Source organism: Gelidibacter gilvus (assembly GCF_004115975.1).
Lineage (GTDB): Bacteria > Bacteroidota > Bacteroidia > Flavobacteriales > Flavobacteriaceae > Gelidibacter > Gelidibacter gilvus.
In genome coordinates this window covers 1-57,671 of the sequence record NZ_SDDZ01000003.1, presented here as the reverse complement: position 1 = coordinate 57,671, position 57,671 = coordinate 1, and the positions used below count along the sequence as shown (strand labels likewise).

General features: G+C 36.0%; 35 protein-coding genes and 2 pseudogenes (1 of these 37 running past the window's edge). 20 read left to right on the top strand and 17 right to left on the bottom strand.

Features of this window, described 5'->3' with window-relative positions; genetic code table 11:
• Positions 1 to 386, top strand: the 3' portion of a protein-coding gene (locus ESZ48_RS06720) for an SDR family NAD(P)-dependent oxidoreductase (protein WP_129016576.1). Its footprint begins 364 nt before the window's first position; only the last 386 of its 750 coding nucleotides appear in the window; the start codon falls outside the window, past its left edge; the stop codon is at positions 384 to 386.
• Between the two features lie 758 nt (positions 387 to 1,144).
• Here ESZ48_RS06720 and ESZ48_RS06715 read toward each other — a convergent pair.
• Together ESZ48_RS06715 and ESZ48_RS06710 are read right to left on the bottom strand one after the other, a co-directional pair.
• Positions 1,145 to 3,580 (bottom strand): TonB-dependent receptor, encoded by a 2,436-nt coding sequence (locus ESZ48_RS06715; RefSeq protein WP_129016575.1) that lies wholly within the window; start codon positions 3,578 to 3,580, stop codon positions 1,145 to 1,147.
• 212 nt (positions 3,581 to 3,792) lie between these two features.
• The gene (locus tag ESZ48_RS06710; RefSeq protein ID WP_129016574.1) at positions 3,793 to 6,192 is read right to left on the bottom strand and encodes an outer membrane beta-barrel family protein; all 2,400 of its coding nucleotides are present in this window, start codon (positions 6,190 to 6,192) and stop codon (positions 3,793 to 3,795) included.
• A gap of 190 nt (positions 6,193 to 6,382) precedes the next feature.
• Between ESZ48_RS06710 and ESZ48_RS06705 the strand changes: the two genes are divergently transcribed.
• Positions 6,383 to 7,429: a sensor histidine kinase gene (locus ESZ48_RS06705; protein ID WP_129016573.1), complete on the top strand. Its 1,047-nt coding sequence runs from the start codon at positions 6,383 to 6,385 to the stop codon at positions 7,427 to 7,429.
• A complete protein-coding gene (locus tag ESZ48_RS06700) occupies positions 7,426 to 8,154 on the top strand; it encodes a LytR/AlgR family response regulator transcription factor (RefSeq protein ID WP_129016572.1) in 729 nt (242 codons plus the stop codon). Before ESZ48_RS06705 ends, ESZ48_RS06700 begins: the two co-directional genes overlap by 4 nt.
• A gap of 690 nt (positions 8,155 to 8,844) precedes the next feature.
• Here ESZ48_RS06700 and ESZ48_RS06695 read toward each other — a convergent pair.
• Entirely contained in the window at positions 8,845 to 9,048 is a 204-nt protein-coding gene (locus ESZ48_RS06695) for a hypothetical protein (protein WP_129016571.1), read from the bottom strand.
• A 189-nt stretch (positions 9,049 to 9,237) separates the two neighbouring features.
• Between ESZ48_RS06695 and ESZ48_RS06690 the strand changes: the two genes are divergently transcribed.
• The 4 genes from ESZ48_RS06690 to ESZ48_RS06675 are packed head-to-tail and all read left to right on the top strand — an operon-like array spanning position 9,238 to position 10,832.
• Positions 9,238 to 9,993, top strand: coding sequence for a hypothetical protein (locus ESZ48_RS06690; protein WP_129016570.1), 756 nt, complete (start codon positions 9,238 to 9,240; stop codon positions 9,991 to 9,993).
• Positions 9,993 to 10,388: a DUF5675 family protein gene (locus ESZ48_RS06685; RefSeq protein ID WP_129016569.1), complete on the top strand. Its 396-nt coding sequence runs from the start codon at positions 9,993 to 9,995 to the stop codon at positions 10,386 to 10,388. The genes ESZ48_RS06690 and ESZ48_RS06685 overlap by 1 nt, the downstream gene beginning before the upstream one ends.
• Before the next feature lie 4 nt (positions 10,389 to 10,392).
• Positions 10,393 to 10,635, top strand: a complete 243-nt coding sequence (locus ESZ48_RS06680) for a hypothetical protein (RefSeq protein ID WP_129016568.1) — start codon at positions 10,393 to 10,395, stop codon at positions 10,633 to 10,635.
• 2 nt (positions 10,636 to 10,637) lie between these two features.
• Positions 10,638 to 10,832 (top strand): hypothetical protein, encoded by a 195-nt coding sequence (locus ESZ48_RS06675; RefSeq protein ID WP_129016567.1) that lies wholly within the window; start codon positions 10,638 to 10,640, stop codon positions 10,830 to 10,832.
• Positions 10,833 to 12,818: 1,986 nt separating this feature from the next.
• On the opposite strand, the pseudogene putP reads toward ESZ48_RS06675, so the two are convergent.
• The 8 genes and pseudogenes from putP to ESZ48_RS06635 all read right to left on the bottom strand — a co-directional run bounded on the left by putP (position 12,819) and on the right by ESZ48_RS06635 (position 28,020).
• Positions 12,819 to 14,279, bottom strand: a pseudogene (putP, locus tag ESZ48_RS06670) (sodium/proline symporter PutP).
• Between the two features lie 466 nt (positions 14,280 to 14,745).
• The gene (locus ESZ48_RS06665; RefSeq protein ID WP_129016566.1) at positions 14,746 to 16,341 is read right to left on the bottom strand and encodes an amidohydrolase family protein; all 1,596 of its coding nucleotides are present in this window, start codon (positions 16,339 to 16,341) and stop codon (positions 14,746 to 14,748) included.
• Positions 16,342 to 16,404: 63 nt separating this feature from the next.
• The gene (locus ESZ48_RS06660) at positions 16,405 to 17,898 is read right to left on the bottom strand and encodes a S10 family peptidase (protein ID WP_129016565.1); all 1,494 of its coding nucleotides are present in this window, start codon (positions 17,896 to 17,898) and stop codon (positions 16,405 to 16,407) included.
• A gap of 82 nt (positions 17,899 to 17,980) precedes the next feature.
• Complete coding sequence (locus ESZ48_RS06655) at positions 17,981 to 19,477, bottom strand: S10 family peptidase (protein WP_129016564.1); 1,497 nt, start codon at positions 19,475 to 19,477, stop codon at positions 17,981 to 17,983.
• Between the two features lie 233 nt (positions 19,478 to 19,710).
• Positions 19,711 to 21,126 carry a SusD/RagB family nutrient-binding outer membrane lipoprotein gene (locus tag ESZ48_RS06650; protein WP_129016563.1) on the bottom strand — a complete coding sequence of 472 codons (1,416 nt, stop codon included), beginning with the start codon at positions 21,124 to 21,126 and terminating at the stop codon, positions 19,711 to 19,713.
• 15 nt (positions 21,127 to 21,141) lie between these two features.
• Positions 21,142 to 24,720 carry a SusC/RagA family TonB-linked outer membrane protein gene (locus tag ESZ48_RS06645; protein WP_129016562.1) on the bottom strand — a complete coding sequence of 1,193 codons (3,579 nt, stop codon included), beginning with the start codon at positions 24,718 to 24,720 and terminating at the stop codon, positions 21,142 to 21,144.
• A gap of 145 nt (positions 24,721 to 24,865) precedes the next feature.
• Positions 24,866 to 26,005, bottom strand: coding sequence for a FecR family protein (locus ESZ48_RS06640; protein WP_129016561.1), 1,140 nt, complete (start codon positions 26,003 to 26,005; stop codon positions 24,866 to 24,868).
• A gap of 431 nt (positions 26,006 to 26,436) precedes the next feature.
• Positions 26,437 to 28,020, bottom strand: coding sequence for an amidohydrolase family protein (locus ESZ48_RS06635; RefSeq protein ID WP_129016560.1), 1,584 nt, complete (start codon positions 28,018 to 28,020; stop codon positions 26,437 to 26,439).
• Positions 28,021 to 28,600: 580 nt separating this feature from the next.
• Between ESZ48_RS06635 and ESZ48_RS06630 the strand changes: the two genes are divergently transcribed.
• The gene (locus ESZ48_RS06630) at positions 28,601 to 29,149 is read left to right on the top strand and encodes a sigma-70 family RNA polymerase sigma factor (protein ID WP_129016559.1); all 549 of its coding nucleotides are present in this window, start codon (positions 28,601 to 28,603) and stop codon (positions 29,147 to 29,149) included.
• Between the two features lie 679 nt (positions 29,150 to 29,828).
• The gene (locus tag ESZ48_RS06625; protein WP_190246209.1) at positions 29,829 to 30,380 is read left to right on the top strand and encodes a GNAT family N-acetyltransferase; all 552 of its coding nucleotides are present in this window, start codon (positions 29,829 to 29,831) and stop codon (positions 30,378 to 30,380) included.
• Positions 30,381 to 31,157: 777 nt separating this feature from the next.
• On the opposite strand, the gene ESZ48_RS06620 is transcribed toward ESZ48_RS06625, so the two are convergent.
• The gene (locus ESZ48_RS06620; protein WP_129016557.1) at positions 31,158 to 31,367 is read right to left on the bottom strand and encodes a competence protein CoiA family protein; all 210 of its coding nucleotides are present in this window, start codon (positions 31,365 to 31,367) and stop codon (positions 31,158 to 31,160) included.
• A 415-nt stretch (positions 31,368 to 31,782) separates the two neighbouring features.
• Between ESZ48_RS06620 and ESZ48_RS06615 the strand changes: the two genes are divergently transcribed.
• From ESZ48_RS06615 to ESZ48_RS06580, 8 genes are all read left to right on the top strand, one after another.
• Entirely contained in the window at positions 31,783 to 32,553 is a 771-nt protein-coding gene (locus tag ESZ48_RS06615; RefSeq protein ID WP_129016556.1) for a BrxA family protein, read from the top strand.
• The gene (locus tag ESZ48_RS06610) at positions 32,537 to 33,094 is read left to right on the top strand and encodes a hypothetical protein (protein ID WP_129016555.1); all 558 of its coding nucleotides are present in this window, start codon (positions 32,537 to 32,539) and stop codon (positions 33,092 to 33,094) included. The genes ESZ48_RS06615 and ESZ48_RS06610 overlap by 17 nt, the downstream gene beginning before the upstream one ends.
• An 8-nt stretch (positions 33,095 to 33,102) precedes the next feature.
• Complete coding sequence (brxC, locus tag ESZ48_RS06605) at positions 33,103 to 36,711, top strand: BREX system P-loop protein BrxC (protein WP_129016554.1); 3,609 nt, start codon at positions 33,103 to 33,105, stop codon at positions 36,709 to 36,711.
• 5 nt (positions 36,712 to 36,716) lie between these two features.
• Positions 36,717 to 40,403: a BREX-1 system adenine-specific DNA-methyltransferase PglX gene (gene pglX, locus ESZ48_RS06600; protein ID WP_129016553.1), complete on the top strand. Its 3,687-nt coding sequence runs from the start codon at positions 36,717 to 36,719 to the stop codon at positions 40,401 to 40,403.
• A 3-nt stretch (positions 40,404 to 40,406) separates the two neighbouring features.
• On the top strand, positions 40,407 to 41,837 hold the full coding sequence (locus ESZ48_RS06595) for an RNA-binding domain-containing protein (RefSeq protein WP_129016552.1): 1,431 nt from the start codon (positions 40,407 to 40,409) through the stop codon (positions 41,835 to 41,837).
• Positions 41,838 to 42,172: 335 nt separating this feature from the next.
• Entirely contained in the window at positions 42,173 to 44,410 is a 2,238-nt protein-coding gene (locus ESZ48_RS06590; protein WP_129016551.1) for a PglZ domain-containing protein, read from the top strand.
• A gap of 11 nt (positions 44,411 to 44,421) precedes the next feature.
• Positions 44,422 to 46,473: a protease Lon-related BREX system protein BrxL gene (gene brxL, locus ESZ48_RS06585; protein ID WP_129016550.1), complete on the top strand. Its 2,052-nt coding sequence runs from the start codon at positions 44,422 to 44,424 to the stop codon at positions 46,471 to 46,473.
• A 19-nt stretch (positions 46,474 to 46,492) separates the two neighbouring features.
• Positions 46,493 to 46,951, top strand: coding sequence for a hypothetical protein (locus ESZ48_RS06580; protein WP_129016549.1), 459 nt, complete (start codon positions 46,493 to 46,495; stop codon positions 46,949 to 46,951).
• A 653-nt stretch (positions 46,952 to 47,604) separates the two neighbouring features.
• Here ESZ48_RS06580 and ESZ48_RS06570 read toward each other — a convergent pair.
• A complete protein-coding gene (locus ESZ48_RS06570) occupies positions 47,605 to 48,534 on the bottom strand; it encodes a hypothetical protein (protein WP_129016548.1) in 930 nt (309 codons plus the stop codon).
• A gap of 485 nt (positions 48,535 to 49,019) precedes the next feature.
• Here ESZ48_RS06570 and ESZ48_RS06565 point away from each other — a divergent pair, with 485 nt between their 5' ends.
• The 3 genes from ESZ48_RS06565 (at position 49,020) to ESZ48_RS06555 (ending at position 54,045) form a co-directional block, all read left to right on the top strand.
• Entirely contained in the window at positions 49,020 to 50,234 is a 1,215-nt protein-coding gene (locus ESZ48_RS06565; RefSeq protein ID WP_129016547.1) for a DNA polymerase Y family protein, read from the top strand.
• Positions 50,234 to 53,191 (top strand): DNA polymerase III subunit alpha, encoded by a 2,958-nt coding sequence (locus tag ESZ48_RS06560; RefSeq protein WP_129016546.1) that lies wholly within the window; start codon positions 50,234 to 50,236, stop codon positions 53,189 to 53,191. Before ESZ48_RS06565 ends, ESZ48_RS06560 begins: the two co-directional genes overlap by 1 nt.
• An 89-nt stretch (positions 53,192 to 53,280) precedes the next feature.
• A complete protein-coding gene (locus tag ESZ48_RS06555) occupies positions 53,281 to 54,045 on the top strand; it encodes an SOS response-associated peptidase (protein WP_129016545.1) in 765 nt (254 codons plus the stop codon).
• Between the two features lie 265 nt (positions 54,046 to 54,310).
• Here the strand turns inward: ESZ48_RS06555 and ESZ48_RS06550 are convergent, their stop codons facing one another.
• The 4 genes and pseudogenes from ESZ48_RS06550 to ESZ48_RS19530 all read right to left on the bottom strand — a co-directional run.
• Positions 54,311 to 55,468 (bottom strand): hypothetical protein, encoded by a 1,158-nt coding sequence (locus ESZ48_RS06550; RefSeq protein ID WP_129016544.1) that lies wholly within the window; start codon positions 55,466 to 55,468, stop codon positions 54,311 to 54,313.
• A gap of 413 nt (positions 55,469 to 55,881) precedes the next feature.
• Positions 55,882 to 56,502, bottom strand: coding sequence for a hypothetical protein (locus tag ESZ48_RS06545; protein ID WP_129016543.1), 621 nt, complete (start codon positions 56,500 to 56,502; stop codon positions 55,882 to 55,884).
• Positions 56,503 to 56,610: 108 nt separating this feature from the next.
• Positions 56,611 to 57,294, bottom strand: coding sequence for a P-loop NTPase family protein (locus ESZ48_RS06540; RefSeq protein WP_223266382.1), 684 nt, complete (start codon positions 57,292 to 57,294; stop codon positions 56,611 to 56,613).
• A 63-nt stretch (positions 57,295 to 57,357) separates the two neighbouring features.
• A pseudogene (locus ESZ48_RS19530) lies at positions 57,358 to 57,671 on the bottom strand (hypothetical protein); the annotation flags it as partial.

Sequence of the window (57,671 nt, the reverse complement as noted above, 5' to 3'; positions counted from 1 at the left end):
GGCTTCGTTACCAGATTCCAGCGATGCTTAAGAAAGGTGGTTCTATCGTAAATGTAGCCTCTATTTTAGGGCAGGCAGGCACAAAAGGGTCACCAGCCTATGTTGCCGCAAAACACGGCGTTGTAGGTTTGACGAAAGCAGCCGCTTTGGATTATGCAGACCAAAATATTCGAATAAATTCAATTGGACCTGGTTATGTCAAAACGCCATTGGTAACCAACGCTCTTGACACTGAAACAATGGAAGGGTTAGTAAGTTTACACCCCATGGGAAGATTAGGAGAATCAGAAGAAATAGCAGAATTAATTCTGTGGCTTGCTTCTTCTAAATCGTCATTTGCGACGGGTGCATATTATCCTGTAGATGGTGGTTATTTAGCACAGTAACCTCAGATTTAAATCGATTATAGAGATGTCAATGGTTATTAGAATGGCCATTGGCATTTTTTTTTGAATCAGGAAAATGTTTTCGGTATATCAGGACTCCATTCGAATTTGAACTGACCGAAATTATGGAAACATGAATGTTTTGAGAATTAAAGGATATAAATCAATAAAAATATATTTTCAACTTTTTTTCCGAAACATAGAGAGAAAGTGAAAGTCTTGAAAAAGCCAGAAAAATGACATAAATATTTTAGGCCCATAAATGATGACCTGTCACATTATTCTAAAAAAAAATGGAATTACTAACAAATAGGGAGACTTTTAGATTTATTTAAAAGACTTTCATTAACAATCTTTTTATCTATCCTAAAATACTAATGAGATTATTATATCTAAATTTTATATAACAGCTGATTTTAAAACAAAATCAGAAAACTCTTCACACCTCTATTAATTCTTAACTTATTGTTATCTGTCAGTTGGTAAAATGACACTAAAAACCAACCAATTGGCACTGATCCTGAGACAGAAACAAAATCAGTTACGAAGGAGGCAAAGAAAAAAACACCTCTCGAAAAAACCCATAGCATATGCCCTGTTTGTTGAACTCATCTTCATTATAAAATCTTTCTGTTAAGCAAAACCATTTTAACTAACAGCCGTTTTTCTAAAGTCCAATCAGGAGATTTAAGTGATTTAGAGCATGCTTCCCCAAAAGTGTAGGCTTCTCTGAAAATTAGAGAATTTTTATTTTATTTCTAAAATTCAAAGATAATCCCTAAAGTAGGTAGAGGATGCGCGCTCTTATTTTCCAAAATAATGGGAATGGCGTTACTCCCATCCATTTGTACAGGTTGTCCATTCGTAGTTTGAAACCCTGTGTTATCTGCATTGCGCTGAAAGGTGTAATTTGGATTCGATTCACTTTCCTGAACCAATAAGTTTTGAACATCCAAATACGCTATAAGCGATGTTTTATTGAAATTGAATTTTTTATCCACTCGCAAATCCAATTGGTTATAATTTAACAATCGGTTTTGATTGAGCATGTCCGCATCAAGCACACCCTGTCCCAGCAATAAATAATTTTGTTGGGAAGCGGGCATATCAAATGGTGTATATGGATTTCCACCTGCAAAACGATATTTCAGACCCAAATCCCAGTTGTTATTGAATTGATATCCTACAGTTGCAGAAAATAAATGTCGATTATCCCATGATGATGGTTTTAAAACGCCATCAAAACCCGAGAACTTACTCACCACATAAGAATAGCTTGCAACGTAGAAGAGTCGATCTGTCATTTTTTGTTGCATGAAGAGTTCCAAACCATAAGTTTGGCCATCGCCAATAGATAGGATGCGTTCACTTCCCACAGACCCAAATTGAGTACCTTGATTGGCCTGAGACACTCCTGTAGATTCAGAAATTGGATAATCAGAATACTGCTTAAAATAGCCTTCAAATGTAAATCGCAAAGATCGGTTAGGAAGGAATTTTGTACCTAGTACATAATGCGTGGAACGTGTGTATTCCAAATCCCTATTTATAAAATCGCCATGATCATCCTTATAACCCAATGATGTATAAATTGGTGCTTTATAATAAGTACCTACAGATCCATTTAAATTCCATCGTTCATTCAAGCTATAAGAGGCGGAGAGGCGTGGCGATAGGGTTTTTAGAGGATTATTGCCAGTATTGGTAAAACTATTCATGTCTGTACGAATCCCTCCGGAAATAAGGAGTCTATCCTTATAGAACCGTTTCGCAATTTGTGCAAACATGCCGTATTTAAAGAAGTTAATTTGGCTATTGAATGAAATTGTACGTCCTGGCGAGATGATCGCACCATTTTCGTCTTTTAATTCGTTGCTTATTTTATTAAAGACCTCTCCAAAATAACCAACATACTGCGCATCCAATCCCGAAGAAAAGCGCCATCCGTTTACAAATTTATTATAATCAAATCTAAATTTGTTTTCAATTTCATCGGAATTGACCAATAAGGTTCGGTTTTCTTCGATTCTTTGTTCATCTTCAAATTTGTCGATAGTGGTATGAAACATGTTTCTGCTCAAGGCAAAATTCATAAACCCATTTTCAATTTTTCGATTCAAATTAAAACCCATGGTATAGGTCCATTGATTGATATATGGTGTTGAACGAAGGATGTAAATATCCTCAGGTGTCGATTCTTTGGTTTCCGCAAAGCTGAAATCGTCTATTGCTCCAATACCAATGGCAGTCAAGGTCGTTTTGTCATTAAACTCATGGTTGACCTTATATTGAAAGTCATAAAAATCTGGCCGGATCGGCAAGTCTACAATATTAAAAAGTAAACCTAAATAGGATTTTCGAACCGAACTTAAAAAAGTTGTTTTAGTGGATAGAGGACCTTCTAAGGTCAAAGCTGTTTCCGTTAAACTTACACGCACATTCCCAGAAAATCGATCGGGATTTCCATTGCGCTGTTTAATTACAAACGTAGAGGCGAGCGCATCGTTATACTTTGAATCGAACGCTGACGTGGTCAATTTTAAACTCTCAATAAAAGACACATTCAAGATGCCTTGGGCACCGCCAGAACTACCTTGGGTTTGAAAATGGTTCAAAACGGGAATTTCAATGCCGTCTAGATAATAAACATTTTCATTTGGTGCACCTCCACGAATGATGATGTCGTTGCGTTCGCCAACACCATTACTAAGACCAACTCCAGGCAAGGTCTGGACAACTTTTGAGACATCAAAATTACCGCCGGGATTGGATTTAATTTCTTGGGAGGTCAATTGCTGAACGGATAACGGCGTGATCATGTCTGTTGTTTTTGCCGAAGCATTTCTGTTAAAATTAATGACGACGCCTTCAAGAACTTCTGATTCTGGATCCATTTCAAAGTTGATGATCCTATCGTTTCCTGAAGTCACTTCAATACTATATAATGTGGATGTTCTGTAGCCTAAAAAAGATGCTGTAATAGAATAGGTTCCTACAGGTAAAGTTAGATTAAATCGTCCGTTTTCATCCGTTGTAGTTCCTAACGAAGTTCCTTCCACTAAAAGATTGACCCCCATTAGCGTTTCCAAAGTGTTTTTGTCCTGAATGTGACCAATGATTCGACCTTCCTTCTGAGAAAAACTAGAGAAACTGATTAATAAAAAACTGAAGAAAAAAAACAAAAACTTATTCATTATCAACTGAGTTTAGAGGTATTTAAATAAAGCCCTTAATCACTATGATCAAGGGCTTTTGTGGAAAGTTATGAAATCACTATTAGGAATCGTAAAGATGTGATTAATCCAATGAAATTATTTAATCAATCTTTGAATTAATTGTTTCGATATATTGAAGACTAACTCATTTCATGGAAAACAATTAACAATAACTGATAAGATTATAAAATTTACAACCTATTCTTTTCTTCCTCTATTCCAGTATCTCTACTTCTAGCTTTTTTAACGTCACTTCCACCAAAATTATAAGCCAAGTTAAATTGAACCTGTCTGCTGTCGCTTCCGCCACCTCCATCAATTCTTAAATCACCAAACTGTGTTGTACCGCGCCATGATGACGTATAAAGGATATCGTTGAATCCTAGTTTTGCAGAAAGTTTATCGTCAAAAAATTTCTTTTGAAATGCAATGTTTAATGACCCTAAACTCTCAATTTGATAAGTTCCGCTCCAAATGGATGGTGAACTATACCAACCTGAAACTTCAGCACTAAAACTTTTTGTAATGTTGAACGTGTTTTGCGCAAACAGGCTCAATGTATTTTGATCAGTGGACAGAAAATCTTCATTTGTTGCCTCATAAATACTTCTTGACGCATTGACAGTAAAATAAATGCTCCACCAATCATTGAATTTTGTTGGATAAGATAAACCGAGATTAATGACCTTTTGGTTTGCGACATTTCGCGGACTCATAAAATTCTTGTCATCACCAACCGCTTCTGTAACTTGTGCCGAAAAATCCTTCACAAAACTATAGCTTAAAGAGGTATTCAATCTGTAGTTATAAGTGTGTGAAAACTTTATATTGTCGGTATATTGTGGCTGTAAAAAAGGATTGCCCCTTAAGAATGTAAGTTCATCCACTTGATATTCAAAAGGATTTAAACTTTGGTAATTAGGTCTTTGAACCCTTTTACTATAGATTAAGGCAAAAGAATTCGTCCGATTGTGCTGATAGGTAATGCCGCCACTTGGAAAAAAATCAGTGTAACTCCGCTCTACTCGGTCATTTTGATCTTCTTGCAAACTGGTCAAAATACCGTCTGAATTGGTGCGCTCTACACGTAATCCTGCTTGGAAATTGAATTTCTCATAAGTTCTGTTGAAGTTCACATAAGCTGCATTGATGTTTTCATCATATTTAAAAGTATTGGTTCGATTTTCATTGATGATGTCCTCTCCATTGATTCTGTCAAAAAAATCAAACTTATTGTCCGTTATAATTTTAGAATATTTTGCACCCAGTGAAAGTTTCCCCTTTAAGAAATCTTGCTCATAATCTATTTTTGCGGTAACAATATCAATAGTTATTGGCGTATCCATAAAGTTGATGGATTCGCTTATCACTTCTGTTTCGGCGCCGTTGAAGTAACGGTTTGGCTGAAGATTGGTCCTGTCTTGGGTGTACTTGCCATAATCCAAATCCACATTAAAACTTGTATTGTTTTCTAGTTTTAATTTATAGTTTAGGTTGCCATACAAATTAGAGGTTTTTGAATGGGAATCAGTGCCTGCGACCAAAACAGAGGTGGGATTAGTATTGCCCTCTGGAATGATAGGAGTTCTCGACTTACTGGTGTTCTCGTTGTCACTAAAGTTTCCTGTTAAAATGATACCAAAAGTAGATTTTGAAGTTGCGAAATAGTCAAATCCTAAACGCAGATTGTTATTATTAACATCATAATTACTGTTTGTTTTAGAATCGAAAATAGTGTTATTCTGCAGCCTATAAAGATTCATATATCTTGTCGTTTCGCCAAATCGGTTACTAAAAGAGCCGTATAAACTGGTTTTTTTGTTGCGATTATTTAAGGAGATTGAATTATTAAACGTTGCAAAATCACCAATAGTAACGCCGGAAGCCAAATTACCATTAGTCCCCAAGGTTTTATCACGCTTAAATTTGATGTTGATGATTCCGGCATTCCCCTCAGAATCATATTTAGAGGACGGTTGAGTGATAATTTCAATCGCATCGACGTCGGTAGCCTGGATGGTTTTTAGGTAGTTGACTAAATCCTCGCCACGCAAAACAGATGGCTTATCATCAATATAGATCAAAACGCCTGCTTTCCCTTCAACAATTAAATTTTCATTATTGTCTATCAGAACACCGGGTGCTTTTCGAAGCAGTTCAAAACCAGATTCACCAGCAATACTGATGGATTTTTGCACATTGAAAACTGTTTTGTCCGCCAATACTTGCACCATTGGTTTTTCGGCTTTAATGGTCACTTCATCCAAAGTTTCGGAATTTGCTTCAATAATAAAAGATTCCAATGTTTTGTTGTTATCTGAAATTGTAAACTTTTTGGACGTATAATCCTTTGAGCCTAATGAAGTGATGAGCAACTTATAATCACCGTTTGAAATATTGGATATTTTAAAAGTTCCGTTTTCAGTTGTGATTGCCGCCTTTACGAAAGAACCTTCATTAAAAGTTAATAGTGATACCGCCGCGGCATTGATAGGATTATTTTCAGAGTCCAAGAGTTTTCCATCGATAGTATGTTGCGAAAAACATAGATTAACGATCAGTAATACAGCTATAGTTACAAGTGTTTTCATTTGATTTTTTTTTAATTCGATGCAAATATGAAGAGACTGCTTAAGGTATGCACGTCTATTCCGATGAGTTGGACAATTAAGAGTTAAATAGGCTTGGACAATTGGTCGAGCCATAAGTCCACTCGTCTCTTTTATGTTTTAAAATGCGTTGATAAGGTTTATATTTAACCCCTAATAAATTTTACAACCAATGAAAAACGTGACGAAAAAGGAAATCTTAATTGGTGTTTTATTTTACGTGTTTTTCTCGTTGTTGTATCGCCTCGTCTTGTGGGCATACGGTGGTGGTTATGAGCGTGACGGAATTTTTGGCTGGGCAGATTTGAAAGGCTATTGGTTGGATTCTGGAATGCAATATTTATTTTATTTTTTCGCCTCCCTTTTGATTTGGTTCTTGGCGATTTACTTGCTGAAAAATAAAAAAACCGTTTTACAGATTGCTGTTGTCGTCATCTTGATTCCTATCGTAGTTTATTTTATCAGGGAGGGACGCTATGCCTTGATGGATTCAATTGGTGCTGATAGATTTAGAGGCGCAGGCACTATTTGGGATTGGTACATCCCCTCTTTGTTTATGATGATTCAGTTTGGTTGCCTTTTTGCCTACCGATATTTTAAAGAGAATCAGAAGAAAATAAAACTGGAAGGCGAGCTTAGAAATGCAGCATTAAGAAGTGAATTATCGGCTATAAAAGCCCAATTGAATCCTCATTTTTTATATAATATTTTCAATACCATAAGTGCATCCGTACCTTCAGAAAATGAAAAGACACGTCATATGATTGCTGAATTATCAGATTTGTTTCGGTATCAACTTAAAGCTTCACAAACAGAATTAGTGCCTTTAAAAGATGAATTGGATTTTGTGAAAAAATATCTCGATTTGGAAAAAGAGCGTTTTGAGGAACGTTTGGAGATTGAGATTGCTGTTGACGATTCCATTTTGAATGACATGGTGCCACCCATGTTATTGCAGCCCTTGGTAGAGAACTCCATAAAACACGGTTTGTCATCATTAATTGAAGGTGGAAAAATTTCAATAACCATTCATAAAAAAGATGATAAATTGACGTTTGAAGTTTCAGATAGTGGGGTTGGTATAAAAGATAAAAGTGCGGTTTTTGATAAGGGTGTAGGATTGAACAATACACGTTTACGTTTGGAAAAAATGTACCAAAGCACTTTGCAATTAAGTGACAATAAACCACAAGGATTAAAGGTGAGTTTTGAACTATGAAAAAAGTAATTATTGTTGATGATGAGTCTGCTGGGAGAAAATTGATAAAAGAATATCTTGAAGATTTTAAGGATTTGATTTTATTGGGCGAAGCCAATAATGGCGTGGATGCTGTAAAAATAATCAATGAATTTAAGCCCGATTTAGTTTTTTTAGACATCCAAATGCCAGGAATGACTGGCTTTGATGTTTTAACACATTTAGAGGAATTACCTCAAATTATATTCTCAACTGCCTATGATCAATACGCGCTAAAGGCTTTTGACGTTCATGCCGTGGATTATTTGCTTAAACCTTATACAAAAGAAAGGTTTAAGGTTGCTGTAGAGCGTTTATCAAAATCTACCGAAGCCAATAAAGCAAGACCTTTGGCAGAAAACTTACTTATAGAAACGTCTAAATATCCGGAGCGGATATTGGTTCAAAAGCAAAATAAATTAGTGACCATCGCTGTAGAAGATGTCATACGAATTGAAGCTTATGGCGATTATTCTAAATTAGTAACCACGGATGACACTTATTTAAGCAATTATGGAATTTCTACCCTGGAAGAAAGGTTGGACGATTCTGTTTTCATTAGGGTACATCGATCATCAATTGTCAATCTCAACAAAGTAAAGGAATTGAGCAAGTACACTAAAAGCTACGACATCACCATGGAAAATGGCGATGTGGTAAGGGTCAGTAGAGGTTATATGGATAACATAAAAAAATTGATGTATTAAGATTATGGTTTTCTCTTAAAAAGTTTCATTCCAAACTTGAAATCTCAACTCTAAAAGATAGAGATAATTCTCCTGCATATCCACACTCAAAAAAGACACCTTAATCAAGTTAACAGCATCTTCTTACTATTCCTTAAAAAGCTTAGAACCATCAATTTTCTTTTAGACAAGCCAAGCCTAATGTCTGAGTAAAATGCTGTTTTTTCCATATTTTGCCTGGATTCGCTCCGCGCATCCACAAAGCTTCGCTTTGAAAGTCATTAAAACAAAAAAACGCTCAAGCAAGCTTGGCGAAGTGCAGTTATGCAATAAACTAGATTCGCTTCGCGCATCCATAAAGCTCCGCTTTGAAACTATTATAAACGAAAAAACGCTCAAGTAAACTTGGCGAAGTGCAGTTATGCAATAAACTAGATTCGCTTCGCGCATCCACAAAGCTCCGCTTTGAAACTATTATAAACGAAAAAACGCTCAAGTAAACTTGGCGTTTTTTCTTATTATAATAGTTATTCGTGACCTCGACTGGATTCAAACTATTTGCTTTTACGCAGTGTATATCACACTTAGCGAGACTTGTAAAACTATGTTGACCGAATTGTGGTAATAGCATTTCGGGTTGATTGACTACTTTTAGTCTAGGTCTAAGTTACAAAACAAAGGGTTTCAAACCTACTTAAATACTAACAAATACTATGTGGCTTCCTGAAGATATTCGTTGACGAGGTCCTCGTCAATACCGGTGTATTGAGCGAATTCTCCTGTAGTCACCAACTGGTGAGACGACTTGCCCAAATGGACCTTTATCTCCTTGAGAAGCCTACGACTGTGCCGCTCACTTCTTCCGGTGATGCGCTGGATGTCTTTTGGGTAAATACAAATTCTTCTTAGCTTCATTTGATACACTATCCATGCTTTATCCATACATCATCCGTACTTCATCCCTACTTCATCTTTAAGCTTGCTAAGGGGACATTTTTGGCTCACTATGGACAAAATTGAATGAATCGGACAGGATGGTACCTGATTATTGATTTCTAATTGAAAGTTACTGTCTTTTAGCTTATAATCAAAATATTAAATGTTATGGCTAGACAAACTGGTATTATCAAATTGAAGGGCACTATCGGAGATATTTCCTTTTACAAAAGCGCAGATGGTCACATGGCGAGAGCCAAAGGTGGCATTGATGCGAGCAGAATGGCAAGTGATCCTGCATTCCAGAGAACACGTGAGAACGGTTCGGAGTTTGGGCGTGCAGGCAAAGGTGGTAAACTGATCAGAGGGGCGGTGCGGGTACTTTTGCAGAATGCAAAAGACAAACGCGTGGTCAGCAGATTGGTAAAATCCTTACTGGAGGTTGCAAAAACGGATCCTATTAACGAGCGTGGTCTTAGAACCAGCCAAGACGGAAACATGAGCCTTTTATTAGGCTTCGATTTCAACGTCAATGGAAAATTGGGAGCAACCATGTATGCTCCAATTGCGACGTCTATTGATCGGGTGACAGGCACGGTAACTGTTACGGTAGCACCATTTGCGCCAACGGTGCGCATTGCTGCTCCGGGAGGCACCACGCATTTCAAAATTGTATCTGGCGCTGCGGAGCTTGATTTCGAAAATGAAACTTCGGTTTTTGAAAGTGATGAAACGGCCATTTTACCGTATGACAGTGCTGACACGGCTGCCATCAGCCTTAGTATGGCACTGCCTGCGAACTCTGTATTGCCACTTATGCAAGTGGTGGGTATTGAGTTCTACCAAGAGGTAAACGGGCAGATGTATCCGCTTAAAAATGGTGCATTCAACGCGCTTTCCATCGCGACAGTAGATCACCTGTAATGACGGTGCTGATCCAAAGAACCTATTTTGAAGAGGGTACCAACGGTGCCCTCTTTATAAATGGTCAGTTTCTGGGATTTGCCATTGAATTGCCCTGGGTAAATAACAAACGTACCATTTCATGTATTCCGGAAGGCGAATACACTCTGAAAGCACGTTTTTCCACAAAATTTGGGCATCATTTACAGGTTCTGGAGGTGCAAAGCAGAAGCTTGATTCTGATACATTCTGCGAACGACGCGAAACAGGAGCTTCAAGGTTGCATCGCACCGGTAACGCAGTTGACAGGGATCGGTAAGGGAACCAATTCAAAGTTATTACTTCAAAAATTAGTGTCGCTATGCTACCAGGCATTCGACAGAAACGAAAAAGTCCAATTAATCATTAAATCATAAGATTATGAATATTATCGAACGTTATCAAAAGCCGACGCCGAAATTCTTCAAGAAATTACGGAACATCGGCATCGCATTGGCCACCGCTGGAGGCGCCATTTTAGCTGCTCCGGTAGTGATGCCCGCCATACTTATTTCGGTAGCCACCTATTTGACCGTAGCGGGATCGGTAGCTGTGGCGGTGAGTCAGGCAGTTACCCAAGATGGGACCGCGGAGTCTAAAAAGAAATCGACTGAATCCGATTAAGGATGTCTGAAGATGTTACACATATCCGATTCTCAATTCTTGGTGGTGCCTTTACTTCTTTTTGGATGCATGTCAATTCAGAGGACCTCATCAAGACCGCGGTCATGGCCACATTTGGAACTGTGGTAAGTTATGTCGTATCATTGTTGATTAAATTTATTCGGAAACGGATAAAACGCCTTCAAGTAAGGGATTAATAGCCTTTAAGGAGCTTCACACGAGGCTCCTTATTGTTTTGACACATTTGGGGTTGTCCTCCAATTCCCCCTTGATATTTTTTTCGGAAGATAAAAAAAGAAAACCCATGGCACAGTTGGCGGGGCGATGCTGTCAAGCTTTTTCCGAAAAATCGTGAGCTTTTTAGCCACTATTTTTCGCAAAACCGATAGGCTTGAGCTTTACAGCATCTAAGGGGAGGCCGAAGGAAGCCAACTATCTTTGTTGTCTTTTTTGTTTTATTCTTATCGAAAATCTTTCCGAAATTTTATCGCCGCTCCCACTCTGCCCTTCATCTTTTTAGCACTGTCAGTCTGGGAACGACCAAAAAAAAGCCCCCTAAAAAGGGAGCTCAGAAAGACAGCACTCAAACCAAAAGATGCGCACCGTGTACTCCTTAAAGCCGACGAAGTGAACACCTACATGGAACGGACTGCCCGATGTACGTATGCCCGCCAGCAGCCACCGACTGCCTAAACGGATCCTGAATAAAAACTTAAACATAGTGCCTTGTATACAGGACGGTGCGATTGCGGAAAGGGCTGTGGTAAAAAAATACTATCCTGCCGAAGGCGGATGGAGATTTTTTTACCAAACAGGCGAAGCGAACTCTTGTAGCGCTCGCATCCGCATGCCTGTACCTTTGTAGTATGTATGAGTTTTAAATAGAACATAGACCGCTTCGCTTCTAGAATCAAGAATCAAGACTAGAGTGGTTATAATGTAGAAACTATGGGTAAAGAATAAAGACCGCTTACTTCGACTGCGCTCAGCACAGGTCGCTTTTAGAATCAGGAATCAAGACATGAACCAAACTGATGTACAAGCCGAATCTGTAAATTAGAAAGTAATCAATTTGCATCTATTAACTTAAGATTTTTTACCTCAATAATTTATCTGCTACATCAACTAATTATGATAAAACAGCCAAGGCAGGTAATCAAAAGGCGCGAGCCGGCTGCGAGTTGAGCGAGGGTGGTGGCTGCATAGGCCCGAAGGATGAGGGCAGCAGACGCCTACGGTTTACCGCAGGGCTGGCGCGATTTTTTTGCTTCAGCGGTGACAAAGGCAAGGGTAGCGATGGCGTGAAACGCAACGTTGACAGCCCCGAAATGGAGCAATACGTTTACGCAATTCGTTATTTGAATTTGCAGATGCTATGCTTATGGACAATTATGCATTGAATTAAGCCTTTAGTATTGCGGAATGAAGAAAGGATGGCTCGTGGAGTGTAATAAATGAGCTACGCTTGCGCGGGTTGCCGAAGTGGCTGAATGAAGGCTTGAGGCACGAAGGCCTGAACAGAAGCGACTGGAGGCAAATGGGATAGTGCAAAAATCGTGACAGCCCGATCAGCCCGAAGCGACCCGCAGGCTCGCATCACATGAAGCAGCGGTTGTGCCCAATAAAAAAAACTCGCGAAGCGAAACCTTATTGGGTTTGGGCACAAAAGTAGCTGCGGGTGAGGAAGGAGAGAATGTGTGAAATAAAACAAATAAATAGTACCAAACGAGGACGTGTCGCCGCAGTGGTGCTATTTATGGTATATGCAAGCCTACAATTTAAAAAGTGTTATTTGTTTTGAGATTGCTTCGCTTTGCTCGCAATGACGTGGGAATAACGAGTTAGCTTGCAGATAAGTTTTATGGAACAAAATGGAACGACTGACGAACTCCATATTACCTGACCCCGCCAAATTTTAACGGTTGTATTTTTTTGATATTTGTTGCTTGCACACGTTACAAATGATTGCTATCGCGAATGGAGATCCCTGCTTTCGCAGGGACTTGTGGAGATCCCTGCCTGCGCAGGGATGTGGAATGACTGACGAACTCCATATAACCTGACCTTACAAATTAATGATACGGTTTGAAGTATTGGTTAAAAAGATAATATTATCTTGAAAAAACTTTGTAAGCACAACCAAAGGTTTTAAAAACCCTCAGTAGATCCACAGTAACAGATTTTTATTTCATCATTTCTTTCTTGATTTCATCCACTTCATCAAATTCAGCTTCAATAATTAAATCTGGTTTATATGTAAATCTTGAAACAACAATATGCGTTATGAACGACAAAGAAAATCCAGGAATCAACTCGTACCAGTCTTTGAAAGGATGATCGAAATAGATCCAAAACAAAACCGTTAAGCCACCAACTAACATTCCAGAAAGTGCTCCCGCCATACTTGATTTCTTGTATAAGAGCGAAAGAAGTATTAATGGGCCAAAAGCAGCGCCAAAACCAGCCCAAGCGTTACCGACTAAATTCAATATACTATCACGAGGTTGTAAAGACAACGCCAATGCAACGAAAGCCACGATCAATACCGAAACGCGACTAGCAATTAATAAGTTGTTAGGAGTTGCTTTAGGCTTAATAAAAGCTTTATAAACATCCTCCGTTAAGGAACTAGATGTAACCAAAAGTTGAGACGAAATGGTACTCATAACTGCTGCCAAAATTGCCGACAAAAGAAATCCACCTATAAGTGGATGAAACAATCCTCTTGCAAAATAGATAAAAATTGTTTCGGCTTCCCTACTGGAGGCATCAAAAACCTGCATGGTTGTATTATCAAACTTGTTTAAATAAGCAATTCCAACTAATCCAATGCTCAAGGCACCAAAAACTGTTAAAATCATCCAGGAGATTCCAATATTTTTGGCTTTAATCAAATCCTTGGGCTTATCAATGGCCATAAAACGAACCAAAATATGAGGTTGACCAAAATAACCTAAACCCCAGGCTAAGAGAGAGAATACTCCAACAGCGGTTGTGCCCTTAAACAAACTCAAATAATGGTCTCCTTTAGTTTGGATGATCGATAGTGTTTCTGCCGTACCACCTATTTCGTAAATAGCAACGGTTGGAACAATTTACAAAGCAACAACCATTATAGTTCCCTGAATGAAGTCGGTTAAACTTACCGCTAAGAAACCTCCTATAAAGGTATAGAGAACAACGACCAAACTTGTGACCAAAACACCCGTCAAATATTCCATCCCAAATGCAGATTCAAATAGTTTCCCACCGGAAACCATTCCTGCAGAAGTGTAAAGTGTGAAAAATATTAGAATAAAAATCGACGAAGTGATTTTTAATAAATGTTGTTTGTCCTTGTATCGATTCTCAAAAAACACGGGGAGTGTAATGGCATTTTGTGCCACTTCCGTGTAAATTCGAAGTCGTGGCGCCACCAAAATATAATTAAAATAAGCACCGATAGTCAAACCTATTGCTATCCAAGCACTCGACAATCCTGTAAAGTACATCGCGCCCGGTAGTCCCATCAAAAGCCATCCACTCATATCTGCAGCGCCTGCAGAAAGCGCAGTTACCATAGGACCTAATTTCCGCCCACCTATTAAAAATTCCTCTGACGTTGAAGTAGATTTTCGATAGGAATAAATTCCGATGGCAATCATTAATAACATGTAAAGCCCAATGGAAATGGCTTCGTAAATTTGCATAGTATAGTATTTTAGTTGGTTAGTTAGTATTTGGATTTACTCGTTTACAATCCCAAATTGCTCCTAATTTTAAAAATTCATTCCCGCAATTATACAATCAAATGATATGAAATTTCTAAAACCATTATATATTGGAATTTCAATTTATTCAGATTACGATCAATAAAGAGGCACAAAAATTTGAACAACATAAAACAGCGTAATATTGAATATCAAACCACTAATCACTTCACAGCCTATTATTGAGAGCACGTTAGTTAGTATCAAATAGCTTTGATCTGGTTAGATCATTGTTTATTTACATAACACTTTGATCCTATTTGGAATTTCATCCTAAAAATCAAAATAAATGTGAATTTTAACACCCTAGTTAGTGATCTATCTCTATGATACTAGCTTGAATAAAATTTGGGTTGGCTAATTAATTTTTAGGCAGTCCCGGCTGAGTAATCTTATAGCCTTTACTTTCTTTGTCTTTGCTAACCATTTCTTTGACATCAGACAACAGTTTTTTAGCGTCATAAATAATCCCATCTTTAATGGTATATTTCACACCTCCTACACGAATCACTTTATTGTCTTCAGTTATTTTAATTGCACCTGTTCCGTAAAGAGTTTGGAAATTCTCCAAAGGATTTTCTTCTACAATGACAAAATCGGCCAATTTACCAACTTCCACAGATCCAATATCCTTTTCCATCCCCAAGGCTTCAGCCCCATTTAATGTAGCTGCTTTTATTACTTCAAGTGGATGAAACCCTGCTTCACGTAGAAGCTCCATTTCTCGAGGGTAAGAAAATCCATATAATTCATAAATAAATCCGGCATCAGTACCTACCGTTACACGTCCTCCTCTATTTTTATAATCATTGACAAAATTCATCCAAAGCTTATAATTTTCTTTCCATTCGATCTCCTGCTCTGTTCCCCAGCTGAGCCAATACGATCCATGCGATTCACGACTTGGCGCATAAAATTCCCATAAACTTGGTAGCGTATATTCTTGATGCCATTCAACCAGACGCGCTCTAGTCAAGTCTCTATTGGCTTCGTAAATTACAAAGGTTGGCGTTAACGTAAAATCAAGTGATAAGAGCTCTTCCATCACCTCATTCCATTTTTTGCTATTAGGTTTTGCAGCTTGCTTCCATAACTGTCCGGCTTCACCAAATCGATCTTGTTCATTTTGATAATTGTAATCCAAGGAGTAGTCTTGGACAGTTCTATCAAAAAACAATGCTTCAGGCAAACCGTACCAGTGCTCCATAGAAGTCAGTCCTGATCTTGCACTATTTAAGACATTCCAACTCCCAACATAAATTTGCGCATGATGCATTTTTGAGCGTAAACCTAATTTTTTATTTTCATCTAATGCCGCAGCCATTACTACGGGACTAGCTCCAAAAAACTTAATTCCATCGGCACCAAGTTTTGCGTTGTTGTGCACCCATTCTCTTGCTTGCTCATCTGTAGCGATAGGGTTTTTACTATTTTGTCCGAACGAAGTGTATGCTTTAATTCTAGGTGCAGTTATTTCATTTTTGTCACTTCTTCTTTTTTCATTAAGAGTCCAATCGATCCCGTTACCACTGCTTGGATCGACGATTGTAGTAATGCCGTGTCCAAGCCATAATTTATAGACATATTCTGCAGGTGTGCCTTGAGATTTCCCACCTATGTGCGCGTGGCTATCAATAAATCCAGGCATAATAAACATTCCTTCAGCATATAATTCTTTGCCTCCTGCCTTTAAGACAGGTCGTCTGCTTTCATTTATAGGTACTCCAGGATAACCAACGACTCGGACATCTACAATACGATTCTTTTCAACTACTATATCTACAGGTCCAATTGGAGGAGCTAGGGTTCCATTTATTAATGTCGCACCTCTAATAATCAATTGTGACCATGGACCTTCACCTTCTTGTCTGTCGGGTGCTTTTTCAATCTGTGCATGCAGACTTATACTCAGCAGCAAACAAATTGGGATTAGTAATTTATTTTTAAAAGTATTCATATGAATTTGTAATTAATTAGATTTATTAAAAAATTAGAATCAACTAAAAATTTTGATTTTAGATTATCTCTTGTACTCTGCAGGTTGACCATCTTTGGGTGTTGATTTTACGAGGAACTCCCTGATATGTTCATTTGAACTCGCCAGATCCTCACTTCGCAAATACATCATATGACCGCTTCTGTAGCCTTCCCATGTCATTCGTTCACGTAGTTTCCCACTCGTATCCATTTGCCATTGATTGTACTTTGAATTGAAATAATCTGTGCCTCCGTCATAATATCCCGCTTGAACCAAAACGTGTAAGTAAGGGTTTTGTGCCATGGCCTGACGTAGGTCAAAGCCTGTGTTGTTATTGCTATTATCCCAAGGATGTACTGGACCGAACATATTATATTTCAAATCAGTTTCATATTTTAGGTGATTTTTTATATAATAGTTGATTGCAGGCGTGAATGAATGAAGCCAAGATGTTAATTCTGCGGAGTAATCAGGTTTTTCACCAGCTACCATTTTGTCTATTCCTAAATATCTGGAATCTAATCGGCCAATATTGAAACCTTCGTCTCTCAGTAGTTCTTTCCAAAAGAAGCCTTTTGGAATTCTCAAATCGTGTTCCATAACAACTTTTTCAGATAATCCCGAATATCTTGCAATACGAGCGGCAGCTTTCTTTTTTTCGGCTTCGGGTAAAAAGCCTCCCTTTGCCATTATTGGGATCAATTCATTAACCGTGTATTCTTCAACTTCAGTTAACATATTTGTAAGATCTTTAGACTGTAAGTCTGAAGGCAATTTTTGGTGATACCAAGCAGTCGCAGCGTAATACGGAAGCAGATTAGCCGCTTCCACAGCAGTACCTCTCTCTATTCCTAAGCCAGTAGGCGACACTAAAATTACACCATTTAAATACATCCAGTGACGATTTTGAAGTTCTAAAGAAAGTCCTGAAACCCGAGGTGCACCATAGCTCTCACCGATCAGATACTTAGGTGATTCCCACCGGTTCTGACGGGTCACAAAAGTATTGATCCAACTAGCCAAATATTTTATATCAGCGTTGACACCAAAAAATGTTTTTCTCTTCTCATCCTCATCCATAGTGTCAACGGCCCTAGAATAACCCGTATTTACTGGATTAATATAAACGATGTCTGCCACATCCAGTATAGAATGTACGTTGTCCTTAATGCCATAGGGCTGAACAGGATACCCTTCATCATCAATTTTTAGAATTTTTGGTCCAGTGTAGGCTATATGCATCCACACTGATGCCGAACCAGGTCCACCGTTTAAGGAAATTATAAGTGGCCTTTTTGCTCTATTATTTACACCCAATCTTTGGTAATAAGTAAAATACAACCCTGCTATAATTTTGCCTTTCTCGTCCCATACAGGTTGTTTTCCTGTAGTTGCTGAATATTTTACAGAAACCCCTTTTATAGTCACTTCACCATTGGTAGTTACTGTAGAATCCATCGATGTGTTCAACTGTTGTGCGCTCAAGTTTAGACTACACAGCATCAAGATAGTCGCAATTGTATAAATTTTATTCATTTTCATTATTTTTGAGTTTTAATTGGTTTATTTCCAAGCAACATGTGTTTATTATATAATTTTATAGGCGCTATTTCCAACATTATTTTCTGATGTATTCCGCCGGTTGATTTTCTTTTGGGATAGATGTTTTTATGAACTCTCTAATATCTTCGTTAGAAGTAATTATATCTTCTGATCTCAGATACATCATGTGTCCACTTCTATAGCCTTTCCAACTCATGCGATTACGTAATTTTCCACTCGTATCCATTTGCCATAAATTATACTTGGAGTTATAATAATCTGTTGCTCCGTCATAATATCCAGCCTGTACCATCACATGCAAATATGGATTCTGAGCCATTGCTTGACGTAGATTCTCGCCCGTATTATTATTGGTCCTATCCCAAGGACGTGCCTGGCCACCAATAAAATATCTTAAATCTGTATTATAATTAAGATAGTTTTTAAAATAATAATTGATAGCAGGGGTAAATGAATGTTCCCACGATTTCATTTCTGGTGAATAATCAGGACGATCACCAGCATTCATCTTATCAATTCCAAGGTATCGGGAATCTAATCTTCCAATGGTAAAACCTTCATCTCTTAATAAATCTTTCCAGAAAAATGCTTTTGGCACTCTTAGATCATGTTCCATTATGACCTTTTCAGATAGTCCTATGTATCGAGATAATTCGCCAGCCGTTTTTCGTTTTACAGCGTTTGAGAGAAAGCCTCCTTTAGCCATGATGGGTATTAATTTATTTGCGGTGTAATCTTCTACCTCAATTAAAACGTCAGTCAAATCTTTCGATTGTAAATCGGCAGGAAGTTTTTTATGAAACCATGCCGCGGCAGCATAATACGGAATGAGATTTGCAGGCTCAATTGCTGTACCTCGCTCCATACCCAGATCAGTAGGAGATACCAAAATCACACCATTCAAGTACATCCAATGACGATTTTGTAGTTCTAAAGAAAGACCTGACACTCGAGGTGTTCCGTAACTTTCACCTATTAGATATTTAGGTGATTCCCAGCGATTTTTTCTTGTGACGAAAGTGTTGATCCATTCCGCTAAATACTTTATATCTGCATTCACACCAAAGAAAGTTTTAGCAATCTCCTCATCGCTCATACTATCAACAGGTCTAGAAAAGCCCGTATTTACAGGTTCAATATAAACGATATCAGCAACATCCAATATGGAATTTGGATTTTCTTCAACTCCGTAGGGTTGTATTGGATAGCCTTCGTCATCAAGTTTTAACTTGTACGGTCCTGTATACCCTAAATGCATCCAAACCGAGGCAGCCCCTGGCCCGCCGTTAAACGAAAAAAAGAGTGGTCTTTTGGAACGATTTTTCACATCGGATCTTTCATAATAGGTGTAGTAAAGACCTGCAATAATTTTCCCTTGGTCATCCCAAACAGGCTGTTTACCAGCAGTAGCTTTATATTTAACAGGAGAACCTTTAATAGTTACTTGTCCAGAAGTCACCACCATGGTATCCATACTAGTATTACGCTGTTGTGCATTTAATGAGAAACAAAAAAGTAGCAATATGACCGTAAGATGATAAAAAATTTTCATGAGATTGATTTATATTTTATAGTTAAGTTAGATCTTATAAAGTGACATTGATTGAAAATTCCACCATTAAAGACCTTCAAAAAATCATAATTAGCTTTCAAAGACTTAGCTATAAGCGGCATGAGAGATATACCCTAAAACCGCCCATGTGCTAATTAGAATAAATTATATAAATTCTTCGTAAAGTTTTATACATCACTCTTAGCGAGATGCAGTGCTATAATCGGTTGAAATTAATATTTATCCCAAAAGAGCTTTGTTGTCAACAAATCGCCACCTATATCTGCTGCTGCAGCTTCATAATTACTTCTATTTAAAGTTTGTTCAGATATAGGATAAATAAGACGAACTGGTACCTTATCAACATATGCCCCTGCAGGTGCCGAAAGTTGTGGATAATCTAACCTTCTATATTCTGTCCATGCTTCTAAACCTTGATTATATAATGCCACCCATTTTTGCATGCCTATTTTTTCTTTCCAATTTCCTAGAGCTGTAGAATACGCGACTTCTGGTTGTGCTAAGTAATCGTCCACACCTGAAACCCCATAATATTCAAAAGAAGCTCTAATAGCATTATTATAATGCAATTCGGCATCGGCAACTCCTGCTATATTTCGTTCCGCTGCCTCCGCGAGTAGGAATTCTACAGTAGAATAGTCAATAAATATGACGGCAGTGTTAGGCTGGTAGAATAATGTACCCATCTCTGAATAGCTATCATAATTTACGACAATTCCGGACGGAGCACCAATGTAATTCCCGTTTACTGATTTAAAAAATATGCTACGACGTGGATCATTAAGAGAATTCATGTAATCTACGAACGGTTTAGCGCCAACAAAATCCTTTCTATTTCCGACAGCTAAATCCAGATATAATGCATTAGTGTTTGGTTGCGCATTTAAATGATCCACCTTGGCATTATCCGCATTTGACGTGAATACTCCAGGAAGTGCTGCAATAATATTAGTCTCTGCAACTTGTGGATTGCTGTCGACAATACGCATCGCCATTAGTAACTGTAATGACCTTCCAAACTTTTTCCAAAGCTTGGTATTACCATCATACATAAGATCATCACTCCAACTGGCTCCTGACTCATCCATATTGTCTAAAGCTATATTAAGCTTTGCTAATAAATCAAGATAAATAGTTTCAGCATCATCGTAAGCAGGGGAAATATTATTTACATCCAATGCTTCTGAATAAGGGATGTTGCCAAATGATTCAACAAGCTTGCTATAGGAATAAACTCTTAATATCTCAAGGATGGACAGTTGATTTTGAAGTGCGACACTGTTCATTGGAGTTTGCACCGTACTTTCAATTACTTTCTTGCTCTCTTGCAAATTAATCAAAACTCCTAAGTAGACATTTGTCCAGTTAAAATTTGAAAAATAAGTAGTGCCTTCGTTGTAAGTTACTGATGAGATCTGTTGTGACCATAGCCTTGAAAGCGTATACGGGCTACCATTGGATCCATAAGTAAGATCACTTTCTAAATCCGACATGTTTTTTAATGCGAAGTTAAAAAACGTTTCAGCCGGCGCTGAGGTCGCATTTTTTTCATCTACATTTAAGTTCTCTAAATCATTAGAGCAACTACAGAATATAAATGTGATGTATATAAGAAAATACTTTTTCATGATATTCGAGTTTTATTAAAATTGAATTTGCAGATTTAAACCTAAATTTTGTGTTGAAGGTAATACCCCCTCTTGATATCCTTGGATATTTCCTGAACTTAAATTAGCTTCAGGATCTGAGAAAGGTAAATTTTTGTGAATGATCCAGAGGTTTGAGCCCACTAAACTAAGTTTCATAGCCTCCACTTTTATTTTATCAAGAAGACTTACTTTTGGAAAAGAATAGGTCAGAGACACTTCTCTTAATTTTACGTATGAAGCATCATAAATAAAATGAGCCGAAGGCGCTTTTACACTTCCAGTAGCGTTATTGTATGTATCCATTGCTGTACGCACCTTATTTGGCTGTCCATCAGGAGCTACTCCCTCTAAAATAATACCTCCTCCGTTTGCTAATGAATTACGCATTGGGTTGCCAAGATCATTTAATCCTACTGAATAGTTATAAAGACCAGATCTATTTCCAACAGCGATATCACGCGAATAAAGATCACCACCTTTCTGCATATCAATTAAAAAATTAAGATTTAGGTTTTTGTATGTTAAAGAATTGGTGATTCCACCATTCCAGTCAGGAGTCACATTTCCAATCACATTGTTTGAAGTCGTTGTACGCATAAACTCTCCATTACTTTGGTTTATCACGCGTTTTCCGTCAAGATAAATATAATCGGTGCCCTGAATTGTGCCATAAGGTTCTCCTAGCGTCGCATTAATTGTGACTCCAGAAAGACTTCCCAGCTGTAGGTTTGATGCGCCTTCAAATAATGAAATTACTTTGCTTTTATTAGTAGCCCAATTAACACTTACTTCCCATTGAAAATCTTCATTTTTTATGACCGCACCCGATAGGCCTATCTCCACCCCCTTATTTTCAATTTCTCCGGCATTAACAAATTTTGAAGAATATCCTGTTGTGGTTGATATTGCAACTGGTATAATTTGATCCCTGGTATTTGTTTTATAAACCGACATATCCATTTTTAACCTACTATTAAAGAAACGCATTTCCAATCCTAATTCGCTACTTGCAGTACTTTCGGGTAAAAGTTCAGAATTATTTTTAGTACTGTTCACCCCATACAAAGGAATTGAACCAAATGGTGTAGGTTTTGTCAAGACATCTTTAAGGCTATTAGGTGGTGCTGAACTTCCCACTTCTGCATAATTCAATCTCAGTTTACCAAATGTCAATACGTCACTATCAATTAAATTTGAAAATATAAAACTTGTAGAAATAGAAGGATAGAAATAAGTACTATTCTCTTTAGGCAAGGTAGAGGAATGGTCAAATCTTCCTGTTAAATCTAAATATATTAAATTGTCATACCCAAAAGAAACTAGACCATAAAGTCCGTCAACACCTACTTTCTCAAGCACTTCAATAGGAGCGTCTGGTATATTTACAGAGTTTGAGAGCGAATAAAGTCCCGATAGCACCAATCCTCCATTAGTCACAGCATTTATTGAACTAAATTCATTTCTTCTTATATTAGTTCCTACCACCCCACTAATGTTTAATTTTTCAGTAACATGCTTATTGAAGTTTACCATTAGGTCATAATTCATTTCACTGAAATTTATATTCTTTCTCTCATACTTACCTTCTCTACCTCGTGTACCTGTATTAGCTCTTTCCTCTTGCAGAAAGGAATATGTATCTAAAGAAACTCGACCTTCAATATTAATCCAATCATTTACTTTATATGCTAGAGAAACATTCCCAAAAATTCTACTACGTGTATCATTTTGGAAGTTTTCATATAATACCCAATATGGATTATCAATAGTACCTCCCATAAATGGGGTAATATTGGTTCTAGTACTAAAGTACGCATTCTTTAATTCTTGTATTCCAACGTTATTCGCCCAATATTTACGCATCGCAGCTACGACATTTCCTCCATTTCCAAAAGCAGATTCATTACCTGTACGATTACGACCTATCGCATCGGTTTTTATATAATTTGCACTTGCAGATGCTTTTAATCTGTCATTCAAATCAAAACCCGTAGATACAGATATATTATTTCGGGAAAGACTGCTGTTTGGCACAATTCCTTCTTGTTCAAAATTGGTATATGAAATTCTATAATTAGCTTTTTGACTACCTCCAGATACTGATAGGCTATTCACAAAAGTCACCGGAGTTTCGAAGAAACTAATTAATTTTTCTTTAGGAGCTTCCCAAGGAGTAGGTTGTAAATAATAAGGAGATTCAGGATAAAATGAATCCCATTGATATACCATCAAATTTGAATCAAAAGGTGCACCATAAGAACCATATGCAGTAGAAGGTGAAACCAAATCAAGTATTCCATCACCATTTACATCTTGCCGGTTAAAATACTCATTACGGTTAGGCCCATATATAGATCCATAACCCGTACCATATTCATTTTGAAATTTCGGCCAAGTAGATTTGTCAATAAACCCAATCGTTACACCAGAATTAATGGTAATTGTTGTTTTCTCTTTACCTGCTCCTGATTTTGTGGTAATAATCACTGCGCCATTTGTTGCTCTAGACCCATATAATGCAGTAGCCGCAGCACCTTTTAGGACGTTAATCGACGCAATATCCTCAGGGTTAATGTCTGACGCTAAGTTACCATAATCAAACCCACCGCCAGCATTTTGTTGATCGGAAGTATTAAAGTTAGAGTTGCTGACCGGAACGCCATCAATAACAAATAACGCTTGATTATCACCTGTTAAAGACGTACTTCCTCTAATAATAACGTTACTTGACCCTCCTAAATTGGTGTTATTCTTAATTTGAACACCAGAGACTTTTCCGGAAAGTGCATTCACAACGTTATCAGTGGGAACTCTATTGACATCATCTCCACTGACCTCTTGGGTAGCGTATCCAAGAGATTTTTTCTCTCTGGAAATACCTAATGCAGTTACAACAACTTCATCTAATAAAGCCGCATCTTCTTCAAGGGTGACGTTGAGAGTGCTCTGACTACCAACTTTAATTTCTTTTGCTTTAAAACCGACATATGAAAAAACTAAAATCGCATTTTGAGGAACCGTAATAGAAAAATTACCATCAAAATCCGTTTGCACGCCATTAGCTGTACCCTTTTCAATTACATTCGCTCCAATCATGGGCATACCCTGAGCATCCGAAACAACTCCTTTTACTTGTTGTTGTGCTTGTAGATCATTTTTGAAATTATCATTATTATTAAAGGTTGATGGATATGCCGTCTCTTTGGTTTTCTTCACTCTTTCAAGAATTACCTGTCGACCTTTCAATTGGTATTTAATTTCTGTATCACTAAAAATTACATCAAGAACTTCTTTAATATCTTTATTATATAATTTCAAAGTAATTTTCCTTTCACTTTCAATTTGCTTGCTTTCGAATAAAAACCTGTACTCAGAAATTGATTCAATTTCTTCAAAAATCTTTATTAGACTTGCTTGATGAATATTTAAGCTCATTTTCTGGTCATCGGAATAAGAAAATGAACTGGCTTGAATTTTCAAAAACGAAACAATTAAAAAAAGTAAAGTTAATTTTAATCTTAGGTGAGGGTGGGAGCTCAAAAAAAGCGATCTACCTCTTTTATTTTTTTTCATAATTTATTTTGAATTTAATTGGTTTTCAATACAATTTCTAGGTCCTAATTGAGTTTTTGCTGAATGTTTCAACAATTATCAGTAGTTATTATTTACCTTTCTAAATACTTTAGTAAAATCTCATAGGCTTTCATTTTGGAATTGGTTAATATATTAAAATGTGATTATTGGAAATTTTATAATTAAAAGGATACAACTCCGATATGTATTTCAATACATCTTCAATGCTCTCAATATTTTCACTAAAACTGGCGTTGAAAACTTTCTTAGAAAGCAATGAGTTATTGTTTTTTATTTCTACGTTATATTTACGCTCAAGCTTTTTTTCCATAATTTCAAAAGGTGTATTTCTAAAGACCAACTCTCCTTTCATCCAACTTATATAGTTTTCTACGTCTACATCTTCCATTTTAGTTTGATGCCCAGTCTTATCCCACGAACCTTTTGTTCCGGGCGTAAGAGTTATAACATCTTCGGGGATATAAGAATTACTCATACTTATTGAACCTTCTACTAATACCGCATTGATTTCAAGATCCTCAGTGTAAGTAGACACAGCGAATTTAGTCCCTAGCACTTCTATGGAAACTGCATCCGCATTGACAATAAACGGATGTTTTTTATCTTTTGAAACATCAAAATATGCTTCTCCTTCAACAAATACCTCTCTCGATTTTCCTTCTAAAAATTGGACGGGATACCTCATCTTACTTCCTGAATTTAAATGTACGACAGTACCATCCGACAACTCAATATCCAATACTTTTCCATACGGAACAACCACTTGATGGAAGATAAGTTGATTAATTCCGGTGTGTGAATTATATATTATACTACTTCCAACATAATTAGCAACAATTTCACCTGAGACAACAATATCCTCAGTGCCACCTTGAGCCAAAACTTTAACTTGATCATTCCCAAGCATTAATCTAATATTATCCTTTTCAGAAACCTGATGTGGAACTTCAACATTATTCTTATTTTGAATGGCATAAACCAAAGCAAAAAGCGTAACAAATATTGCAGCGTAACGAATTATGGATTTCCACAATGGAGTCACCAAAGCCTTAGGCTTAATTAATCGATTCTCTACCAATTTCCACTCGACCTCACTATCGATATTTTTAAGAAAGTTTAAGCTTTCATTTACTGAGCCTTGTAAAATAATTGTTTCAATAAGCTGTCTTTCATCATTAGTTAAATGACTCAATAACTCGGGGGTTATTTTTCCCGTGTCCGCGATAATTTCTAAGACTAACTTTAAACTTGATTTTGATGTCATAAAAAGATTCTTCTATTAATATGTTATGAAAAAGTTAAAGTAGGGTGACAACTTTTTTAATTATTTTCATTATATATTTAAATCTTAAAATTAAAACCTCACCTCGATATGCTAACTGCTTAATTGTCAAGCAACGAGATCAAATTGGAAATATTTAATAAAAAGTGTTAAAATCGTTTTGTAATTATTGTTGAGAATCTTAAAAACTCAGATTTGTTGATTTTCAAATAAGTGCATAAGCCCCTATTTAATACATTTCTTGATTATTATTAGCCACTTCAATATCAATACTTTATTGGTTAAGATTTTTATGCTAAATAAATAAGATTAATTTTTAACAATGTATTATGAATATATAAAACAGTGTCTAAATATTTATTTTTAGAACTTATCAGATGTTTTACATAATTAAAAAATAGGTCGTAGAAAAATCAATGTTTTTTCCGCTCCTCCTTTTGTTTAATGACCATAGATTCTACATCGCGTAATAATTTTTTTGCGTCATAAATAATTCCGTCTTTAATTGTATATAATACACCTCCAACTCTTTCGGGCTTTCCGACTTTGTCATTGAGCCGTACCGCACCCGTGCCATAAAGCGTTTTCAGGTTCTGCAAAGGATTTTCATCAAGAATCACAATGTCTGCCAATAAACCCGGCCTAATAACCCCAAATTCAATCTCCTTCTTTAACGGTTTAAAAATTTCTTCAGCGCCATGCATGGTCGCAGCTCGAATAACCTCAAGTGGATGAAAACCCGCTTCTTGTAGCATTTCAAGTTCCAAAATGGTCCCAAAGCCATATAATTGATAAATAAAACCAGAATCTGAACCTACAGTAACTTTTCCGCCTCTATTTTTATATTCATTTAAAAATTGCATCCATACCTGATAGTATTTTTTCCATGCCACTTCGTCTTCTGTAGTCCAATCAAACCAATATGCGCCGTGATTCAATCGACTAGGTTCGAAAAAATCCATCTGAGATGGCAGAGTATATTTATTATGCCAATCAGCATTACGCGCTGCCATGACATCCCTCCCCGCAGAATAAATGGTCATAGTTGGATTAATGTAAAAATCCATTTCCAAAAATTCATGCAGAAGTGCATTCCATTTTTCACTACCCGGTTTTACCAAGTTCCACTGTCTAGCAACCTGCCCAAACCTGTGCTGTTCATCCCCGTAATTTATATCAATAGGCCATGGTTGCACATCGTTATTTTCATACATTGACTCAAAGAGACCATAGAAGTGAGTCATACTGGTAAGCCCTAATCTAGCTGCATCCAAAGCATTCATTTGAGCGACACCGCTTTGCCCAAGATGAGCAGTGCTACCCATATCTAGACTATTTGCCTCATCGAGCAAAGATTTCATAATTTGTGGATGATATGAACCCAACTTCAATCCATCTACTCCTTTTTTCTTAGCATATTGAACCCACTCTTTTGCATCGGCAGGAGTCAATATCTGTCGTCCCTCCCACTCTTTTCCACTTCCAGGACGGTGAAATAGAATGATTCTTGGTGCAACAATTTGATTCTTTGCACTTCTTGTACGCTCAATTAAAGACCATTCCAGTTCCCCTGTAGGCACTCCTCTAACTGTTGTGATACCATGAGCGAGCCATAGCTTATAGATATATTCTGCTTCAGGAGCCTTTGGTACACCCCCTGTGTGAACATGCAAATCAACTATTCCAGGCATCACGTATTTACCATGGGCATCGATTTCCTTAGTCCTCCCAACTCCTAACTTTGGTCTACGTGATTCGTTAATCTCGATTTTTGGAACGCCAACAGAGACGATATTAACAATTTTATTCTTTTCAATAATTATATCTACAGGCCCTGCTGGAGGACCACCAGTCCCATCAATTAGGGTAGCCCCGCGAATAATTAATTGATCATAAGGACCATCTCCTTCTCCCGATTTGCGATCCGGCGCACCTATCATTTGGGCTACTAAAATTAATGGAGATAAAAGAAACACTATTAATAATTGATTTTTCATACTTACGGATTTAAATTATTGGATTATACATGGATTATTTATCGTTTAAAAAATTAACTTAATTGCAAATTATATCTGCAATAATTTAGAAGTTATTCATAATATAAATATCAGCATTACTATACAGTTACATAAATCGCAAATAAGGGTGACAGATCTTTAGATATTAAAGTTTAAATTCTTTTTCTTTTCTTGTAAACTTTTATTACATTTAAAAAAATATAGCGTTAATTCTTTATTAAATTTTACAATTAAAGATCAGAGGGTTTTGATTATATGCCCTCAGAAACGTTTGGTCAACCAAAGCCTTTCAGAGTGAATTCAAGTATGAAAACTGAGGATTAAGATGGTTAATATACTACTGTAAAAACCACAAATTCTATAGTATTAACGGTTTAATAATGGCATTTGAAGAATCAAGAAGCAAAACTTACTTTGACATAAAATAAGGTAGCTTACATATGGTTCATCAGTTGAAGAACATTTTCATGAGTAGTTAAATTTGAATAATATATTTAAATAAAAACAACCAGAACAAAGTCTAAACTTACATCTTCTAATTACGGTTAACCTGAATGTTATGAAATCAAGATTAAAAACAAACACTTCGGAAATAGAACAGTTATTTATTGAGCACTATACTTTGTTGTGTTTAGTTTCATTTACAATAGTCAAAGATGAAGATGCCGCAAGAGACGTAGTACAAGATTTTTTTATTTCATATTGGCAAAAAAGAAAAGTTCTTTCTATAAAAATATCCTTCCAAGCATATGCTGTTCGTGCAGTAAAAAACTTAAGTTTGATTGCAATTAAAAAAGCTAACAAAAAACAATCCTTAGATTTAATTTTAAATTATCACGCGGAAGAAACCCAAAATGCCTTTGAGAAACCCAATACCTACGAAAAGATATGGGAGCTTCTAAATCAACTCCCTCATAGCAGAAAAGACATTTTTATTGCTTTTGTTGTCCATGGCCAAAGCTATGCAGAAATTGCTGAGTTGAGAGGTATCTCTATAAATACGGTCAAAACTCAAATGAAAAGAGCTTATGCTTTTTTGAGATCCAAGGCTAATGCAAGTGATATTGTTTATATTTACCTGTGCGGTGCCATTTCTGTTTTCCCATAGAAATATTTCCACATTTACTTCTAAAAACATATATAGCCTTTTATTCATGATGGTGATCAAGACACAATGAGACTATTGAGATCGAATATTCTTATTATTTTAGTGCTCATGAATAGCCCTAACCACACTCCCCAAGGCATTGATATAATTTCTTGGGCTATTTATGGTAGATGCAAGCCTGCAAATTAAAAAGTGTTACTTAATTTGTGATTGCTTTGCTTCGCTCGCAATGACGTGGGATTAACAAGGTGGCTTGCAGATATGTTTTATGGTGCAAAATGGTGCGGCCAAGGAACTCAAGTTAACCTGCACTTTCTGAAATTTAAATGTTTGCGTATACATTCAACAAACGACGGGGTTTTAACTGGAGATTAGCTCCGCTGAATCTTCGAGTTCCTGCTTTCGCAGGGACTTGTGGAGATCCCTGACTGCGCAGGGATGTGGAACGACTGACGAACTCCATATAACTTGCCCCCTCCAAATTTTAAGTTTGTATTTTTTTGATATTTGTTGCTTGCACTCGTTACAAACGATTGCTATCGCGAATGGAGATCCCTGCCTTCGCAGGGACTTAATGGGAGATCCCTGCTTTCGCAGGGATTTTTTGGGTAGGGTTTTAAAAAAGTATAATATTGAACAAAATAAGATGGGTTTTAAAACTTCATTTCCTATACAAATTATGATCACTTTTGAAACGACAGACAAAAAAGAGGATTTACAAGAGATCCTCATCTTGCAAAAAGCCAATTTAAAGAAGAACCTTTCCAAAGAAGACGCGGAAAAGTATGGCTTTGTTACAGTAGATCACGATTGGGAATCGCTTATTGGTTTAACAAAAATTGAACCCCATTCTGTGGCAAAGGACAATGGAAAAGTGGTTGGATATGTACTGGCTATGACCAAGAAATCAAGATTTGATATTCCTTTAATCGCTCCGATGTTTGATGAATTTAAAATGATCCCCTTTCGCGGTAAAACAATTGCTGATTTTAATTATATGGTTGTAGGTCAAACCTGTGTGCACAAGGATTATCGTGGACAAGGATTAATTGAAGGCTTATTTCAACACTATAAAACCGCTTTTTCTGAGCGTTACGATTTTTCTATTACGGAAATTGCTTCCAGTAATATGCGTTCTTTAAAAGCACATCAAAAAGTGGGCTATGAAATCATACATTCCTATACCGACACCTCAGACACTCATTGGAATGTGGTGATTTGGGAGTGGTGAGAAAATGCATAAAATTCCACCTTTCTCCTTTAGCTTCAGGATTTTACCCAAATAATGATAATAGCTAAATTTGCTAACTCGACGACCCTTCAACTGCCCTTCGACTCCGCTCAACACATGCTGGGTGACAATTGAAAATAAAGGATTGCGTTGCGGATATGTTTTATGGACAACTGACGAACCCCTTATTCCCTGCCCCTTGTAAATATGTTATATTCTTATTTAATGAGTTTTTAAATTCATTATTGAAATAAGCTTTTATATACGGGATCCCTGCCTGCGCAGGGATTTTGAAGAAATGACTGACGAACTCCTTATTATCTGTCCCTTCCAAATTTTAATGGTGGTATGATGTTTTAAACAAATGGACGAATTGCGCGTTGGTAAAAATACTGGTTGTGAATTGGTGAATATTGAAACTTATAATTCCCTTGGTCAGTACAAAATGAAACCGAGAATAGTCAAGATATAAGTTTTGAACACCATAAGCGCTATTATACTGTAAAACATAGGGATAGCTTTTACTTCGCCATAATTTTTCTATCCTAAAACGTTTTTGTCCTATTATAGAAGGTTGTAACTCTTTAATTTTTTTTTTAATTTCATCGTCATACGGATAGATTGGAGTGACTATTGTAACAATCTTATTTTTAAAATGAACTAAACAATGAATTTCTTCGACATTATTTTTATAAATCGATCGTTTCCTCGTTTTATAATTAAAAGTTTAAATTTTATAATGGCTTAAATTATTCTGCAAGTTAGTCATAACTTTTTTCAGGCTGTATCAATTTCCTTTTTCCACTCCCTAGGCCATTCTGTTTCTCCTTCACTCCAATAATCACAATCAACAGCATGTATATTTTTCCAATGATGAACCCTTTCTAAGCCACAATAAACCCTTACTTCAGTATCACAACAAATACATATACCTAGATCCTTTGGTTCAGCAGTTTTTCTCACACCAATAACTAACGCGAATTTCATTTTATGTTCGTTTAAGGAATTCTTTACAGATTTAACTACTTTTAGAATTCTTCTAAATATTCTCAAATATAATCAACTACCATCTCTAATCTTTACGGAAAACCTGTGCGACTTTTTCTTACACGTCACAAATTTCTATTTTCAATATGGATTCTCTTCAAACTAGGAATTTCGATTTAGATTTCAAAAACTGTTAAAATCTTCCTAAAACAATCCCTATATTTGAGATGAAAATAACTTCATCTTATGAGGAATCCCGTAAGGATTAGAATAAAGAACTCTTTACATTTGAAATTTCGAAAAGAAAAGCTATAAAAAAACCTATCAACCTATGCTCCCCACCCAACAAAATAACCAAATAGTTCCAACAAGGAATCCAAACAAAATCGCAGGCTATTCCCTATTTTAGCGGACTATGAATTACAATACAGATATCAATATACTTGGAGGTATTCCTGATTACCAATTATTATACGTGGCATTGCCAATTTTAATAAAGGATGAGTCCAATTTAAGAGAAATATTAGTTAATAACAATGAATTTAATTTTAGGACAGAAAGATCTCGACAACGATTTTTGACAGTTTTAAAGTCAGCATTAGTTTCTGATAACGATAAAATAAATGAGCTAGCTTCCAATATGTTTGAAACTCTCAAAAATGATGAACCCTCGCAGGCTTTATTGTTCTTTTGGTTGTTTAGTATTAACAATAGATTGTTTTACGAGTTGAATCGCGACGTATATTTTAAATTTTATTTCCAGGGGAGAATGGAATTTCCAAAGGAGGACGTCATTGCGTATCTCAAAGATTTAATCTCAAGAACCCCAGAGTTAAAAGGCAAATGGTCTGACATTACTATTGACACTATTGCCTACAAATATCTTTCAGTACTAAAAAAGCTCCATTTACTGAATGGATCAAGAAAGAAGACATTTGAGTTAGTTTCTATTAGCGATAAGCTGTTTGCGGTTTTTTTACACCTCTATAGTTTCACTGAAAAAAACGGATCTAATTTCCTTAAAGATGAATTCGCTGCCTTTTCATTTATATCCGAAGATAGCTTAGTTGAAAGGATTAAAAGAGTAGCAAAAAAAGATTGGATTAATATGAGTATGGCAGGAAGTAATCTAAAGATTGAACCTGCTTTTGAACCTAATAAAATAACCGATGGCATTTTTAGATGATTATAAAGCTAAGTTCCACAACTTAAAGGTGAGTGCTGATTTTAAAAACAGGAATCAACTTAGGCGTGAAGCCAATGGAGGAAATAGTATTTTATTTACATATCCGCCTGACGAGGAAAAACTGTACCTTCAAAAGGCTCAGGAATACTTACCCACTTCGCAATATAAATTTATCGATATCGCTAAACTCTTTGTTGAATTTATAGATATTGACGGATGGAATGATTTTAAAGAATATTATGAGGATTTCTCTCTAACACCTCACATTATTTTTAATTCCGATGACGATGCTATCGATCTAATGGATCTCATTATAAGAGAAATATCAGAGGCTGAGGAAGCAGGTTTAATGCCAATATTAATTCGTACCGGGGCACTTTACGGAACAGGAATAGAAAATGTGAATATTATGGAACACAGCTCCGTTATGGAACTAAAACAACCCTTGATAATTTTCTATCCAGTGAAAATTGAAAATGAAAATTTACTTTTTCTAAACTTTAAACAGGCATCAAAATATAGATGCACAATAATTGACTAAATCAGGCTATGACGTTTATAAAAGATATTTTAGAATTAGACTTAAAAGAGGACATTAAAAATGTTATTGACCTCCAAGATCAATCAGAAAATGCAATTCAATCTGAAATAGAATCCTATATCGTTACTGATGGAATAGGTCAGCATCTTTCTAGCTTCATTAATTTATATACCAGTAACATTAAGGAAACAGGTGTCTGGCTATCTGGATTCTATGGTTCGGGTAAATCCTATTTCGGGAAAATGTTAGGGTACTTAATTGACAACCCGAAAATCAATGGGACAGACGCTATAGACCGATTTCTGCCAAGATTAAACGGCGTAGAAAACCAAAGTTTAATTGAAAACGATATTAGAAAGCTAAGCTCCGTTCAGAGTAAAGTGATTTTTCTTGACGTTGCCAAACAGAATACAGATAATGGCCTCTCCTTTACCCTATTTTCAAACTTCCTAAAAAGACTGGGGTTTCGAGATGATCTTTATGGGTATATGGAATATGAATTATTCATAGATGGGAAATATGATTTGCTCAAGGAGAAATCCATAGAGCTTTTTGGAAAAGAATGGGATGAAATAAAAAAGAGCAACAGAGAGATAGCAAAAGCTATGCGTAGATTCTATGCTTCCTTAGATTATACCGACGCTGAATACGAAGACACAAAAAACACCTACGAAGAATCTATTAAAGCCTTCTCCTCCTCAAAATTTAAAGATGAACTAGAGAAATATTTAGTCCTAAATCCTGAAGAAACTTTAGTATTTGTATTTGATGAAGCTAGTGAAGCGATAAACCAAAAGAAATTTAATCTTCTAGATCTCGAAGGGTTAAGTGAAAGTTTATCCAGCATCAGTAATAAGGTGTGGACCATTGCAATTGCTCAAGAAAAACTGGACGACGTTATAAGCAATTCAAACATAAGCAGAGCCAATCTCAACAAAGTTACTGATAGATTTAAAAGTAAAATCCACTTAGACTCAACCGAGGTGGATGTAATTATCAGGAACAGACTGTTAAAAAAATCACCTAAAGCTCATAGTGACTTAATTGCATATTTTAGTGAAAATGATGGACTAGTTAGTAATGCAACAAACTTAAAATCCAATTTCCCTACACAAACGAAATCAGCTGAGCAGTTTGCTACCTATTATCCGTTCCACAACTATCAATTTGAACTCCTGCAAAAATTTCTTTTTAGCTCAAATGCCCTTGTTGCCAATCAGATTGCTGCGCGTGGAATGATTATTACAACCTTTGATATTTTAAGAAGAGATCTAAAAGACCAAACACTTTACAACTTCACAACAGCTCAGGATCTTTGCAAGGAGGCGCAAACCTCCCCACCTGCAGATCTAATGAATAAATACCAAAATTCTAAAAAGATTATTCAAAACAAAGAACTGGCTATAGATGGAGAAGAGTTATTAAAATGTCTTCATTTTATTAATGAATCGGAGTTGGTTTTCCCTACCGTTGAGAATATAACCAAAACATATATTTCTGATATCACAAAATATTATGAGATAAAACCAATCATTGAAGAAGCACTAAATTTATTGGTTGAATCAAAGATACTATTGGTTTCAAATAATAATTATAAAATCACCTCCAATCTAGAAGGAAAACTTCTGGAAGAAATGAATGATTTTGACGTAGCTCTGTTTATTAAAAAACGGGAGCTTGTCACCTATTTAAAAAAACTTAACCTATTTCGCCAAGTCAATGTTATAAATGAAGACTCTGTTGCCTATAATTTCAATATACTAACAGATCTTGATGATGAAATTATAAGCTCAAGTAATAAGAACCTGAAATTAACAGCTTATAGTCTCTTCAATATAAATGAAGAACGTCAAGATTTTGTTGAAGGTATAAAATTAGATACACAATACTCCAAGGATACTATTACGCTGGTGCCTGACAATAGTAACTTTAAAACAATAGACAAGCTTATTGGCGAAGTAAGACGCTATGCCTTAATGGAAGAAAAATATGGTAGCGATCCAGATACCAACACCAAGCAAATTATAAGAGAGTTTATAATCATTAAGGAAGAAAAGGAAAAGGATTTAATTACCCTCATTGAAGCAGCCTATGCCAATGGCTCTTTGATATACCTATTTGATGAAAACCTTCTAAATAAAGATAGCTTTAAAGGCAGCGTGAACGAAGTTCAGCGCAAGCTTATAAAGAACGTTTATACTAAAAGATTGACGAGCCAATTATCTGAAGCTGTTGGTTCCAAATTGATCAATGAAAGCAGCGATGATAAGTTGCACCGTTATTTTTCTGGAGATGAATTCAAGTTCTTTGATTCCAACGGAAATTTCACCGGCGATCACTTAAAAGTAGTTGAAGAGTTAACTGCCAAAATGGACAACCGCTATATTGACGGTAAGAGTCTTGAAGATGAACTATCTATTGCTCCTTGGGGTTATTCGTACGGAACGCTTTCCACTACACTGGCAGCGCTTTTTAGGGCAGGCAGACTCGTTGTAAAGTTTAATGATACAGAGTATTTCTCTTATAGGGATAAACCGTCGCACGAAGTATTCAATAACGCTACTAAGTTTAGATCGGCACGTTTCAAATCAATCACAAAAACGCTTACAGCAGATCAAAAAAACCAATTGGTCCAAGCCCTACTGGATTTAAACTTTGAAAAGCATACAGAAAATAAAATTAGTTGGACCTCTAGCGATTTTGATCTTGCAAACGCAATCACCCAACTTGCTGAACATTTTATTTCTTCAATAAATACATTAAGCAATACTATTCCGGATTTCGATAAACTATTCGGGCAAACTAAGCGACAAAAAGACGTATTGCAGAATTACACCTCAAAAACTACGGAAGGAAACTACATTGAAAAGACCGAGGATTTCCTTGATAATAAAACAGAATACAGCAATGCTATTATGAGTATTGTAGCTACTGAAAAATTCATCAAGAAAAATCTGGACAAAATTAAAGGTTATAGCCGTTTTGTGGTTCAGGTGAATGATGAGTTGAAAAAAGCAGCCCTTTCAGACAATGAAATAATTACTGCCCAGACCACCCTATTTAACGAAGCTTACAAAAATGACGTCGTAGGAAAATTTACAGAAGTTCAAAATGCTGCTCAGGCTATAAAGGATGAATACTTCCGTCTAATGAGTTCCTATTCAGAAAAGATGACAACTACATATCAAGATCTTAAAAACAATGCTTCTAAAGCTTTGAAAGATCTAAATGATAATTATCCGAAGGATCTGAATAAGGAATCTGAAAGAAAATTAAATGAGATTATCCATTATGCCACTTCACGGATTGTTAAGGAAATAAAGCTCCAATACCATATTGAATGCCAGAACTGTTTGTTTTCCCTATCGGAAATATTAAATTATATAGCCTTGGCGCCTACTAAGGAAATGGAGCTTCAAATCCTTGAAAATAGCTTTATAAAAACAGCTCCCATTCCTGAAGATCCCAAAAAACCAAAACAGCCCAAAAAATTACAATTGACTATCACAAAAAGAGTGATGACCACTTCGGAATATAAAGGCTTGCTTGCCTCACAATTACAGGCAATGGCAGGGATGGATAATGAGGATGAAATAGAATTAACCATTAACAATTAAGCACCTTGAAACTACCAGATCACGTTGAACTAATAAGATCCTTAATATATAAGTCTTTTAATAATCAATTTGCCAGACTTGGCGTAGGCGCTTCCAAGCTCAGCGACCTCGATAAAATACCTGAACCTCTTCGTAAAAAACGGGAGAAAATTGAAGTATTAATAAAAACCCACAAAGAGGAAACAGGAAGTTATGAAGGCGCGAGAGAAAAAGCTTTAGACGAATTAACCTTTACCCTGTTTAACCGTTTGGCAGCTATTAAAGTGATGGAAGCACACCAACTTTTTCCTCCTATAATTACTAAGCAAGCGGAACACGGCGACCGCTCTTTTGGCCATAAAGTTTGGTTGGAGCGAAATCCAGAAATGCGTGATAAAGAACTGGAAGGCCTTAGAGAATATTTTAAGTATGAATTTAATACGCTAGGAGAATCTATCCCCTTGTATCACACAAACTATCCATACGCCCTCCTACCCTATGTTATTGACCTAAATGAAATTATAGAAGCTTTCAACGCGGTAGAAAAAGATGCTCAAATTGATGATGATATTTGGGAAAGTGATGACATTTTAGGTTGGTTATATGAAAGCTATAACAATGTCAAAAAACAAGATCACAAAGACAGTGGAGCGAAAACCGAATATGATAAAGTAAGCTTACAATCTCAAGTTTATACCCCACGATGGGTGGTTGAGTTTTTGGTAAATAATTCCCTTGGAAAACTCTATCTGGAAATGTACCCAGACTCCAAGATCAAAACCCAATATAAAATTGCCAATGCCCCTACTGAGCGCGTCCGCAAAATAAAAGCTTTACACACCATCAAACTTATAGATCCGGCATCGGGATCTGGGAATTTCTTGTTGTATGGATTCAATTTTTTCTATGCCTTGTATCAAGACCAAATTGATAATTATGGAGCAGATTATGATGAAGACGATATTCCGCAACTCATCATTGAAAACAACCTACACGGAATAGATCTAGATGATCGCGCCATACAATTAGCACAACTTGGGCTTTGGATTAAAGCAAAACAAAAAGTACGCAATATTGGATCGCTGAATTTTAATATTGTTTCCTCAGACTTTTATTTGCCAGATTTTGAAGAGGTACAGCCGATTTTTAAAAGTGGCACCACCAACTCAAAGCAGCTTCAGGTAATTGAAGAAATTTGGGGAGATCTACAACAAGCTTATAAGTTTGGAAGCCTGGTAAAAATTGAAGAAAAATTAAGCTTGCAATTTCACGGCTTGATCGCGCAAAAAGGCACTACGCTATTTGGGATTGAAGAAGTAGAAGAATACGAGCGCTTTAAAGATGAGTTCTTCAAAAACCTTGAAACCGCAGTAACCCAATTTGCCAGCCAACAAGGAAATTCCTTCTTAACAGATAAAACTAAGGATGCCATTACCTTTTTAAAACTGGTTACTCAAAAATACGATATAGCCACAGCAAATCCACCCTATACAGATAGTGGTGATTTTGGCCCTGAGCTTAAAACCTTTATTGAAAACAACTATAAAAAACCTCAAAAGTTCCACACGAACCTATACTCCAGTTTTATTAAACGATGTTTTGAATTGACTAATTCAGATGGGAAAATAGCAATGATCCATCCTTTGACATTTATGTACATTAAAACTTTTGAGGGTGTTAGAAAATTTATTTTAGATAAAACACATATTAACGTCTTTGTTGATTATAGTGCTGACTCCACTAATCTTTTTGATGGTTCATTTGCATCTGCTACTGCATTTTATATATTAGAAAAAACGAAAAGTAGTGTTGATTCACTCTTTATTTCTTTAGAAAAATATACGAGGACCCCGAATGAGAAGAACAAGAAATATTATTTCCTTAATGCTTTAAAGGATTTCATTCAGAATGAAAATAATTCTCATAATTATTTAATAAATCAAAATAAACTAAAGGAGATAAAGTCTTTCCCATTTATTTATTGGATTAGTGATTCTTTTCGACAAGGATTCAAAAATAAATCAGTTGATGAACTTTTAAAAGTAAGACAAGGTATTGCCACAGGTAACAATTATAGATGTTTGCGTTTTTGGTGGGAAGTTGATTCAGAAAATTTATCGACAAAAATAGGAGACAACAAAAAATGGATTGGTTATTCCAAAGGCGGTCCATTCCAAAGATGGTACGGAAATATGTGGTTGGTGATTGATTTTGATAAAAGTGGTTATGAATTTCTAAGGAACAGTGGTAATCATTTACCAAGTAAAGAGTATTACTATCGTGAAGGCATTACATATTCCGCTTTAGGTGGTGGATCATTTCGATATTTGCCAGAGAATAATGTTTTTGACGTTGGTGGCTCTTGTATTTTTCCGTTTGAATATAAAAACATTGAATACTCATTAGCCTTTATGAATTCAAAATTATGCTTTTATATCACTAAATGTCTAAATCCCACGATTAATACTCAAGTCGGTGATCTAAAAAGAGTTCCATTTGTCATTCCTAAAGAGTTTCAAGAAAGAATTATTTCTGAACTATCGAAGAGAAATATTAAATTAGTCAAAAAGCTTGCTAGCTATCGAATGTTTGAAAGGAACTTCAAAAATAATCCAATTAATAAAAATGTTTCAAATATTGAGGTTAAACGTAAAGTTTCGAATTATTTTGACCTAGGCAACCATATTTCATCTCAAATACTAATTAACGAATCAATTATTAATCAACAAATATTTGAAGTCTATAATCTTACCGAAGTAGACAAAGTAATGGTTTTGGAAAATGAAGGCGAAAGCATTGGTGCTTTACCAGTTAGTAAAGAAGCTAAACAAGCCTATTTAGACAATGAAATTGAGGAGTTTCCATTGGACAATATAAGAGCATATATTCAAAGTCTCCCTGAAAAAGAGTTCACTTCAACCGAGAGAGAAAATTTAGAAAAAGAATTTCCAAGCTTATACCAAAGCAACAATGATCTGGAAGAGTTTTGCATTCGCCATCAAATAAATCCAATAAATGTTTGGTATTGGTTTAAAGAAAGCAATGTAATCCCAAAACAGCGTATGAACGATCTTGCTATGGAGTTTTTAGCAGATCTATTACGCGAAATATTGATGGAAGATGATGATGGCATTATTCCTTTGGTACCCAATGCTGGCGAAAAAATATTGTTAGATCGCGTTGAAGAAAAGTTTATTGAGAAAGGATTCTCAATGGCGCAATACTCCAGTTTTGACAGTGTGTTGGGTAGGGAATTAACTGAATATATAAACAATCATTTCTTTAAGGCATTTTCAGATCATCTTAATCTTTTTATGTACTTGCCCAAAACCCCATTTATTTGGCACCTAACAAGTGGTCCACAAATGGGCTTTGATTGTTATATCATCATCTACAAATGGTCGCGGGACAAACTGTTCCGCATTCGTTCCATCTATATAGAAAACAGAGAGCGTTCCCTTATCAACCGCCAAAGCGATCTGGCAAACGACACCTCAGCCAAAGCACAAAATGAAAAAGAAATCATTTATCTTCAGCTTAAAGAAATAGAATCTTTTAAGAAGAAAATAGATGCCTTATTGGAAGAAGGCTACGATCCTATTTTAGATGATGGCGTTGGTAAAAACATTGCTCCCCTCCAAGCTAAAGATATGTTGGCGTATGAGGTGTTAAACAAAGGACAGTTAAAGAAATATTTAAACGCAGATTGGTAAAAAATGAGTCTAAAAGATATTATAAAACAACCTGAGGGAAGGCGGCTTGAATTTAAGGAAGCCATACCTACCAAAGCTGAACTGGGAAAAACTATTGTAGCTTTTTCCAATGATGCTGGCGGCGTTTTATATTTAGGCGTGCGCGATGAGCCCAGAGAAGTTGTAGGCATCCCCGAAGACGATCTTATGAGCGTAGAAGAGCAAGTAAGCAATATCATTCACGATAATTGTAATCCAGTTATTATCCCTAATATTTCCAGTGTTGTTTTTGAAGATAAATACTTGCTAAAAGTTGAAATATTTAGAGGTAGTAATCTTCCATATTATTTAAAAACAGCAGGCAAGAAAGAAGGAACTTTTATAAGAGTTGGTTCAAGCAATAGAAAAGCAACCGATGAGATTATTGCCGAATTGGAACGCCAAAAACGCAATACTTCTTTTGATGCAGAGCTTATTTTTGATAAGCCTTTGGACGAAATTAACATAGAAAGTTTTACGGCATTTTATGAAGAAAAAACAGATGAAAAACTGGAGAAAAACACCTTAAAAAAACTCCAATTAATCAACACCTATCAAGACGAAGAAAAGGCTACACAAGCCCTGGTCCTGTTTTCTGACGATCCCCTAAGAAATGAAATGTTCCCCTATGCTAAAATAGAATGTGCAAGATTTAAGGGAACTACCACAGACGAATTTATAGATCAAAAAACCATTGACAGCAACATAGCCCTACAAGCAGAAGCTGCTTATGATTTTGTGTTAAGACACATTAACAAAGGCGCAACAGTAAAAGGTGTTTATACAGAAACGCGTTGGGAATATCCCGTTATAGCTATTCGGGAAGCTATTAGAAATGCGATAGTACACAGAGATTATTCCTTGTCTGGCAAAGATATTAAAGTGGCTATATATGATGATATGATCGAAATAACCAGTCCCGGAACACTTTTACCGTCCATAGATTTCACCGAGATGGAATCCAGACAGTCTGATATTAGAAATAAAGTGATCGCTCCCATTTTTAAGAGATTAGGTATTATTGATCAATGGGGCAACGGCTTAAAATTAATCGCAAAAGATTTAAAAGAGTATCCTGAAATAGGGTTTGAATGGTTTGAGAAGGGACTTCAATTTCAGGTGCAGTTTATAAAGAAAAATTATATTGCTCCTAAAGAAGATAAAGGATTTGGTTTCTTGGTTGATGAATACAACCTTGATATTAATGAAATAGAAGATAATATAGGAGAACGAGCTTTAGTTATTCTAAAAATAGTTTCGGAAAACAGTAAGGTAACTTTAGCTGAATTAGCTGAAATTATTGGAGTTGCTGAAAGGACTATTAACAGAGACATAAAGGAACTTACAGATAAAAAATACTTAGATCGTGAAGGTTCAAGAAAAACGGGAGATTGGATTATAGTGAAGCAGGAATAAACTTGTTTTAAAAGTGTGGTTAATCCTATTTCTAAATGATACTTTATATGATCTTTTAAATGATACTTTAAATGATACTTTAAATATTGTGTTGATAAAGACTTTAAAGTGATGGTTTTATAACAGTTTAAGGAAGCAATTAGTCTGCTATTTAATAGTATAGCTATGTGTCACTTTAAATGTCACTTTAAATGTCATATTAAATGTCATAATAAATGTCACCATAAATGACACTTTAAATAGAAGTTTGATAGCAGCACTAATAACAGTACTCCTGAATAAGCAGGAAAGATAGATTAGCAGTTAAATATGATAGTAATTAAGAGCATAGATAAATGATTGATACTTGGTTTAATAAAGATTTAGAAAAAATATTTGCAGATCATTCAATAACAGTTTTTATTGATGAATCTAAAGAAGCTGCATTTCTACTCAATACCATTGATAAGCAAATAACCATATTTGAAGTCAATACAGATCTTGAAGAGTTAAAGGTGAAGTATGATATTGAGAAAGCAGACGACCCAAATAAAAAATATCTACTCTACTCCCATCGCCCTATAGAAGAATTAAAATTTATCCGGGAATATTGTGAAACCAACGGCAGAGTAGAAATAAAATATCTTCAGAATTACGTCAAGGAAAAAGTTCACAAACAACTGAATTTAAATTTAAACCTTGACAAGGAAGAATTAATATCAGCGGCAAAAATAAGTGTAGGAAAAGATCAAACCTACTGGATGGACCTAAGCCACAAAGGCTCCTCTGAAATTTTTGACCTTCAAAAAGAGTTACTTCCCTTCTTAGACAATCCAAAAAGTCATCTCAATAAATATGATAAGAAAACCCAAGAAATATTCTTTAAAAAGGTCTACGAACTCATTGGGCAATCCTATATAAATAAGCCACCAGCAACTCTAGCTACTGAGGTTGTAAATCATTTGCTAGAAGGATTGGCAAACAACAATCCAAACCCAATACTACTAGAAGTTTATAAAACCTGGCTGGATAGTCAATCCTACCAAAAATCATTTATCGGATATCTTAAGAAATATAAGCTAGCCGAAAAATCGGATATGTTTAAAGTTCATCCATCACACCCGTTTTTATCGATTGACGAGCTATGGTTACGAAAATTAGGAGAAAACATTTCGGATAAAAAATTTATAGCGGATTTCATTCCCAAGATCAATCAAAGGATAGCGGATCGTGTGGTGAAAAACTTAGATATTAAGTTTTGGTCTCCTATAAAAACCTTGTTGGAATTTGATGAAAAGAATATCAATCAATTGGCATCCTTGGATGAATGTATTTCTTTCTATACCGAGCATTTTTATAAATTAGATAACGCCATTCGAAAACTGTACACTGAGTTTTTAAATAAAAGAGATTTATTAGAACCCATACAAGGCTATTACAAGAACACTGTAACCCTCTTCTTGGATAAATGGTTTAAATACATTGACGACTATACACCCAATCAACTGGGAACTATACAAAAAATCTTAGATGAGAATACCGCAAAAACTGCTGTAGTTGTGGGCGATGGTATTTCCTATGAATTCTCTAAAGACATTATAAAAAGAGTCTCCAATGATTATCAGTTAGATAAGGAACCGCAATATATGTTCGCAGGACTCCCTTCGATAACGGAACATAATATGAGCCAACTTTATGTGGCATCTGGTGAAATAATGGCTAAGAAAACAGATAGGGAAGCCTATTTAAAGAAAGCAAATTCCGATAAAAACATTGGCTTTATAGACCTCGATAAGGTAAGTGAGCAAACGGATAATGAACACTACTTAATTTGCAGTCATAAAGACCCTGATAAATTAGGGGAAACATATCAGCAAAAAGCTTTAGTACATTTTGATTCGGTAGCCACTCTTTATGCCAATAAGATTGAGCAATTACTTAGAAACGGATATCAAAATGTATATCTACTCACGGATCACGGTTTTGTACTCACGGGTATTCTTGAAGATTCCGATAAAATTGAAGTCAACTTCGATGGAAAAGTAGAAAAGAATGAAAGATATATTAGAACAGCTGAAAAGCAGTCCATAAACATAGACTTACTTCACGAAGAAGGACTGGAATATAAATCCAATAACTATTGTTATTTTGCTAAAAGACTAGGGCCATTTAAAACCCCAGGAGTATATGGTTTTAGTCACGGAGGGCTTTCCCCTCAGGAAACCATTATTCCTTTCTTAAAATGGACACACCTGCATACCGATGGAGATTCCTTAGGAGTGACTATTTCCAATAAATCATCCTTAACTGAAGTATTAGGCGATTTATTTTCAATTCATTTAATGGCTGAATCTACCACCAAAAATTTGTTTACTACAGAGCGAAAAATAATCCTTATGTTCTTTTCTGAAGGGGGAAAAATTAATGAAAGTGAAGTCTTCGTAATTGAGAGAGATAAACTATTCAAAAAAGAATATAGTTTCGGAAACCATTCAATACTTGAAGTTAAAGTTATGGATGCTTTGACGAAGGAGCAATTGGACAAAGTAACTATAAAGCAGAGTAAAGCCAGAGACTTAGGTGGTCTTCTATAATTTAAAATAATATGATTGTACTTGACGATTTAGACAATAAGTTACTAGAACACTTTAGAGGGTTTGTAGTTAAAAAAGACTTAGTTCGATCTTTAAAAGTTGGCGCAAATGTTCCAGTATTTGTATTGGAATTTCTAATTGCTAATTCCTGTTCCACGGATGACGAAGAAAAAATAAAGCAAGGAATGGAGAATGTGAAAAGCATTCTTTCCAAGCATTATGTGAACCCAGAAGAAAGCAACCTCATCCAGTCAAGAATAAGAGAAAAAGGAAGCTATAAAATCATCGACAGAATATCGGTGAAATTAGACACTAAAAAAGACGTCTATTGGGCAGATCTGCAAAATAGTAATATTCGAGACGGGGTAATTTCTGACGCAATGGTAAGTGCCCACGATAAAATGTTGATGGGTGGTATATGGGCCATTATAGATATTGAATATGACGCTTATAGTAAGGAAGGCGCTACGCTCCATCCCTTTCTGATAAAAGATATTAAACCCATTCAATTATCTTCATTTGATAACTCCAGACTAATTTCAAAAAGAAAGGAGTTTAGTAAGAGTGAATGGTTAAACCTTCTCCTGAGAAGTTGCGGTTATGAGCCAGAGTCCGAAGGAATGACACACCGAGTTAAAATGCTATTGCTATCGCGACTATTACCAATGGTCGAAGCAAATTTCAACTTTGTTGAACTAGGTCCAAGATCAACTGGAAAATCTTTCGTTTACAAAGAATTAACGCCCTATGCGGTGCTTATTTCTGGCGGACAAGGAACAATTGCAAAATTATTCGTTCACGGCTCTACAGGCAAGGTAGGAGCTGTAGGGCAATGGGACGCTATCTGCTTTGATGAAGCAACGGATAAAATATTTAAAGAGCGCGATGCCGTTCCTTTAATGAAGGATTATATGGAATCTGGATCCTTTTCTAGAGCTGGTGCAGGTGGTGAAATAACAGGTGTAGCCTCAATCATTCTCAATGGAAATATTAATCAACCTATTGAAACTGTCTTACAAACAAGTCATTTATTTAGCGCTCTATCTGACGAAGTAAATAATGACACTGCTTTTTTGGACAGAATCCATTTCTATCTTCCGGGATGGGAAATGATTAAATTTTCACCAGATAATTTCACTGATAATTTTGGGTTCAGTACAGATTACTTTTCAGAGTGCCTTAAATCATTCAGAAAAAGTACTTATACAGATACTTTAGAAGACTATTTCACTTTAGGTTCCCACCTAAAGCAACGTGATACAAAACCAGTAAAAAAGACGGTTTCAGGATTCATCAAGCTAATGCATCCCGATGGTGACTTCACAAAGGAAGATGTAAGAGAATATCTAGAACTAGCTATAGAAATGCGTAGAAGAGTAAAAGAACAGCTCAAGCGCATTGGTGGAATGGAATTTTGGGACACAAACTTTTCTTATATCGATAAAGAGACCCAAGATGAACATTACATAGGATTACCTGAAGAAAAAGGATCTCACCTAATAGAAAACACGCCCTTGCAACCTGGCGTATGTTACACCAGCACAAGTGATGGGGATAATTTGGCTCTAGTTAGAATTGAGGTAGTCATAACTTCCGGTTCAGGAAAACTTAATATTACCGGGGTTAGTAACAACCCAGTAAAAGAAAATATAAAAAACACTTTTCTTTATATTAAAGCCAATGAAAAGACCATTTTGGATGAACAACATTCTCTAAAGAATTTTGACGTTTCTGTACAAGTAACAACCTTGTTAGGATCCAATGTTTCCTCTGGTATTGGCTCGGCAGTCTATATCGCCATTATATCCTCTATCTACAAAAAGAACTTGAAACCAGGATTAGCTGTCTTGGGTAACATATCCGTTGGTGGCGCAGTTGAAAGAGCTATTAACTTCACAGACAAAATCACAATGCTCTCGGAGAACGGCGCAAAAACCGTTATTGTGCCAATGGATAACCTAAACGAAATACCCAACGTCCCCGCCACAGTATTAGGCAATACAGACGTTCCATTTTATTCCAATAATCAAATGTTGATGCAGAAAGGGATTCTTGTGGATTGATGTATAATAGATAAAGATTATGATAAATATAAACAGTGAATCAGAATTTGAAAGTCACATAAGGAATGAAGTATTGCCATTGTCAATAAATGAAAACTACAAGCTATTTGATTTCAAAAAAGCGGTAGATTTATTAATTGCCAGAAACGGTCAAAATCCTAAACTATTTTTCTTAGAAGTCAAGTACCATCAAAAACATCATGGACATCTCGGGGTAGGACAGGGTAAGGGTGGTGGGTTTCAGCCAGAGGTGTTAAGAGATAAGTCCGACTATTTTGAAACGAATATGAGATGGATTCTCGGATCAGAGGGAAGCGATGATTATTGGTTTGTTGATAATGCAACAATTCGGAAATACTTAAATGCGGGTGTCATTGGTCCAAAATATAATGGCATTAGAAAAACATTTTTTACTGAAGTCTCCTCTATTGCTAAATCTGAATTAATTATACAAATACAAACTTGGATAGAACGTTAAAAAGTTATGCCAGAATGAGATATTTTTCAATAAACCAATTGTGAAAATTATTTATTTAAAATTTTAGTTACAACTATTAAATTGTTAGCTTTTATGGATTATGAAGCTCTACTAAAAAAAATACAAGCCAGAAATAGGTTCTCTTTGGAAAGCTCCAAGTAATAGTTAGACAAATAGTTTCCCCCGCTGGTGTGCGATTGCGTCGCGTTCTAAAGGATAATCTTCAGTTATTAAATATAAATATACTTAATTCAACCAACAGGATTTAGTTATTGAGTATGTCTTGATGGTTTTCTAAATACTGGTTGTTTTCTTTTAAACAATCCCAGAATGTGTTGAGGTTATTCATAATGCCTTATTTTTTTAGTTAGCGTTTGTCTTGGGAATATTCACTAAAAGCTAATAGATTAAACATTTGACGCATGCGATAACGTACGCGGACGCAATAGCTTTCCTGGATTTCTGCGACGTTTAGGTTGGTGGTGCAATGGGTTTTATCGCTTTTTTATTTGAAAAGGCAATATACTAACTGAAGTTATACTGTTATATAAACAAAAAAGCTGACAGGCTTTTTTGGTGTTTCGGTAAATTTGTATAAAAGCTATTGGAGACGAGTTTGATTGTTCACCTTAGCATTTTGTTGTCGCCTGTTTCTAAAACTTGAAATTGGTTGATTTACTTCCTGCTAATCTTAACTTGTCAATTAACTCAATAAAAAAATCATATAAGTATCGTCTTCTTACAAAACCTTGATCATCTACATATGACTCTTGCCTCCTCTTCACCTCTGCTTTAAACACATAACTTTCTTTATTGAATTCGACCCTAAATCCATTTTCGGAATTTCCCAAATAAGCTCTATCCATCATTTTCCTAATTGATTCACTATTATATGGAGGTTGTAGCCTTAAATGTGCTGCATTAGTAGTAAACCCTTCTTTTACCTTATCATTGAATAAAGAACTAAAGAATTCAGAGATTTTGTCGACATTATCAGTCGTGCTTCCATTAATTTTAATAGAATAAGGTTTTCCATCAGAGTTATTTTTAATAGTTGGGAACCCTATTAATTCGCCCTCAGAAGTGAAAATTGTTATCTGTTTATAATCATATTTCTCAACTAAAAGATCAACCTTGTTCTGTGGTAAACCTTTATTACTATTATTATTGCCTATACTTCGAAATTCGTTTTTCAATTTCAAAATATCAGACTGGCTTAAGGAAAATTGCATAATTACAATGTCATTTACTTTTAACAAAAGAAGTTTATCTTCTGGAATGAAAGTTAACATGTGTTGTCTATCGAGTTTTCCAAAGCCAAGGACATGACCATTTTCAACCATAATAAATTTAGTGAAATTAAATAATTCTTTCTGATTTAATTTAGTGTTATAAATTATAGCTGTAGATCTTTTATTGTCTATTTCAATATACCCAGATTCATAAATGGTTTTAACATGCTCCATCTTTTTATTGGAAGAATTTTGTTTCCAAGCATCAAAATTCGAATAATTAATATTGGTTTGGCAATAGCTTTTAATAAAAAATAGCCCAATAATCAATAGAAATTTAAGGTTTTTCATAAATATTTTAATATTTTTAAAACTTGTATTATAATTCTGGTGCACGTCAAAATTATTGTGATTTTCATACTCAAACATTTTATTCGTTTGCAAAGAGATTTACAAGTTTTTCCAGTGTGGAGAATGTGCTACAACAAATGATTCAACACGGCTAATTACATTTATCTGTATTGACCGTCAAACATATTCCTTTTCAATACATTTCCCTACAATTAATATTAAAAATCATTCACGTTAAACTGATATCATCTTAATCTTACTAAAGGCCTCAAAAATACCCGAATTAAATTTTTGCCGCATCCTAGGGCGGACACACGTGCCATTTCGCTTTTGAATTTCTGCTTTGTTGAGGTTGGCGTGCATTGGCTTTTGTCGCTTTTAAAATTCATAATCAAACTTTTCAACTTCGAACACAACACCAACAAGTTATCCACATACTACAATTAATAGCAACAAATGGCTACAATTACGGGTAATTTTGCAGAATGGAAAAGAATATTTTGCATCTCGATTTGGATACTTTCTTTGTGTCGTGTGAGCGATTGATTGATAGCAGACTGGCTAACAGACCGTTATTAGTTGGTGGCGCGGGAGATCGAGGTGTTGTTGCGGCTTGTAGTTATGAAACGCGAGTGTTTGGCGTGCATTCGGGAATGTCGATGAAGGTGGCGCGTAATTTATGTCCGGAGGCTATTGTGATCCGAGGGGATGCTTCTATTTACACCAAATATTCGCATTTGGTTACGGAGATCATTAAGGAGAAAGTTCCGGTATTTGAGAAAGCAAGTGTTGATGAATTCTATGCCGATTTGACTGGGATGGATAAGTTTCATGGCTGTTATAAATATGCTTCTGAGCTCAGGCAGAGTATCATTAAAAATAGCGGTTTGCCAATCTCGTTTGGATTGTCGGTCAATAAAATAGTTTCTAAAGTTGCCACTGGAGAGGCGAAACCCAATAACCAATTGAAGATTGATGCGGGTTTTGAGAAATCATTCTTGGGGCCTTTATCCATTAGGAAGATACCATCTGTGGGAGAAAAAACGTATCAGGTGTTGCGAAATTTAGGCGTTGATAAAGTTAGAGTGGTACAACAAATGCCCATCGAAATGATGACCAGCGCATTGGGTGCCAATGGTGCCACCATTTGGAAAAGGGCTAACGGTATTGACAATCCTCCGTTGGTGCCGTTCCATGAACGCAAGTCCATTTCAACAGAACGCACTTTCAATAAGGATACTATAGATGTCAAACAGTTGCGAACCACCATTTTTGCGATGGCTGAAAATTTGGCTTTTCAGTTACGGAGAGGGAATAAAATAGCTGGGGTGATTAGTGTGAAAATTCGGTACTCAGATTTTAATACGTATAGCAAACAGGTTAAAATTCCTTACTCCAGCGCAGACCATGTTATCATTCCGAAAGTGATGGAACTGTTTGAACAATTGTATCAACGGCGGTTGTTGGTTCGACTTGTCGGAGTAAAGATCAACGATATAGTAAGCGGTCACTATCAAATTAATCTATTTGATGATACCGAAGAAATGCTCAGTCTTTATAATGCCATGGATCATATTAGAGGCCGTTATGGCGAAGCCAGCATTATGCGCGCCTCGTCAATGGGCGCCAATTCTATAGGAAGATTTGACAATCCATTCAACGGCGAACCGCCAACAGTATTAGCTCATAGAAACCAGTAATGTATCTCAACTGTCATTCATACTATTCCCTACGCTACGGCACGTTTTCTGAAATTGAACTTTTAGAACTTGCCAAAACAAATGATGTCCAGTCTTTAGCATTAACGGACATTAATAATACCTCGGCATGCTTAAATTTCATCCGAAAAGCGAAGGATTATGATATCAAGCCTGTGGTTGGAATTGACTTTAGAAATGGGAACAAGCAAGTGTATGTAGGTCTTGCCAAGAACAATGAGGGATTTAAAGAACTCAACGCCTTTCTATCCCATCATTCGGAAAACAAAATTAAATTGCCTGAGCTCGCTCCTACTTTTGAGAATTGTTATATAATTTATCCTTTTGAGCATGTTCTGCAATTAGAAAAAACTGAATTTTCTGATAACGAATTTATTGGGGTGTCGATTGAAGAGTTGCGGAAACTGCGGTTCTCTAAATTGAAAAACCTAGAAAGAAAATTAGTGGTTCTGCAGACCGTTACCATAAGAGGAAAAAAGGATTTCAATGCGCACCGGCTTTTACGAGCTATTGATAAAAACACTTTATTGAGCAAACTTGATAAATCGGAGGAATGTAAGTTGACTGAAAAAATGATTCCTTTGGATGAAATCAATGAAGCTTTTGCTGATTTTCCACATATTATTGAAAACACGAATCGGATCTTAAATAGCTGTCATATTGAATTTGGCTTTGGAGAACATCGGGTTTCACAAAATTTAAAGCTTTATACGGATTCCGCTGAGAACGATTACAAACTTCTAGAAAAACTATGTCACGATAATTTACACAAACGTTATTCCAGTCCGAATGAGGTAGTTTTAAACCGGTTAAAAACCGAATTGGACACTATAAAATCTTTGGATTTTGTGGCCTTCTTTCTGATCAATTATGATATCGTTTCCTATGCCAACAGCAAAGGTTATTTTCATATAGGGCGTGGTAGTGGCGCCAATAGTATTGTGGCCTATATCATTGGGATCACCGATGTTGACCCTATTGAATTGGATTTGTATTTTGAACGTTTCATAAATCCGTTTAGAGCTTCCCCACCTGATTTTGACATTGATTTCTCCTGGAAGGATAGAGATGATGTGACGGATTATATTTTTAGACGGTTTCCTCATACTGCTCTAATGGCCACGTACAATACTTTTAAGTATCGAGCGGTAGTTCGAGAATTGGGAAAAGTCTTTGGTTTGCCAAAGGAGGAAATTGATAAATTGAGCAAAGGGAATTACGCCCTTTCACAATTAGATGACATCTCACAGCTTGTTTTACGATACGGCAAATTAATTGAGGGATTCCCCAACCATTTGAGTGTTCATTCTGCTGGGGTGCTTATTTTGGACCGACCGGTGCATTATTACTCGGCAACCGATATGCCACCAAAAGGATTTCCTACGGTTCAGTTTGATATGATCATCGCGGAAGATGTTGGGGTCTTCAAATTCGATATTTTAGGTCAGCGGGGATTGGCCAAGATTAAAGATGCTTTGGATATTATTAAAGAAAACAGGCCCGAAGTCCCTCCTATTGACATTACCAATGTTGAAGCTTTTAAGAAGGACAAGAACATCAATGCGCTTTTAAAATCGGGAGGTGCCATTGGTGCCTATTATGTCGAATCGCCAGCCATGCGTGGATTGATGCAGCAGTTACAGACCCAAGACTATATAGGATTAGTTGCTGCTAGTTCCATTATTAGACCAGGTGTTTCAGGATCTGGGATGAAAGAGGAATTTATTAAGCGCCACCGGTATCCTGAGCAGCGAAAAAATGCCCATCCGATACTGATGCAAATAATGCCTGAAACTTATGGTGTGATGGTGTATCAAGAAGACGTCTTAAAAGTTGCCAATCAATTCGCCGATTTATCGCTTGGTGAAGCTGATGTATTACGACGAGGGATGAGCGGTAAGTTTCGATCACGTCAAGAATTTGTTGCCGTAGAAGAAAAGTTTATATCCAATTGCAGAAAGAAAGGCTTTACGCATGAATTGATTTTTGAAGTCTGGAATCAGATTAAAAGTTTTGCCGGTTATGCTTTCGCCAAAGGCCATTCCGCATCATATGCCGTGGAAAGTTACCAGAGTTTATATCTGAAATGTTACTTTCCTTTGGAGTTTATGACTGCCGTACTGAACAATGGCGGTGGTTTTTATAGTGTGGAACATTATTTACACGAAGCACAGAAACAGGGCGCGACCATTTGTGCGCCGTGCATTAATAACAGTGAGCATCCGAACCGATTGATTGGTACCTCCATTTATTTAGGTTTTGGATACTTGAAGAATTTAGAGACTTATACCGTGCAACGGCTTTTAACGGAAAGGCAGTGGCATGGTGCATTTAACTCCCTGGATGATTTTATAGATCGCGTCACCATAAGCATCGAACAGCTGACTATTTTAATTCGGATAGACGCTTTCCGATTTACAAAACAATCGAAAACCGAATTGCTGTGGCAGGCCATTTTTAAACTGAATGCCGATGGCGTCAAAAGTCAGCAAGAAAAGTTGTTTAAAATCCAGCATAAGGCATTCAAGTTGCCCAAACTAAATAGTAATTGGATTGAAAATGCTTACGATGAAATGGAGCTGCTGGGCTTTCCTTTATGTAATTACTTCAATCTTGTTAATGGCGAAATGGCCAATGGCGTTTTGGCGATTCAGATGAAAGATTATATAAATAAAGAGGTTGTGATATATGGCAGTTTGGTTACGACTAGATTCAACAAAACGTCTCAAGGTAAATTAATGCGGTTGAGTACTTTTATTGATTGTAACGGCGACTATTTTGATGCCGTACATTTTACTGATGTCGTAGAGAAATACCCAATTAATGGATTGGGGGTTTATGCTTGTTATGGCCGAATAACCGATAGGTTTGATTTTTATAGCATGAATGTGGTTTGGAGTCGTAAAATGGGGATACTGGAGGATCCGAGGAATAATTGATTGCTACAAAATTGGTGTAACATGCTGTTAAGGTTGATTAAAATAGTTGCAGGTAATTCGCAATACTCCTAACTTTAAAATAAAAAATCATGTGTTACGATATTAGAGCGACCGTAGAAACCCAATTGAAACGCGCCAAAACAAAGGGTGATGCAAAAGCCGTTGATGAAATTATGGAAACCTTAATTCCGTTGACCGATTTGCCGATCCATCACAGCTCAGGATTTTCGCATCCGGAATTGTTGATCTATACAGATCGTTCTCCGGATTATCCTGAAGTGGCCACTTGGGGATTGGTTCCGCATTGGGTGAAAAATGAAGCGGATATGAAAAAGAGTTGGAACAACACTTTGAATGCCCGCGGGGAAACCATATTTGAATTAAATTCGTTTAGACGGGCTGCCAATGGAAGCCGTTGCTTAATTTATATAGATGGGTTTTATGAACATCATCATTTTGAGAAAAAGACCTATCCTTTTTATATCTATAAGAAAGACTACTCCCCGATTATTTTAGCTGGACTTTTTAATGAGTGGGTCAATCCTGAAACTTCTGGAAAAATGAATACGTTCTCGATTGTGACGACCACGGGAAATCCGCTCCTGGCTAAGATCCATAATAACCCGAAACTTAAAGAAGCGAGAATGCCTGTGATTCTGCACGAAGAATTAGCAGATCAATGGTTGACCAAATTAGAAGGCAATAAAGACCGGAAGTTTATTAAGGAGCTTATTCAAGCATATCCGCAGGAAGAATTGGAGGCGCATACGGTATCAAAATTGAGAGGTAAGGAATATATGGGGAATGTCCCAGAGATTAGTGAGCCTGTGAATTATGCGGAGTTGGTGATTTAGGTTTGGTTTGAGTGATTCTTACAACATTGAATACTTTAAGCCTAGGATTATAAAACTAATTATCTTAATCACGACACTCCATTCATCAATCGACAGTTAGCACAAAAAAACTTATTCTTTAATCTATATTATTACATTAATAAAATATTTACCAAATTTGAATGCCTTATGCTCATTTTTAACTTCTCTCTCCAAAAGATGTAAATTTACCGTACTTAAATCAATCATCTACTCCAGATTTTATAGATAAAGCCAGTCAAATATGTTACAGCCCAAATAATACTCTCTTTAGGTCTGCAGGCACTTTGTTTTCTTTATTGACAATATTAAATGCTAATTTAACATCTGATATATTATCGTTGATTACTTTAAAAGTATCTTTCGTTTGATTTTTAACACCAGCGCATGAGGAATTTGCTGTTTCAGAAAGATCATTCGTAAATTTTTCATATCCATTTATACTATTTTCAATATCAAGTAGAATTGATTCATATTCGCTTAATTGAAATTTCACTTGCTCTATGTAATATGAGACATTATCATCCTTATTTGTTGAGTAATTAATAATTCCGATTTTTGTGGTATCTGAGAGTATAGAATTGAAAAAGGATTCTCGAGTTTGATTTAGAAAATTATTACCATGAGTGGTTTTACTAGTAATGTAAGCATCATAACCAGAATTATAACCGATCGATTGAAGATATAAATCAAAAAAACCCTTAAGCTTTATATTATAATTATCAATTTTATCTCTTAGAGTTTTAATTGTTGAAACATTAACCTTATAATCCGTCTCAGCAGTTGTAATGAAATTAATAACACACATCATTTTGTCGAAATTCTGATTGTTAATCGCACTCTTATTGTTATACTTAGCAATAAAATAAGAAACAATAGAAAGTCCCGAATTAACTACAGGATTACTTAAATATGGAACTGTAGATGAAATATTAGAAAGGTCTTGTGAAATATCGGGTATTGGCTTTCTATCTTTAAGGGAATTTAATGTTGTTTTCAAAGGTGTAGTAAACTCAGGATAAGTCATAGGATTAATCAAAGCACCAAATTGTGATTGCAACACTAATTGCTTATACGAAAGATTAAAGTTGTTTGTTTCTTTAATAATATGATACAAAACATTTTCACCAGCCTCAAATCTTTTATCTAGCACATTCATATCGCTTTTGAATTTTTCGATATTTGCAGTTTTAAGCACTTTATTTAAGTTGTCTTTTGTTACACTACCCTCTAATGACTCCAGCCTTTTTTGAAGATTAGTATTCTCGACTTTAATGTCGGTTACAATATTCTGTAATTTATTCAGATCTAGATTTTCTATTTTTTTTATAGTATCTGACTGAGCAAATGTCTTACCAACTATTAGAATGAGAATTGATGAAATGAGTAATATTGCTTTTTCCATTTTGAGATATATTTAGTTGTTTTCTTTGCAAATGTTGGAAATATCAGCAGGGGTGTTGATCTCAATAAAATTTTTGATAATTAAATATGTTCGAATTTTTTTTTAATCATAGCTAAGCTACATCAAAAATACTTAAAATCAATACATTAGAATACAATAATTATGAAATTGCATATTATATCTTTTTGCGGACGAAAAATTATAGATAATAAAACTAATTCCACATCTCTTATCCACACTAGACGCCTTGAACCAAACTAAATGAAAAAGCTCCCACATTCTGGAGCGAACCCGTAAGCCGTTGCGTTCTTGGATTTCTTCGGCGTTGAAGTTGGTAGTGCAATTTGTTTTGACTCTCTTTTTATTTGATATATCTGTGCGTGTAATTTAAATTGGCCTGGAAGCGAACAATTTTATTCCATGGTAAATGTTTGAAAAAACAACTCCATGTCATGGGCAGGAATGAGTCCCTCAATATTTTTGGGGATCTGCTCCAATGTAAGTTGGTCAATCTTTGAGTAGACATAATCGGCGCCCAATAGATCCTCAAGCAGGATGGCCATGGCCTGATATAACAACACCTGGGGATGTTTCCAGAATTCAGAGAGATAAATTGTAATATCAAACATCTCGGTATCCGAACAGTAGTTGAATGGGGCAAACATGAGATCGCTGATCTTGATTTTGAAGTCGCCAAACTCATAGTCAGGATCGGTGCCCTCAATGATTTTGCTGAGTTTACGTTTTGATCGTTTTTTTAGAGAAAATTTCCATTTGGGCAATTCCGGGGCTTTGCTAAGAAGATAGTTTACCATCACAACCACACTCCTATCCCCACTTGAAACGAACTTTAGTTTGTTTTTCTTATTTTCTTCTGTAGCGTACTTTATAAAAAAGGTTAAATTAGAACTATAATAACTAAGTTCTTCTTGGGCTTCTAACATCAAATATCCGATCTTATCGAAGTCGTGCGGATTTTCTAAGTTTTGGTGGTTTTCTTTAAACCAATTCCAGAAGTGGTTATGGTTGCCCATAGTGTTAGCAGTTTAAGTTGAGCCAAGGCATTAATAAGAACTAATATACTGAATGAAAACGATTTAACTACACGTAAATTGAAATAAAATCCGTTAATCAAATTACGTTCAGAGCCTCTTATCCACACTAGACGCCTCAAACCCCACCAAGTTAAAAAGCTCCCGCATCCTGGAGCGGACACGTTCGCCGTAGCGTTCTTGAATTTCTTCAGCATTGAGGTTGGTGGTGCAATGGGTCTTCACGCCTTTTTCTTTGAACAGGTCGTAGCGTGAGATTAATATCTCGCCTAGGACGTTGCAGTCTTTTCCGAAGTGGGTGCCTATATTTTCAACACCCAAATCATCGAAGCAATAATCTTTGGCATCGCAATAATCTTCGATCATTTTGTAACCGATGGCGTTAAAGCCAAAAACGATGTTTCTTGCCGGAACGATATTATACTTTCTTTTGTGCGGCACGAGATGCGGCAACAACATCATCATAGTCGTTTTGCCACAGCCAACAGGTCCTGAAAGCAACAATCCTTTGTCTATATCGATTCCGAATTTAAGAGCGAACTCCCGATCTTGAATGAAGTAGCTGGATAATTTGAGAATCAGTTGGTGATCCTCGTTGTAAATTTTAAAATTTTTACCGAACATCAATTTCCCTTTGACCTGGAGGTAAAGTAAAATTTTGTCGAAATTGTAGTTAATGACTTTACCGTCTAGCGTACCGAGTTCGAATTGCGAAGCTCCTTCGTAAATCACGCTTGGGTTGCTCATGTTGTAATTTGAAGAAAAGTGTTTCATTTTTTAGAGTTTAGGAATTCTGGTTGTGACCTCAAGAAAAATTAAAGGGGCTGGTTGTAATCTTTATTTCGAGTGGTATGGAGGTTGTCCCGATTTTGGGACAGTTGGGGAACCATTTTCAATTGTTTTGTTTTTTAAGGCAATTTCAGCCGCTTTAATCATCCAATTTTTTGCGGTGGCCTGCCAATTTTCGATTTGGACTTTACCTCCCAATTTCCAACCTGTCGCTTCGTAGTGATTAAAAAATTTTGCAGCTTCCATTTCCGACCATTTTTGTTTTTTAAAAAAATCTAAAACTTGATTTTCATTTTTTGGCTTTTGTAGTTTATAACTGTTTACTATTGTTTTATTATGTTTATATAAACGTCCCACTACTT

Excerpts from the sequence above, each read along its gene's own strand:
- ESZ48_RS06715 (WP_129016575.1), bottom strand. The coding sequence starts at position 3,580 with ATGAATAAGTTTTTGTTTTTTTTCTTCAGTTTTTTATTAATCAGTTTC.
- ESZ48_RS06710 (WP_129016574.1), bottom strand. The coding sequence starts at position 6,192 with ATGAAAACACTTGTAACTATAGCTGTATTACTGATCGTTAATCTATGT.
- ESZ48_RS06705 (WP_129016573.1), top strand. The coding sequence starts at position 6,383 with ATGAAAAACGTGACGAAAAAGGAAATCTTAATTGGTGTTTTATTTTAC.
- ESZ48_RS06700 (WP_129016572.1), top strand. The coding sequence starts at position 7,426 with ATGAAAAAAGTAATTATTGTTGATGATGAGTCTGCTGGGAGAAAATTG.
- ESZ48_RS06695 (WP_129016571.1), bottom strand. The coding sequence starts at position 9,048 with ATGAAGCTAAGAAGAATTTGTATTTACCCAAAAGACATCCAGCGCATC.
- ESZ48_RS06690 (WP_129016570.1), top strand. The coding sequence starts at position 9,238 with ATGGCTAGACAAACTGGTATTATCAAATTGAAGGGCACTATCGGAGAT.
- ESZ48_RS06685 (WP_129016569.1), top strand. The coding sequence starts at position 9,993 with ATGACGGTGCTGATCCAAAGAACCTATTTTGAAGAGGGTACCAACGGT.
- ESZ48_RS06680 (WP_129016568.1), top strand. The coding sequence starts at position 10,393 with ATGAATATTATCGAACGTTATCAAAAGCCGACGCCGAAATTCTTCAAG.
- ESZ48_RS06675 (WP_129016567.1), top strand. The coding sequence starts at position 10,638 with ATGTCTGAAGATGTTACACATATCCGATTCTCAATTCTTGGTGGTGCC.
- ESZ48_RS06665 (WP_129016566.1), bottom strand. The coding sequence starts at position 16,341 with ATGAATACTTTTAAAAATAAATTACTAATCCCAATTTGTTTGCTGCTG.
- ESZ48_RS06660 (WP_129016565.1), bottom strand. The coding sequence starts at position 17,898 with ATGAATAAAATTTATACAATTGCGACTATCTTGATGCTGTGTAGTCTA.
- ESZ48_RS06655 (WP_129016564.1), bottom strand. The coding sequence starts at position 19,477 with ATGAAAATTTTTTATCATCTTACGGTCATATTGCTACTTTTTTGTTTC.
- ESZ48_RS06650 (WP_129016563.1), bottom strand. The coding sequence starts at position 21,126 with ATGAAAAAGTATTTTCTTATATACATCACATTTATATTCTGTAGTTGC.
- ESZ48_RS06645 (WP_129016562.1), bottom strand. The coding sequence starts at position 24,720 with ATGAAAAAAAATAAAAGAGGTAGATCGCTTTTTTTGAGCTCCCACCCT.
- ESZ48_RS06640 (WP_129016561.1), bottom strand. The coding sequence starts at position 26,005 with ATGACATCAAAATCAAGTTTAAAGTTAGTCTTAGAAATTATCGCGGAC.
- ESZ48_RS06635 (WP_129016560.1), bottom strand. The coding sequence starts at position 28,020 with ATGAAAAATCAATTATTAATAGTGTTTCTTTTATCTCCATTAATTTTA.
- ESZ48_RS06630 (WP_129016559.1), top strand. The coding sequence starts at position 28,601 with ATGAAATCAAGATTAAAAACAAACACTTCGGAAATAGAACAGTTATTT.
- ESZ48_RS06625 (WP_190246209.1), top strand. The coding sequence starts at position 29,829 with ATGATCACTTTTGAAACGACAGACAAAAAAGAGGATTTACAAGAGATC.
- ESZ48_RS06620 (WP_129016557.1), bottom strand. The coding sequence starts at position 31,367 with ATGAAATTCGCGTTAGTTATTGGTGTGAGAAAAACTGCTGAACCAAAG.
- ESZ48_RS06615 (WP_129016556.1), top strand. The coding sequence starts at position 31,783 with ATGAATTACAATACAGATATCAATATACTTGGAGGTATTCCTGATTAC.
- ESZ48_RS06610 (WP_129016555.1), top strand. The coding sequence starts at position 32,537 with ATGGCATTTTTAGATGATTATAAAGCTAAGTTCCACAACTTAAAGGTG.
- brxC (WP_129016554.1), top strand. The coding sequence starts at position 33,103 with ATGACGTTTATAAAAGATATTTTAGAATTAGACTTAAAAGAGGACATT.
- ESZ48_RS06595 (WP_129016552.1), top strand. The coding sequence starts at position 40,407 with ATGAGTCTAAAAGATATTATAAAACAACCTGAGGGAAGGCGGCTTGAA.
- ESZ48_RS06590 (WP_129016551.1), top strand. The coding sequence starts at position 42,173 with ATGATTGATACTTGGTTTAATAAAGATTTAGAAAAAATATTTGCAGAT.
- brxL (WP_129016550.1), top strand. The coding sequence starts at position 44,422 with ATGATTGTACTTGACGATTTAGACAATAAGTTACTAGAACACTTTAGA.
- ESZ48_RS06580 (WP_129016549.1), top strand. The coding sequence starts at position 46,493 with ATGATAAATATAAACAGTGAATCAGAATTTGAAAGTCACATAAGGAAT.
- ESZ48_RS06570 (WP_129016548.1), bottom strand. The coding sequence starts at position 48,534 with ATGAAAAACCTTAAATTTCTATTGATTATTGGGCTATTTTTTATTAAA.
- ESZ48_RS06565 (WP_129016547.1), top strand. The coding sequence starts at position 49,020 with ATGGAAAAGAATATTTTGCATCTCGATTTGGATACTTTCTTTGTGTCG.
- ESZ48_RS06560 (WP_129016546.1), top strand. The coding sequence starts at position 50,234 with ATGTATCTCAACTGTCATTCATACTATTCCCTACGCTACGGCACGTTT.
- ESZ48_RS06555 (WP_129016545.1), top strand. The coding sequence starts at position 53,281 with ATGTGTTACGATATTAGAGCGACCGTAGAAACCCAATTGAAACGCGCC.
- ESZ48_RS06550 (WP_129016544.1), bottom strand. The coding sequence starts at position 55,468 with ATGGAAAAAGCAATATTACTCATTTCATCAATTCTCATTCTAATAGTT.
- ESZ48_RS06545 (WP_129016543.1), bottom strand. The coding sequence starts at position 56,502 with ATGGGCAACCATAACCACTTCTGGAATTGGTTTAAAGAAAACCACCAA.
- ESZ48_RS06540 (WP_223266382.1), bottom strand. The coding sequence starts at position 57,294 with ATGAAACACTTTTCTTCAAATTACAACATGAGCAACCCAAGCGTGATT.